Origin of the sequence: Vibrio sp. 10N.286.48.B8 (assembly GCF_003050085.1) — a bacterium.
Classification (GTDB): domain Bacteria; phylum Pseudomonadota; class Gammaproteobacteria; order Enterobacterales; family Vibrionaceae; genus Vibrio; species Vibrio crassostreae.
In genome coordinates, this window is record NZ_PIGD01000006.1 from 173,014 (window position 1) to 230,684 (window position 57,671).

Genomic DNA, 57,671 nt, shown 5'->3' on the forward strand with positions numbered 1-57,671 from the left:
AAGGGTGTCTACCGAGCGGTGCAGTTTTGTGTTGGGATATTTGTTAGCCATAGATTGTTCAGTCATGAAGTGCATCCAATGTGGATTCGAATTTAAATGAATAACCTAAATCGAGAATCTTCTTCGAAGAGATTAATTTGTCTGGGGTATCAACAACAGCGGGTAGAGGCTCACTGCTGTTGGCGCTTTTCAGTGCTGCGGCATAAAACTCCGCCTTACTGACCGTATTTGGCGTCGTCACGTTAACCACTTCGTTGTGCAGCTGACTGATAGCGAAATCGACAGCGCCAATCGCGTCATCAAGGTGCAGCATGTTGGCTGGAGCTTGAGTGCTCACTTGCTTTAGCTTACTAGCAAACCTTGATGGGTGACGACTTGGACCTATTAATCCACTAAAGCGAAGAATGGTGTAGTCGATACCTGAATCAATCACTGACTGTTCAGCTTGCAGCATGATTCGCGCGTTATCGGAAAATGAAGATGCGTTCTCGTTACCTGAGGTTGAAAGGGGGAGCGATGCATCCAGCTCATTCAACACACCCGGCTTGGTTGGGTATACCGTAGTTGAACTGACCATAATGAGCTTTTTAATGTTGGCCTTTTGACATGCATTGGTGAGTTGCTGCCAGTAGTCGGCATACTCTTGTCCTGCTCCTTTTCTAAAGCCAGGAGGGAAGCTGCCAATTACAATTTCAGTGTTGTTTTCGAGTAACAGTGAATAGAGTCGCCCGATAGTCTGTTCTGGCTTTGATGAGTCAAAACTAAACACTTCACATGGGATTCGTTCGTTACCAATGGCCTCCGCTCCCGCTTGGGTCGTTTTCGTGACCACCACTCGGTTACCATGTTTTTCTAGATGTTTGGATAAAGGTGCACCGACCCATCCTGCACCGACAATAAATATAGAAGCCATCTGTACCTCACAACGACAAGCTATGGATTTACAATAAGCCTAACAAACCTTGGCCCAAAAATGAAAAAACTCCACGGCCGAAGCGAGTGGAGTTTTTACTAGAACAATGGAGCTTTATTTAAGTACGCGAAGTAGCTTATCTGCGCGCTCTGCCATCTCGATACCTTCATCTGTTAAATAACCGCCGTCTGGCTGAGTACAAAGGTTTTTTTCGAATAGGCGCTTAACAGCGTCTTGAGTTTCTTGAGCAGCCTCTTGATGAACTTTAATTCCAGTAGCAGCGCTACTTACATCAAATTGAAGAAGGAGGTTTAAATCAGCAATATGTTCAGCGTTGTACTTCATAATTAACCTATATATTCATAACGTTCTCTACCTTCACCTTAGTGCGCATTCACGGCTCAGGCAATAGCAAATAAGGAGAATTGATAAGTGATACCAAATTGATTGATTAATCATCGAGTGATGGGTTTATTTTGGTTATATTGGGTGATTTGCACCCACTTAAATCATCAATGATGTTTATTGCTAAGTGGTTGTAATATATTGTGACTAGAAATAATTTGCATTGAGCGAATATTGTATAAAAAGGATATGCATAAGTGAGAGCGAACAAAGTAGCATTAACGATCAGTATGCTATTTGCTATCTCAGGTTGTCAAAGCACACCCTCAGAGCAGACAGACGCGAACCAAACCGCAAACAACAATAATGAATCTACAATAGAGGTCCGTTCATTTCAGTCTGTCCAAAGCGTTTACTCCGAATGGGAAGTTAAGCTTGAAGACCATGCTCAATTGTCTCTCTATGCACCAGAGAATTACAATGAACTATTAGACGCATGGGATGATGCTGAAAGCATTTATGCGGACTTACTGAAAGACGAAACTCGGATAACCAAGAGCTACTCCATTTTTTCGAGCCTGACTTATGCTGAAGCCTTTGATGAAAAAATAGCGTTGATCAAATCAAATTATGACTCGATCTTAGTGTTAAAGAAGAAGGCTGACCGAGTACTCGCTGATTCGATTGTCCAAATGGATTACCTGAAGTTTCTTGGCGCAGATACCATGTTTACTTCGAGCTACAAACGTTTGTATTCAGAATACAGCGAGTTGTTCGAATATGTGCTGGTCGATGAGCTTGAAGACGCTCAAGAAGCGCAGGTGGAGTTTCTTAACAATGCTCGCTTACTAGAAGTTAAAGTGGCGCATAAGAAATACATCGAACCTTTGAAGAACGAATTAGAGTTCTTGGAAGATGAAGATTTTTATGATGTTGCTCCGCTGACCTTTGCTAAGGCAGCATCTCAAATTGCGTTGGCCGAAAGCCAAGTGAAAGCCAGCCCTCGTGAAAAGTCGATCATTGAAGATGCGGTTCACGCTGCTGAGTTTGAATTGAACCACGTGCGCAGTGTCGCTCATGAAGTCAAAGTGCTGGCGAGTGTAAAAGGCGACAAGTTCGAACAGTCGGTTTTGAATGCAGAGAACCAACTACTGAGTATTTCACAAATCGTCAATGATGAAGATTACCGTGATGTTGGGTTACGTCAGCAATCTCAAAAGATTGTAGCGAGTATTAAAGCGTTAAAAAGCTCCGACATGACAGGGCTATTAAAGTCAGAGATTGAAACTTTGACTGAGCAATTGGCTAACCTGGAATCTGAAAACCAGAAGCAAGCACAGCAATTGTCTGAAGCAACCAAGCATAGTGAGTTGCTCGGTGAGCAGATTACGAAGAGCGATGCTCACATAAAAAGCTTAGAAGAACTAGTCGATAGTTTGAAAAGCTTAGGTGGTAAAGTTGCCAACGAAAGTGATTCTGATGCGATCTCGCCGAGTATTGAAACAAATCTAGAGAACCCGGCTCTAGAACTATCATCAGAAGAAGTGATTGAACCTTCGGTTTAGCATAACCAATGTCTTTATTTGTGACTGACTTAAAAGCGCCTCAGGGTGCTTTTTTACGTTCTGTTGATCTATGTCAAAATCTGAAAAGAAAAGCTCTCAAAACACGGCTATAGTGTACGTCATTCTTATGGTTTTAACGTAACTTGTTGATATTTATAGATGTGTTGTTTTTATCGTTGGTAGTTTTTCATTCATCAGAGTTTTCTTTTTACTACTAAAGTCGTAAGAAATTTCAATATCATTGAAGGTTTGGCGTTTTCTTAGTTGTTGAAGGAAATTCGAGCTTAAAATAGCTCTTGAATTCAGAAATGAAAGAGAGGATTATCGCGCTCCCGACGACATGTTTCAAAATGTAAATCATCATGAATCTAAACCAATTTGACTCATTATTACCGCCACAAATGGCTGAGCGCGCTGCAGATATTGGCGTAGGTAAAGCAACTAAAGATCCAATCAAATCTTTTCTCCTAGCGATTTCAGCTGGCATCCATATCGGTATTGCGTTTGTGTTCTACACCATCGTAACGACCGGTGCTGGTGATTTGCCTTGGGGTATTACTCGCCTATTAGGTGGCCTTGCATTTAGCCTGGGCTTAATTCTCGTTGTTGTTACCGGTGGTGAGTTATTTACCAGTTCGGTGCTTACTCTGGTTGCTCGTGCAAGTGGTAAAATTACTTGGCGCACGCTCGTCAAGAACTGGGCTACGGTTTATGTAGGTAACTTGATTGGCGCATTGTTGCTGGTGGCATGTATGCTTCTGACTAAACAGTACATGTTTGACCATGGCCAGGTTGGTTTAAATGCAATGGCGATTTCCCAACACAAGATGCACCATGATTTTATCCAAGCTATCGCGCTTGGTATCATGTGTAATGTATTGGTTTGTATCGCGGTATGGATGACGTTTAGTGGACGTACACTTACCGACAAAATCGCGGTAATGATTTTACCTGTTGCGATGTTCGTATCAGCTGGTTTCGAGCACTGTATTGCGAATATGTTCCAAGTCCCTTTAGCTATCGGCATTAAAACATTTGCTCCTGCTGAATTCTGGACAATGACGGGCGCTAACCCTGCGGATTACGTTGACCTGAACATGATGGACTTTCTGATGAACAACTTGCTGCCCGTTACTATAGGTAACATCATTGGTGGCGGTATCTTTGTCGGCATGTGGTATTGGTTGATCTACCTGCGTGACTAATAAAGGTGGCTCTATCAACAAAAGTGGCGTACTTAACTCAGTTGACGAGATGCGCTAAAGCTCAGTGGAAACACTGAACTGACTTATGACATTTACAAGACGGTCTGCATTGCAGGCCGTTTTTTATTTGTGGAAAACCTACTTCTTCACCCCTCTAATGATCATCTGAACACTCAACAGCGCTGCTCACCATATGTGTATATCTCTTTGAAAACACCGAAGGATCAACGGTAATGATCTTTTCTCGAGTGAAAGTGGACAAAAAAGGATCTATCTTGATTTGGTTATCCACAATTTCTGTGGATAACCTGTCTCAAATTCAGTGAGTAACCAGATCTAAGGGGAGTAGAGAGGCTATTTTGCCGGTTTTATTTGAGCGAGGACTCGACCTTCTTTGGTCAGGGAAGTCTTCAATGAGAGGTGAAGGGCAAGCGCTAAAGAGCAACTCATCATCACGAAAATCGCCAGCATGATCATCAGTTGATACTTAATCGCGATCATCGGTGACGCCCCCCCAAGAATTTGTCCTGTCATCATTCCTGGCAGCGTTACTAAGCCTGTGGTTGCCATAGAGGCCATGATAGGGGACATCGCTTTCTGTATTGCATTGCGTACAAACGGTGCTGCAGCGTAGGAGGGAGACGCGCCTAACGCGATTGCTGCTTCATATTCTGATTTCTGTGTTTCAAAAGCACCAAACAGGCTCTGCAATGCCACTATATTACTGCTTAAGCTATTACCCAATAACATTCCTGCGATCGGGATAAGGTACTGCGCGTTAAAAAGCGGTGTCGGTTTAATGATGAAAAAGCAGATAAACAAGACGATGGGTACACAGGTTACGGCAAGGCTTACGGCAACAGGCGCTAATAATAGCTGTCTCGGTAGCCTAGACTTCTCAACAATCGAGCTCGCACCGACAATTATCATGGCAAATAACCACAACAAATTGACCCACAAACTATTCAAAGTAAATAAATATTCTAGGTAAAGACCCACAAGAAACAGCTGAATAACCATGCGAATGACGCTAATAGAGGCTTCTTTTCCAAGGCCGAGTTTCAGCTTGTGGTTGATGGCAATGGGCAGAAAGAGAAGTGAACCGAAGAGCAACAACTGCCACCAAGATATATCAATAACGTCTTGCATAGAGCTTCCTTTTAAGTAGGTCCCCATCATATCTGAAAGTGCCAAATGATGCATTTCAGCTTCAAACCCGTCGATTCAAAAAGTGCTCAATTATTTAACAACCAAAGTACAAAATATTGGTTGTTTAAGGCATTTTTAGCTACTACTTAGTAGGTAAAACGTTAAAATTGGTTACAATAAGGTTGCGTGAGTGTTGGAATTTAACATTTGTGAAATATACTTAATTCTTCACATTTGTTAATACTTTTTAATAACTTTGTTTAACTAAAAACAACTTTGGATGAGCTCAAAAAAGTATTGATTAGCAAGGGTTATAACAGGAGATTTGATTGAACCCTACTTTGAGTATGGTCTAAAATTTGTTGTTAGATACTTAAGAACTTTAGCCCCATAGAATGGGTTACTCGAAATTACTAAATACAAAATAGGCAAAATGTATGAGTGATGTTAATAAAATTGAAACTGGCGAAAAACGCTCGTTGGAGTGGAAGTCTTTCCTCTTCATCGCGGTGGTTCTCTTTCCAATATTAAGTGTGGCTTTTGTAGGCGGCTACGGCTTCCTAGTTTGGGCACTGCAAGTGTTTGTATTCGGACCTCCAGGTGCTCACGGCGGCATGTAATGCCCTCTAGTAACAACATTTTTTAAAATCAATATTTAAGAGAGCTAAACATGAAATCATTTTTAGTTAAATTATGGCGCACAATGACTCGCCCTGCGGTACACATCAGTCTTGGTGTACTAACTATGGGTGGCTTTATCGCCGGTGTTATTTTCTGGGGCGGTTTTAACACAGCTCTAGAGCACACAAATACAGAAGAATTCTGTGTAAGCTGTCACACCATGCGTGACAACGTATACGTAGAACTACAAGAAACGGTTCACTGGAAAAACACTTCTGGTGTACGCGCGACTTGTCCTGACTGTCACGTTCCACATGAATGGACAGCAAAAATCGCTCGTAAGATGCAAGCATCTAAAGAAGTATTCGCTCAAGTATTTGGTGACCTAGATACACCTGAGAAATTCGAAGCTCGTCGTATCGAATTGGCTAAACATGAATGGGATCGTTTCTCTTCGAACAAATCTCTAGAGTGTAAAAACTGCCACAACTACGATTCAATGGATTTCGAAAACATGCGCCCAACAGCGCGTATCCAGATGAAAAACGCGGCAGAGCGTGATCAAAGCTGTGTTGACTGTCACAAAGGTATTGCTCACAACCTTCCATTAGATATGGCATCAGCAAGCGGTATTGTTGGCGAGCTAGAAAATGTAGCAAGCAGCACATCTTACGCAAATGGTTCAGACGTAATCTCTATTCGTCACCTACCAATGTATACGGATGAGACAGCAACAGTTGAAGCGGGTCTATTAAGCCCTGCAAGTAAAGTTGCAGTGATCGACGAAAAAGGCGACATGATTAAGATTCAAATCGACGGTTGGCGTAAAGCGAAAGGCTTCGGACGTGTAATCCAAGAAGACTTCGGTATGAACATCTCGACTGCAATCTTGACGAAAGAAGTATCTCAAAGTGACGTAATCACTGTTGGTGAGAAGAAAGAAGATGAGCTAACTGGTCTTCCTTGGGAAGAAGTTAACCTAGCACTTTGGATGAAGAAAGAGTCTATGGTTGATAACTTCGATCCAATCTGGAACGCAGCTGGTCAAGCGTACCAATCTAACTGTTCAACGTGTCACTCACAGCCAGATGAAGCTCACTTCAGCGCTAACGGTTGGGTAGGCATGCTAGATGGTATGATTGCGTTCGTTAACTTCGATACAGATACAGAAGCACTTGTTCTTAAGTATCTACAGAAGCACTCATCAGATTTTTCTGAAGGCCATCACTAATAAGACGTCAATTGGAGTAACACAATGGCAATTACAAGAAGAAGTTTTCTGAAAGGTGTCGCTACTACAAGTGCGGCATCGGTTATCGGTCCAAGCTTATTGGCGTCGGCATCAGCGTCTGCTGCAGAAACAGACGGCGCGTGGAAAGTCTCTGGTTCTCACTGGGGTGCATTCCGAGCTCGTGTTTATGCGGGTAAAGTACAAGAAATTAAACCTCTAGAAATCGATCAACACCCAACTGAGATGTTGAAAGGTATTAAAGGTATTATCTACAGCCCATCACGTGTGCGTTACCCAATGGTTCGCCTAGATTGGTTGAAGAAGCATAAATACAGCGCAGATACGCGTGGTAACAACCGCTTTATTCGTGTGACTTGGGATGAGGCACTAGACCTTGTTTACCGTGAACTAGAGCGCGTACAGAAAGATTACGGTCCATGGGCGCTTCACACCGGTCAAACTGGTTGGAGACAAACTGGTCAGTTCCACAGCTGTACTAACCACATGCAACGTGCAATGGCACTTCACGGTTACTCTGTGAAGAAAATCGGTGACTACTCAACAGGTGCTGGTCAAACGATCATGCCTTACGTGCTAGGTTCGACTGAAGTTTACGCGCAAGGTACATCTTGGGAACTTATCCTAGAAAACAGTGACAACATTGTTCTTTGGGGTAACGATCCAGTTAAAAACCTGCAAGTAGGTTGGACATGTGAGACGCACGAGTCGTTCGCATACCTAGAACAGCTGAAAGAAAAAGTTGCTAAGAAAGAGATCAACGTTGTTTCTGTTGACCCTGTTAAAAACAAAACAGGCCGTTACCTAGAAAACGAGCAAATGTACATCAACCCACAAACTGATGTGGCGTTCATGCTTGGTGTTGCTCACGTTCTTTACAACGAAGATCTATACGACAAGAAGTTCATCGAAACTTACTGTCTAGGTTTTGAAGACTTCATCAAGTACGTTCAAGGTGAAACGAAAGATAAAGTTGAGAAGACACCAGAATGGGCTGCAGAAATCTGTGGTGCAAGCGCGGACTCTATCCGTGAATTCGCTAAGATGCTGGTTAACGGTCGTACACAGATTCTTGTGGGTTGGAGTATCCAACGTCAAGAGCACGGTGAACAGCCTTACTGGATGTGTGCAGTTATCGCAGCAATGGTTGGCCAAATTGGTCTACCTGGCGGCGGTATCTCTTACGGTCACCACTACTCAGGTATCGGTGTATCTTCAACTGGCTTCGCTGCTCCGGGTTCTTTCCCGCTGAACATCGACCAGGGTCAATCGCCTAAGCACACTAACACTGATTACAACGGTTACAGCCGCGTAATCCCTGTTGCTCGTTGGGTAGATAGCCTGCTAGAGCCAGGTAAGAAGATCAAAGCGAACGGTTCAACGGTAACACTACCTGATATCAAAATGATGGTATTCAGTGGTAACAATCCGTGGCACCACCACCAAGATCGCAACAAGATGCGTAAAGCATTCAAGAGCCTACAAACTGTAGTGGCTGTTGATTTCGCTTGGACTGCAACTTGTCGTCACTCTGATATCGTGCTTCCAGCATGTACTCAGTGGGAGCGTAACGATATCGATGGTTACGGTGCATACTCTGGCCGTGGTTTGATCGCGATGCACAAACTAGTTGATCCTCTGTTCCAGTCTAAGACTGACTTCGAGATCATGTCTAGCCTAACTAAGCGTTGGGGTCGTTACGACGATTACACGCGTGGTATGGATGAAATGCAGTGGGTTAAATCTCTGTACGACGAATGTCGCGCTTCAAACGAAGGTAGCTTCGAAATGCCTGAGTTTGCTGAGTTCTGGGAAAAAGGTTTCCTAGACTTCGGTAAAGGTAAGCCATGGACTCGTCACGCTTCATTCCGTGAAGACCCAGAGATCAATGCTCTAGGTACACCTTCTGGTTTCATCGAAATTACAAGCCGTACTGTAGGCAACATGGGTTACGAGCACTGTCAAGAACACCCAATGTGGTTCGAGAAATCTGAACGTTCACACGGTGGTCCAGGTTCTGACAAACACCCGTACTGGCTACAATCTTGTCACCCAGACAAGCGTCTTCACTCTCAGATGTGTGAATCTGAAGAGTGGCGTGCGACTTACGCGGTACAAGGTCGTGAGCCAATCTACATCAACCCAGTAGATGCTAAGAAGAAAGGCATCAAAGATGGCGACGTAGTACGTGTGTTCAACGACCGTGGTCAACTACTAGCGGGTGCTGTTCTAATGGATAGCTATGCTCCTGGTGTTGTTCGTATCGAAGAAGGTGCTTGGTACGGTCCGATCAACGAGAAAGTGGGCGCGCTAGATACATACGGCGATCCAAACACACTGACTCAAGATATCGGTACCTCTGAACTTGCTCAAGCAACGTCAGCAAACACATGTTTGGTAGACTTCGAGAAGTTCCAAGGCAAACTGCCTCCAGTAACTTCATTCGGTGGTCCAATCGAAGTTTCTTAAGCATCTCGCTTAAAAGCTAAGATTAAAGCTTGAATTAAAGCCCCTGTAAGCACTCTTACAGGGGCTTTTTGTATTTTAGATATCTGTGTTGCTGTTTCTAATAAGCCTTGTGACAAGGCGAATAGAGGGCGTTTTTGAGATAGGCTGTAACGTGCTGTTTGAGATAGGTGACAGAAGCAATGACGCGGAAACAAAAAGGCCGATACAAAGTACCGACCTTACAGAAGCCTATGGAGTTAACTCTGATCAAGTTAGATCTCAAACATAAACCAATAGCCATAAGCACAGATTAAAGCGGGCACACTTGAATACAAGGTTGCGACCAGTGCTGCTTTCGGTGCCATCGCAATCGCAGGAAATAGTGCATCACCATCATTTGAAATTGCGTTACCTACCTGAGCCGAAAGTGGTAGTGCGCCTGAAAGGTATAAGCTAGTGACCAATAATTGTGGTCCACAGCCCGGTAGCAAACCCATCAACACGCCAGCCAGGGGGAGCATGATACCCCAGCTTGAGAATAGCGTCGCAAAATCGACATTTGCAATGACAGAGCCAAATTCAAAGAAAAGAAAGGCAACCACCACCCAAGCGGTAACAAAGTTTGTATCTTGAGCGGTCTTTTGCAGTGGATGAGAGCCTACACATTTTTCGTCCTCACTCACAGCTGATTTGTAATCCTCAATTTCACGGGTCAGCCCCCACAGAAACATTGAGCTAATCAGTAAAATTGTTCCCACCCATTCCATTGACATTTCAGGCAAAGCGAGCAGCTCGTTGACATCGACTTGAAAAGAGCCAAGTAGGGCAACTGCAGCACCAGGAATAATCAGTACAGACCAAAGGTAACCTTGCAGGTTTATCGCTTTTTTAGAGACCGATTCTTTGTCTTGAGATAGAGAAGCGCAGCTGTTGGTGGCATCACTTTTTTCTGCTTGTTTCGGGCGTAAGAAGTCGTCTGCGTGAAACAAGTTAATGATTCGGCCTGATGCGGTACCTACAATGACGCCCATCGCCATCATAGCTAAACCTGTCTTAGGCTCGCTCGCTATTAGCAGGAACGCCGCGTCACCCATGGTTGAGACGAGCACCGCAACTACCGCGCCAAACCCAAGTTTGCCGGATATAAACTGTGTAGTAACCACAATCGCACCACCACAACCGGGCAGTGCGCCCATCAAAGCGGCAAACACCACTTGGTTTGGACGAGACTGATGGACAAGCTTGTTGAATACATTGTCTTTGTTGATGTAAAGGCTTAACCCGTGGTAAATAGCCAAAGTTAAAGCAACGTAGCAAGACACTGCCCAGAAGGCGTCTGACAGCGTGGTCACCGTCAGCTCTCGTGTAGCCGGGGCTGCAACCAATGCTGCTAGTGAGATGGGTAAAAGCAGGCGCTTAAATGAGAGTGAAAACTGAGTTGTTTTCGCAGCGCTGCTGCTTGGCAAAAAAGAGATTAGTCGATCCATAGGTGTTACTCAACAATAGTGGCTTAAGATAAATATATACGAATGATAATAATTATCAATTGCATTTGTTGTTTTTTTATCTATTGTTACTATTGGCTAAACCTACGAAACATGACCAATCTAAAAAAATGAGGTAAAGTATGGCTAATAAAGAGAGGCTCTAAAGGTAGAGTCATAATTGTTAGTGTAATAGGAAGAAACATGATTTTAGTTGTTGGTCACAAAAACCCTGATAGTGACAGTATTTGTAGTGCGTTAGTTGCAACAGAGCTTCTTAAAGCTCGTGGCGAGGAAGCGACACCAATTCGCCAAGGCGAGATCAACCGCGAAACTCAACACATTCTAGAAGTTGCTGGCGCTGAAAAACCAGAGCTTCGTACTTCTGTTGCTGGTGAGAAAATCTGGCTAGTAGACTACTCAGATCTAGCACAAGCACCAGACGATGTTGCTGAAGCAGAGATCGTAGGTATTGTCGATCACCACCGTCTAGGCGATGTGATGACAGTAAACCCAATGGAAGCTTGGATCTGGCCTGTTGGTTGTACAAACACTGTACTTTTCAACATGTTCAAGATTGAAGGTCACGCTATCTCTCAACAAATCGCTAAGCTAATGATGTCTGCAATTCTTTCAGACACAGTTGGTTTCGCATCTCCAACATGTACTCAAAAAGACAAAGACGCGGTTGCTGAACTTGCTGAAATCGCAGGTGTAGAAGACGTTGATGCATTCATCAAAGCACTTCTAATCGCTAAGACAAACATCGAAGGCCTATCTGCTGCACAGCTAGTAGAAAAAGACCTTAAAGGCTACCCATTCAATGGTCGCGATGTTGTTGTTGGTCAAGTTGAACTTGCGACTCTTGAGCAAGTAGACGGCATGATTGAAGCTCTAGAAGCTGATCTTGAAGAGCGTTGTGAGAAAGACGGTCTAGCATTTGCTGCGGTAATGCTAACTGACATCACTACTGCGCAAACTCGTCTTCTTTACAAAGGTGAGTGGGCTGAGAAATTAGTTAAGCACGAGAAAGACGGCGTATTGATGATGGAAAATACACTAAGCCGTAAGAAGCAAGGCTGGCCTTGGCTACAAGGTGAGCTTGTTTAATCAAGTCACTTAAATAATAAACGCCTGCTACTTTAGCAGGCGTTTTTCTTTGAAGTAGATTTTCTTCTTCATCGATAATGTTTGAAGTTAAAAGTACTCGGCATAAAATAGCTTTAAGAACAAAGTTACTGACTAAAGTAGGAAATTAAGATGACTACACAGCTAGACGATAAAAAAATCGCTGAAATCAACAAGTATACGGGCGAGCAACGCCTGAAGTACTGTGTGAAAGAAATCGTAGCAAACCGTGAAGTATGGATCTTAACCGATGAACACGGTTGTGTAATGCTGAACACAGAAGATGAAGACTGTGTTCCAGTATGGCCAAACCAAGAGTTCGCAGAGTCATGGGCAACGGGTGATTGGTCTGAGTGTAAAGCTGAGTCTATCTCGCTAAACAAATGGCATAGTCGCTGGACGAATGGTCTAGAAGACGACGAGCTTGCTGTTGTGGTATTCCCGAACGAACAAGAAGAGGGCGTTATCTTGTTCCCTGATGAGTTCGATTTCGAGTTGAAGAAACAGGCAGCTAAGCGCTAGTTCTTTCGTTATACAGTAACATCGTAAGTCAGCGTTGCCTTTCTTAGGCAGCGCTATCATTCAATTAGCACATCTCAGCTACTTCCAACGTATATTCCTTCAATACCCAATCAACTGATACAAGGGCGCTTGCTGTGCGGCTCTAGAAGCTTGTTGAAGCACACCTGTTTTACTGTATCTCTTCAGTACCTTTCGAACGATAGGCTTTACTTCCGATTCTGTCATTCCAGCTTTCAATTCTGGTTCATACAGTAGTTGCAGTAGCACCACATCTAAAGGTGATAACAACTCTTCTGGCGTGTGGTCGTTGAAAATAGAAGGGTAGGCTTTATCTGAATCATTCGGCAGACCTAGAACCTGTGTGATCTCTTCTACGATACAGGCGACTAGCTTACCTCGCGATCTTGCCTGATCTACGGGAATCACAATCCCAGCGTAAACAATCTCACTTTTAGAATTGGTTCGATAACCCGCCGTGCAGATAGCGTTATTTAAATGCTGAGTCGATTTGAGTTTCAGTACCGATTTCGCCTCTGACACCCACTGGCTCTGCCTCGTGTATATCCATTTAACGTTCGCTTCAGATTCTTTGCTGACGATTGTTATAGGGTGTTGAGTGACTTCGGATAGATGTTGGATATGAAGCTCGGTGAGCTCTTGATGCAGTTCTTCATCGCCCACTCGATGATCAATCCAAATCTTGATCGGTTGTTTCCATTTGGCGAGTGGTTTATTGCCTTGGGAATATTCGTGTTGCAGCGCGACGTTATAAAACGCATTTTCAACGAAGGTTCTATCTAACCAAGTAAGCGGAGTGCTTACGGCGTTAAAGCAGAGAGTTGCAAGCAAGAGGGGAAGCATTGAAGCTTTTGTTAGCATGCGTTACCCCCTCTAGTGGCGAGTGAAAAAGCGAAACCAGTTTAGTGGTTGGGCGCTTTGGAGAAATGACTCTCAACCAGTCTTTGCGTGATTTGGTGAGTTGGGTTGGTCAGCACTTGATCCGTTTCACCGCTCTCAACCACATTGCCTTCGTGCATCACGATGATCTTGTCGGTGATGTGCTTAACAATACCTAGGTGTTGAGATACGTAAACGAACGACACGCCCATCTCTTCTTGCAGCTCTAAGAACAAGTTAATAATTTGAGAGCGCATTGCCATGTCCAAACCATTTAACGCTTCATCAGCGACAATGATGGATGGCTGAAGTATCAAGGCACGAGCCAAACAAACCCTCTGTTTCTGGCCCGCAGCAAGCATCTGAGGGTAGAAGTAAGCATGTTCCGGAAGGAGACCAACGCGTAATAACGTGTCTTTCACGCGGCGCATACGGGCTTCTGGTGGCATGTTGGTATTTCGCTTCAATGGGCCTTCAAGAATTCGACCAATCTGAATGCGTGGATTAAGTGATGTATTCGGATCTTGGAAGATCATTCGAATCAGCTTACAACGAGTTGAATAGTCTTTGTGTTCTAGCTTTTCGCCGTTCACGCGGATCTCGCCCGCAGTCGGTTCAACCATGCCTGCGAGCATTCTCGCTAATGTTGATTTCCCAGAGCCATTCTGACCGATAAAACCAATCGTCTGGCCTGCTTCAAGGGAAAAGCTAACCGGCTTCACCGCCTGATGAATCTTCTTACGAAAAAGACCAGAGCGAGTCGTAAAGTCTTTAGATAGATCACTGACTTCTAATAATGCACTCATGATTTCTTTTTCTTCTCCATATTCAGAGGGAAGTGACAGTTAAATTTATGGTTCTTGATACGTTTAGTATGTGGGATCTCCACACATTGCCTTTGCGCGTATGGGCAACGTGGGCCTAACCGACAACCAATAGGTAGATGTTGCAACGGCGGAATTGATCCTGGTAAAGACTGTAGCTTCTCCTTGTGGGGAATCCAGTCGTTAAAGTCTGGCATCGCTTTTAGCAAAGCAACGGTGTAAGGGTGCTTAGGTGCATCCAATAGTTTCTGCGTATCAGCAGATTCTACAGATTGGCCACAGTACATAACGGTAATACGAGTCGCCCATTGGGTAATGGTCGTTAAGTCATGGCCGATCAGCACGATGGTCGTGTTATTGATCTGATTCATACGACTCAACAGACGCAGTATTTGAGACTGCGTAATTGGGTCTAAATCGTTGGTTGGCTCATCCGCTATTAAGACTTTTGGTTTGGCAGCTATCGCCATTGCGATCATGACTTTCTGACACTCACCATCGGTCAGTTCATAAGAGTAACTGTCCATTAGACGAGAGTGGTCTTTGATACCTACTTTGTGCAGTAACGCTATGGCCTGCTTCTTACGCCACTTAAATCGCTGCCACCAACGACCTTCAAATGCGTGGGAAGGAATCGCTTCAATGAGTTGGTTGCCTACTTTTTCAGAAGGGTCAAGACAGGTCGATGGCTCTTGGAAGATCATCGCGATATCGCGTGCGATCACTCGTCGCCTTTCTTTCGGCGTCAGTTGCAGCAGGTCGATATTACCTAAGCGCATTCGGTCTGCAGAAACCTTCCAGTTTTCTTTACAAACCCCGACAATTGCCTTTGCAACCAAGCTCTTACCTGAGCCAGACTCACCTACTAAGCCACGAATTTCCCCTTCATTGAGGGTAATACTCATTCGATCTACTGCTTTAACCATGCCTTGAGGGGTCTCAATTTCGATGGTTAGATGTCGAATATCAAGTAACGGCATTATTCGATTCCTGCATTTAGCGCTTGGCGAACACCTTCACCGACGAGGTTAATCACGATAACTGTAAACATAATAGCTAAGCCGGGTAGGGTTACTGTCCATGGCGCAAGGTAAATCAACTCGACCGAATCACCTAAGATTGAGCCCCATTCCGTACTTGGTGCTTGAGCGCCAAGCCCCAAGAAACCTAAGGCCGTGATATCAAGAATTGCAACTGACAGTGCCAGAGTCACTTCAAGAGCGACCACGGTAAGAATGTTAGGAAGGACTGAGTTCCATAGTAGGTAGAAATCGTTCGCACCATCAAGGCGAGATGCCAGAATGTAGTCCTTCTCTACTTCAGCGTGCACGGCAATGTACACCGAGCGAATAAAGCGCGGAATCAGTGCCAAGCACAAGGCAAGCAAGATATTAAACTCACCAAAGCCAAGGAATGCTACGAAGATAATCGCCAGCAGAAGAGATGGGATTGACATCACGGTATCAAGCAGGTGATTGAGCGTGCTTGATAGCAACCCACGCGTCATCCCGGCAAGTACGCCAATCAGACAGCCAATGACTGCTGCGATAAAGGTAATCACCACCGCAGCGCCGAAAGTAAGTTGAGAGCCAATTATTAGGCGAGAAAGAATGTCTCGGCCTAAGTCATCAGTACCTAGAAAGTATTCAACCGTACCCGCAGGATCCCACGAGGGAGGGGTTAGAAGGTGTCCCGTTTGCTCTTGTGCATCATGCGGTGCTAACCACGGTGAAGTGACGGTAACCAGAATGATAAGCACCAAACACCACAAGCCAAACATCGCCAGATTGTTGCTACGGAAGCTGCGCCAGAAACGTTCGAACTGGGTTGGAATCTGTTCTTCTTGGTAGACGTTATTTGTTAGCATACCATTCCTTCCTTACCAGTGGATTGATCATCGCGCCCAGTAGATCGGACAGAATATTTGCAGTCAAAACCAAGGTTGCCACTACAATTACGCCTGCTTGAATTGAAACATAATCTTGATTCGATAATGCATCCAATAACCAGCGGCCAATACCCGGCCAGTTAAAGATAGACTCGGTAATAATAGCAAGCGTTAACATACTTGATAGTTGAACGCCGACCTTAGGAATAATCGGTGGTATTGCATTTCTCAACACGTGTTGAGTGATGATCTCTCTAGTTGATAGACCCTTAATTCGCGCGGCGCGGATGTAGTTTTGAGTCATCACTTCAGCTACTGATGCTCTCATCAATCGGATTACCTGAGTCGTTGGGGCGAGCGCTAAAACAAGGCAAGGCAACGCCATATGCTCGATAACACTTTGTAGTGCGTGTGCACGGTAACGGCCTTCGGCAAAAAAGGCATCTATCATCGCGAAGCCAGTCACGTGTTCAATTTCGTAAAGCAGGTCGTATCGACCGCCAACCGGGAACATTTCAAAGTGCAGAGAAAATACCATGATCATCAACAATGCGACCCAAAATATAGGTGCAGAGTAACCGGCCATAGAGGTAAACGATATTGTCGTATCGACAAACTTACCTTGTCTCATACCTGCAATCGTGCCGAAAGGGATGCCGATAAACAGCGCAAGCACAAAGGCAAAGAAGCACAGTTCTAACGTTGCAGGGAATACAACGGCCAACTCATCGATGATAGGTACACCGTGTTTGCTTAGACCAAAGTTTAGTGTCGATAATTCAGTGATATAGCTGATCCAACCGGGCCAGAAATCTTGAATTGCCCAAGGTGAGGTTTGGTCTAATCGAAGCAGGGCGAAACCTACTAACGTCAGAATCCCCAACGTAATAATGAATAAGTTTACACGTCTTAATGTATACCAAAACATCACTGCACCTCTCTTCTGACTTGGTCAAAAGGTTGAGCATTGAACGGGCTCTGTTTAAAACCGGTTAGCGAACGATCGTGCACGCGGAACTGCACGCCGTGAGCGAGAGGGATCACAGGAACTTCTTCATTGAGAATGTTTTGGGCTTGTCGATACAAGTTCACACGGTGCCTTTGTTGATTGATCTCTAATGCTAAGTCGAGAAGGAAATCAAAGTCTGAATTACACCACATAGAGACGTTTAATCCTGCGCGTTCTGAGCTGCATGATAGAAGTGGACGCAAGAAGTTATCTGGATCCCCCGTATTGCCTATCCAGCCAGTAAGCAACAAGTCTGTTGAGGAAATAGAGGATAACTGTGTGCGGTCAAATCGATCGTCGGTATAGAGTTTCAGCTCGATACCAATATCGACCAAGTTTGCTTGGATCAATTCTGCGGTTTTTCTTGGGCTTGGGTTGTATGCGCGTGGCTCTAGTGGTACCCACATCGAAAGCTCTAATCCAGGTTCAACACCAGCTTCTTTGAGAAGCGCAATTGCATAGTTTCGATCATAACGAACTTGAACGCTGTCTTTTTGGTAAGCCCAAGACGTAGGAGGAAGCAATGTGTAGGCCTTAGTACCTGTGCCGTAATACACAGAATCAAGAATGTTCTGACGATTGATGGCTAGGTTGAGCGCTTTACGAACTCGAGAATCGCGTAGTGCAGGGTGCTCAGTATTCAGCGCGATGAAAGAGACATTAACCGCCGGTGTAGCAGAAATTTTCAGCTCTTCATGAGCTTGAATAATAGGGATCTGACTAGAAATCGGTGAGTTCAACACGTCACACTCACTGCGGAGAAGCTTGGCAAGTGTGCCTGTCCCACGTTGTGAAGTATCAAACACAACTTGGTCCATTTGTACTTCTCCCCTCCAGTAGTGCTTGTTTTTTTTCAAGCGAACTAGGTCATTGATCTGGTATTCGTCTAAGTAAAAAGGACCAGTGCCGACCGGGTTGGAATCGATTTGATTTTTCTCGTCCGCAGCAATGAGCTTATTGGCATATTCTTTAGAATGAATGACCGCATAGCTGGTGGCGATATTGTTGAGAAATGAATTGTCTGGGCGACTTAATTGGAATTTCACCGTTAGGTCGTCAACTGCAGTGATATCGACGATCAGGTTTTTGAAGTCGATTCCGGCAAACCATGGATATAGGCCACCGCCTACATAATGAAATGGGTTTGAACTATCAATGACACGTTCGAAGCTAAACACCACGTCTTGCGCATTCATGCTACGAGTTGGGGTGAACCAGTCTGTAGTTTGGAACGCAACATTTGGGCGCAGTTTGAACGTGTACTCTGTACCAGATTTATCAACAGACCAACTTGTCGCCAAGTTCTGCTTTGGTCGGTAAGTCATCGGATCAAGAGTGAGCAGTGTATCGAAGATTTGAGGGCTCAGTGATTCTGCGGTAATACCACTATCAACCAGCTGTGGGTTGAAGGTACTAGGATTACCTTGGCCGCAATAAATGAAGCCTTTTTCACGGATTTGCTCGTGATCCACACTCTCACCACATCCAGCTAGAAAGCTCAGCGTGCAGATGCTCAGTGATAGTTTTATTAGTGCTTTCATAAAAAGAAATACTTTTCGAAACGAGGCGTTAGAGGAGCCTCAAGATCCGGACAATTTAACATTTTATTTATTCGGCTCCAAATAATAATCTAGTGTGGGCAGCTATTTATCGTTAGCTTGTCCGACAATCGCGTACTTCCTCACCATTCCTCGTAATTGGTTGTAGGTTAACCCAAGTAATTCAGCGGCTTGCTTCTGGTTGTACTTGCTTTGTTTTAAGGCTTGATTGAGTAGCTTGATGTCTTGCTGTTCCTGCCATGCTTTGTAATCCAACGGCAAAGAAAAAGCGCTATCAGATGAAGTATGGCTGTTGGACTGAGCATTGCCAGTTTCTGGCGTCGAATCTTGTTCTGTTTTCCATGCTGGTTTGAATGGGTTAAACACCAAAGATTCAATAGGATATGGATTCTTACCATGCTGATAGATTGCCCGCTCAATGACGTTTTTTAGCTCTCGTACATTCCCTGGCCAAGAGTACTCCAATAGCGATTCAACGGCTGATGGAGCAAAGCCGACAAACAACTCCAATTCCAATTCACGACACATCTTAATTGCGTAGTATTCTGCCAATAACGTGATGTCTTCTTTACGTTCACGAAGCGGCGGGATAGTAATCACATCAAACGCCAATCTATCGAGTAAATCGGCCCTGAATTCGCCTTTCAAAGCCATCTCAGGCAAGTCGGCATTGGTTGCACACACCAGTCTTACATTGGCACTCAAAGCCTTTTGGCCGCCAACACGTTCATATTGTCCGTATTCGATAACACGTAACAACTTTTCTTGAACTGCAAGCGGGGTTGTTGCCAGCTCATCAAGAAACAGAGTGCCGCCCTCCGCCCTTTCAAAGCGGCCTTGATGACGGCCTTTTGAGCCCGTGAAAGAACCGGATTCATGACCAAACAACTCAGAATCAATCAAACCTTCGCTGAGGGTTGAACAGTTCAGCGAGATCAAAGGTTGATCCCAACGTCTTGAAAGGTAATGCAGCCTTTGTGCGATCAATTCTTTACCCGTACCACGCTCGCCAATGATCAGAATGGGTCTTTCGATTGGAGCCAGTTGAGAAACTTTATCCAAAACAGAGAGAAAACTAGGGGATTCACCAATGAGGTTCTGCTGCATAGTGGGTCCTTATGCGGTTTAAGTACTGAAGAAGGTCATGTTAGGGCTATAGTGGTGAAAAATACCAATACTTGGCTAAATTCATCATAGCATGTCTCGGGTTAATCACCATTGTATTGTAAGTGCATGATAATAAATGGCTTAAAAGTTGGCATGCTACTTGGATTACTTATGGTAGGTTTAACAACAAACGTAAATTTGCGAGCAAGTGAGTAAAGAGTCGAACAACGATTTAGAACGCATTTGCCATCATTGTAATTAAGGAGTTCCTCATGGGTATTTTTTCTCGCTTTGCAGACATTGTAAATTCAAACATCAGTGCACTATTAGATAAGGCTGAAGATCCTGAAAAGATGATTCGCCTGATTATCCAAGAAATGGAAGACACGCTGGTAGAAGTTCGCACTAACTCGGCAAAAGCTATCGCAGACAAGAAAGAGCTAGCGCGTAAAGTTGAAGCTATCGAAACTCAGATTCTAGATTGGCAAAATAAAGCGACACTAGCACTGACTAAACAACGCGAAGATCTGGCGAGAGCAGCGCTGATTGAAAAGCAAAAACTTGAAGACATCATCAAGAGCCTTCATACAGAACAAACATTGGTTCATGAAACCATCGAGAAGCTAACCAGTGAGATTGGCAAGCTAGAAACTAAAATTGCAGAAACTCGTGCAAAGCAACAAGCATTGATGATTCGCAATAATACTGCGAGCAATCGTCGTGATGTTCAAAAACATCTGCATTCAAGCAAAACCAACGAAGCAATGGCGAAGTTTGAGCAATTCTCGCGTAAAGTGGATGAATTAGAAGCTGAGGCAGACGTTTACGCAAAAACAGGCAACGCAAAATCTTTAGATCAAGAGTTTGCAGAGCTACAAGCTCAAGACGAAATTGAAAAAGAGCTAGCGAAACTGAAGCAACAAGTTGAAAACCGCGATAAATAATTTAGGAGTTTTCTATGTCAACATTTCTAATTGCAGGCCCACTGATTGTCTTCTTGATCTTCGTGGCTCCGCTATGGTTATTCTTACATTACCGCAGCAAGAAGAAATCCAGTAACGGTCTTTCAGAAACGGATCTTCAGCGTCTGCACAAGCTTTCAGCGCAAGCGGAATCTATGCAAGATCGTGTGAAGACACTAGAAAAAATACTGGATGCGGAGTCGCCTAACTGGAGACGCAACTATGAATAGAGAACTGTATCGAGACACGATTAACGGCAAATTGTCTGGTGTGTGTGCGGGCTTAGCGAACTACTTTGGCCTTGAAGTTTGGCTGGTTCGCATCTTAGTTATCTCTGCAGCACTGCTTGGGGGGAGTTTTCTGGTCTTGTTAGCGTATTTAGCTTTGACATTTATGCTTGAAAAACAACCACCTCAGTATGTCGATCAGATGAAAGCTAAGCAAGAGCACACGTTGAAGCAGAAGCCTTGGGAAAAAGGGCAGACTGCAGAGTCTTTGCTGGGCACTTTAGAGGGGGATTTCCAGAAGTTAGAGACCAGTGTCCGCAACATGGAAGCTTATGTCACCTCCGACACTTTCAAAGTTGATCGCGCATTTAAGAACATCTAGTGTTAAAACCTCAAAAAATTAGATAACGGTTTAGGAAAATTTATCCCAAGCCGTTATTTTTTTTAATAATTTTGTCTAAATAAATCTTACGATAACTGGCAAGTTACATGTGATTAATCTATGTTATAAAAATATTTATAGATATGGATGAACACCAATGTATAGAGCCTCCGTTGTCCTATTGACGGCCTTAGCTGGGTTGTCTGGGTGTGGTAAGGAGCTTCCTCCCGTGCCTGAACCTGAATCTAGACCCGCCAAACTTTTCACTGTCTCCGTCGGTAGCAACGCTTTTGAACGAACTTTTCCTGCCACTACCGAAGCGGGTGACAAAGCGGTATTAGCTTTCCGTGTACCTGGATTACTTCAAACTATCGATGTCACAGCGGGACAAAGCGTGCAAAAAGGTGACCCTTTAGCAATGCTCGACCCTGATGAATATCAATTGTTGGAGAAACAAGCCAGAGCGAATTTCAAGTTGTCTGACGTTCAATATCAACGTGCAATAAAATTGCGTAAAGACCGAGTCGTTTCTGAGCAAGATTTTGACCAAGCAAAAGCGAACCATAACTCTGCAAGAGCAGAGCTCAATCAAGCGAAAGCTAATTTACGCTACACCACTCTTGTTGCTCCATACGATGGCACCATCTCCATTATCCCAGCTGAAAACCATGAATACATAGCGGCGAAGCAAGGAGTCATGAATATTCAAACCAATCAAATCCTCAAAGTCGTATTTTTATTGCCTGATCGCCTAATTACACGTTATTCATCCGGGTTTGAAACTGATTCGACTATGGTATTTGATGCGTTTCCTGACAACGCTTATGAACTGATTTTTCAAGAGGTTGATACCGAAGCGGATCCTAAAACTGGTTCTTATAAAGTTACCATGGTAATGGAGAGACCTACTGACATTGGCATCCTACCTGGTATGTCGGGAACCGTAAATTTGGTTTCTGCCAAAGCAGCTGCGACGAAAATTCCAACCTCAGCAATGATGACCGATGGCGACGATGTTTCAGTTTGGCGCGTAAACAGTGACGGTATTGTTGAGAATGTGGCAATTGTGATTGATGAAAAGCGTCACATTGTCTCTGGGCTTAATGATGGAGACCGCATCGTAACCTCTGGTGTTAATGGTCTTGAACCCGGCGTTAAAGTCCGAGAGTGGATCAAGGAAAGGGGGCTATAACATGAGTGCATTTAAATTAGCGACAGGTTTGTCATGTTTAGTTCTGCTAACCGCTTGCGGAGAAAAGCCACAAATAGAAGTCGACAATACACCCCTAGTCAAAGCGATTGAAATTTCAGTCTTGGATTTCAATGACAAGCTGTACTTTCCAGCAGTGGCGAATGCCGCAGAGAAAGCGCATCTCAGTTTTCGTGTCGCGGGTGAGATCTTTAAGCTTGATGTCAAAGAAGGCCAGCGAGTTAAAGCGGGGGAATTGATTGCCGAGCTCGACCCTACAGACTACCAATTAGATGTTGATAACGCTCAGGCGAGATATACGGTAATCAATAGCCAATATAGACGCTCTAGTCCGTTGGTCAAAAAAGGGCTGTTGGCTAAATCTCAGTTTGATGAAATTGCAGCTCAACGCCAAATAGCGTATGCCGAGTTAGAGCTAGCTAAGTTACGCTTATCCTTTACTAAGCTTCTTGCACCTGTTGATGGGATTATCTCCCGAGTCAGTGTTGATCAATACGAAAATATTCAAGTCGGTCAGCAAGTTGTCAATATTCACAGCGTCGAAGATGTTGAAGTCATTATCCAGTTACCAGACCGCATATATGTAAATCAACCGAATGATGCGGTACTAAAGACTATCGAAGCTCTGGTGAGAGTTCCGAGTGGTAATGAGTATCCAGCGAGCATAAAAGAGTATACGACAGAGCCAGACCCAAGCACTGGTACCTTTACGGTTACCTTGGCATTGCCGATGCCCGAAGATGATTTGATTCTTGATGGTATGGCTGTCGATGTTACCTCTCATGGGCGAGATATTGGTTTAGAACTGAAAGCCGGTGTTTTGGTTCCAATTGAGGCGGTGTTCAATGCGGATGGCGATGAACTGAGCCGAACGAACTCATTTGTTTGGGTTTTGAATGATGACAATACCGTTTCGAAGCAGCAAGTCGTGTTAGGAAAAGCAAACCAGAAAACTTTGCAGATCATGAAAGGATTAGAAATGGGGCAGCATGTCGTTGTTGCAGGCGTATCGCGATTGCGAGATGGGATGACAGTGGAAGTATTGCCTCAGGAGACGAATAATGAGTGAAGTAAATAACAAGCCTCAAAATGACGATCAACAGGGTGATGATCAGATCACAGGTGTTGCTTCTTACTTTATACGTAACAAAGTCATTAGCTGGATGCTATCTCTGATCTTTCTTATTGGTGGTGTTTCTGCATTCTTTGGTTTGGGTCGTCTAGAAGATCCTGCCTTTACCATCAAAGATGCAATGGTAGTGACCTCTTACCCTGGGGCTACCCCTCAGCAAGTGGAAGAGGAAGTGACCTATCCGCTAGAGAAAGCGATTCAACAGCTTACTTATGTGGACGAAGTGAACTCTATCTCAAGCCGTGGCCTGTCTCAGGTAACGGTAACGATGAAGAATAACTACGGCCCGGACGATCTTCCGCAAATTTGGGATGAACTTCGCCGAAAAGTGAATGATCTTAAGGTTGAACTGCCACCCGGCGTCAACGATCCTCAAGTCATCGATGATTTCGGTGACGTTTACGGGATTTTGTTGGCGGTGACGGGGGATGGCTACAGTTATAAAGAGTTACTCGATTATATTGACTACCTAAGGCGAGAATTAGAGCTGGTCGACGGGGTCAGTAAAGTCTCGGTATCCGGCCAGCAGCAAGAGCAAGTGTTCATTGAGATATCGATGAAACGGATAAGCTCATTAGGTCTGTCTCCAAGCACAGTATTTAACCTTTTATCGACTCAAAATATTGTTTCCAGTGCAGGTGCGGTGAGAATTGGTGACGAATACATTCGTATCCACCCTACGGGCGAGTTCCAGAATGTAGAGCAACTGGGTGATTTGATTCTGACAGAAGGTGGCGCTCAAGGGCTTATCTACCTGAAAGATGTGGCAGAGGTAACTCGTGGTTATGTTGAAGTACCTACTAACATCATTGGCTACAATGGCAAGCTTGCGCTCAACCTTGGGGTATCCTTTGCGCAAGGTGTAAACGTTGTGGCGGTGGGTGAAGCCTTTGACCGAAGACTCGCCGAGCTGAAATATCAGCAGCCCATCGGTATCGATATCTCTGAGGTTTATAACCAACCCAAAGAGGTAGATAAGTCAGTAAGTGGATTTGTGGTGAGTTTGGGGCAGGCGGTTGCGATTGTAATCGTGGTTCTGCTGTTCTTCATGGGGCTACGCTCTGGTCTGTTGATCGGTTTGATATTGTTGTTGACCGTTTTCGGTACCTTTATTTTCATGCAGTACTTCAAGATTGACCTTCAACGTATCTCATTAGGCGCGTTGGTTATCGCTCTGGGGATGCTGGTGGATAATGCCATTGTGGTGGTGGAAGGGATATTGATCGGCACGCAGAAGGGGCGAACCCGGATGCAGGCCGCCACCGATATCGTGACCCAAACCAAATGGCCGCTGTTGGGGGCAACGGTGATTGCGGTGACTGCGTTTGCTCCTATCGGTTTATCCGAGGACTCAACAGGTGAGTACTGTGGCACCTTGTTCACAGTGCTACTGATTTCTTTGATGCTGAGTTGGTTTACTGCCATCTCGCTCACGCCGTTCTTTGCTGACATGTTCTTTAAAGGTCAAAAGGTCGACTCAGAGAACGAAGGTAAAGACCCATACAACGGGATGGTTTTTGTGATCTACAAAAACTTCCTTGAGTTCTGTATGAAGCGTGCTTGGTTAACCATGTTTGTTCTGATTATTGGTTTGGGCGCAAGCGTTTACGGCTTTGGTTTTGTAAAACAAGCCTTCTTCCCATCCTCGACAACACCGATGTTCCAAGTTGACGTCTGGATGCCGGAAGGTACTGATATTCGAGCGACCAATACCAAGCTTAAAGTGCTTGAGAGTTGGTTGGCTGATCAGGACGAAGTTGAGCACATCACGACGACTGCGGGTAAAGGCCTGCAACGTTTCATGCTGACTTACGCACCAGAGAAAAGTTATAGCGCGTATGGCGAAATAACGGTCCGTGTGAAGAGCTACGAAGTGCTTGAAGGGCTGATGAAACGCTTTCGTGAGCACGTAAATGGTCAGTTCCCTGAGATCGACTATAAGCTCAAGCAGATTGAATTAGGCCCTGGTGGTGGTGCGAAGATTGAAGCGCGAATTGTTGGTTCTGATCCAACAGTATTACGTTCAATTGCCGCTCAAGTGATGGATATCATGCGATCTGATTCTGGAGCATTTAATATTCGTCATGATTGGCGTGATAGAACTAAGGTGTTAGAGCCTCAGTTCAACGAAAGTCAAGCGCGTCGTTATGGCATCACCAAGTCTGATGTCGATGACTTCCTCGCGATGTCTTTCTCTGGTAAGTCGATTGGTGTGTACCGTGATGGTACGACGCTGATGCCTATTGTGGCTCGTTTACCTGAAGATGAGCGTGTTGATATTCGTAACATTGAAGGTATGAAGATCTGGAGCCCGGCATTAAGTGAGTACATCCCGCTGCAACAAGTAACACTTGGTTATGAGTTAGAGTGGGAAGACCCACTGATCATCCGTAAGAACCGTAAGCGTATGCTGACGGTAATGGCGGACCCTGATCTATTGGGTGAAGAGACAGCATCAACTCTACAGAAACGCTTACAACCACAAATTGAAGCGATTGAGATGCCTCCGGGTTACTCATTGGAATGGGGTGGTGAATATGAGTCGTCAGCAGATGCACAGGCGTCACTGTTCACAACCATGCCTCTTGGTTACTTGTTCATGTTCTTAATTACCGTGTTCTTGTTTAACTCGGTGAAAGAGCCTCTGATTGTTTGGTTAACGGTTCCATTGGCGTTGATAGGGGTGACGACAGGCTTGCTAGCCTTGAATACACCATTCGGCTTTATGGCGCTGTTGGGCTTCCTGAGTCTATCTGGGATGCTTCTGAAGAACGGTATCGTACTGCTTGATCAAATTGAGATTGAGATGAAGTCAGGTAAAGATCCATATGTAGCGGTTGTTGATGCGGCACTGAGTCGTGTTCGTCCGGTATGTATGGCAGCGATCACCACGATTCTAGGTATGATCCCTCTACTACCGGATATCTTCTTCAAACCAATGGCAGTAACCATCATGTTTGGTTTAGGCTTTGCGACTGTACTCACGCTAATCGTAGTACCTGTGCTGTATCGTTTATTCCATAAAATTGAAGTGGCTTAATGTCAACTAACCTTTGAAATAATGCCCCTAAATGGGGCATTATTTTTATATATCGATTGATAGAAGAGAATAAAAAATGGAAGTAAATACATCGGATAGAACTTGCGCATGGGCGCTTAAACACGAGCTTGAAAGGGAGTACCACGATGCAGAGTGGGGCGTGCCTGTTTATGATGACCAAGTTCTGTTTGAGTTCATTACCTTGGAAGGCGCTCAGGCGGGTCTAAGTTGGATTACAATCCTCAAAAAGCGTGAAGGCTATCGTGCCGCATTCGATAATTACGAGTTAAACAAGTTAGCTGAGTTGAATGAAGACAACGTGCCGCACATCATTGAAAACTTCGATGTCGTTAAACACAAGGGCAAGATTGCTTCGGTATACAACAATGCGCGAGCTACGCTTGAATTACAGAAAGAGTTCGGCTCTCTTTCAAATGCTTTATGGCAGTTTGTTGATAATGAGGTGATTGTGAATCAATGGACCGAGATGTCTCAAGTTCCCGCTTCTACCGAGCAATCTAAAGCGATGAGTAAGTTTTTGAAGAAGAGAGGCTTTAAGTTTGTAGGGGAAACAATCTGTTACGCGTTCATGCAAGCGACAGGCATGGTTAATGACCATATCGTAGGTTGTCCGCACAAATAAAGGTGTTATTTATCGTCGAAAAATAATTGCGTTAATATAGGAAAATTCACTGGTCATTTATAAACTATTCAATATCATATGCGACCAAATTCAAACCTAGAAGACGATAGTGAAACAACAAAGCTACCAAATCTGTGATGTTAGTTATGATCCCTTGCTTCGGCAGTTTGTGCGTGACGATGGCCACGTAGAAACTATCGCGCCGATAGAAGGTAAGGTGTTTCTGTTCTTACTTGAAAATGCTGGTGAGTGTGTTGAACGAGGCCTAATATTTGATAGGTGCTGGGGCAATGTGATTGTCTCAGAGCAAGCGCTCACTAACGTGATATCTAAGATTAGAAAAACGCTATCGCGAGTGACTTGTGGCTGTGCAACGATTCGTACGGTCAGTAAAACGGGTTATTCACTTGTAATCGATGAATCGATAAAACCTAGTAAAACTGAAACTGTGCCTTCTCAAATGACTGCGAAGGCATCTAAATTAAACTCTTCACCTGTCGATCAAGAAGTGTTGGCTGCAACTGAATTAGAACCCTCAGATTCAAAGAGTAATGCGCACTTAATTAAAGCGGGCTACTTAGTCGCATTGATTTGTGTCGTCGTAACGGCGTTCAATCTTTTCAAAACCTATTATACGCCACTGCCTTATTTTATTGATAAAGCCGAGTACCGCGGCAGTTACACAGACAATACTAATCACTACTTTTTCCATGTTGCGCACAATGAATCTTATTCGTTGCCTGCGATCACTAAAAAGCTAACGGATGTGATACCTAGCCACTGCAATGTTGATGTTTTTGTCCGTATCTACCCATCAGTAGACCAGCCCGAAGATGATACGCTATACATGTTGATTCAAAGGAAGAGTGGTGAGGCTTTGAACTATAGCGCTTCTATTTTCAATGTAGAGTCGTCTTTTGATTCGTTTACTCAGTACATGGAAAAGAGGAGTAACTTTTGCGACTAATTGGCTTACTCATTCTATTGGCAATTGCTACAGCAAGCTTTTTTCTGGAACAGAACGCATTGGCTGGCACTCGCTGGCACTGTAAAACGCTAAAAACGGATTTTTTATCTCAGGCATTCCAACCGTATCAATCGCTTTATGAGCGAATGAGCATTACTTTTCAGTCTGACCAAACTTTTAGTATGAGAGAGTTTGTGACGATAACTGAGAAAGACGGTAACGAAGCTACAATGGAAAATCTTTATTCTGGTTACTATGGCCTTGATGGGGATAGTTTGTCGATGAGTATTATTGATGTGAGAACTGCAACGCCTTTTCATGATCCTATTATTAACAATGATTACAGTGAGTATAAAGGGGTGACGATTGACTACGCTATTGCAGTGAAGGATCAGTCTTTGTATATGTTCAATGAACATCGAACTGAAATATTCAATTGGGCGTGTTTTAACGTTCGTTAACGGCTTATAAAGCACTTTGTGGCAGTATTGGAATTACAGGCTACTGATACGCTGAATTGAAAAAGGCAGGAATATCCTGCCTTTTTGGTCTGAGTCTGTTAACGATTTTAATTAAATGAGCGCGTTGTAACGCTCTAATCCTGCCTCTAGGTCTGCAATCAGATCATCAACGTCTTCTAAGCCGATATGAACACGAATCAAAGTCCCTTCGAAGTTAGGGTTCGCTACTGTTCTTAGGCTGTTAAAGCTGCTTGGTTCATTCGCTAGAATCAAGCTTTCGAAACCACCCCATGAGTAACCCATACTAAAGTGCGTCATACCATCAAGTAGCGCTGTGGTCGCTTTGGTATTTGAGTTCTTCAGCACGAAAGAGAACAAGCCATTCCCGCCAGTAAAATCTCGTTTAAAGAACTCATGACCAGGACAAGATTCAAGCGCAGGGTGACGAACGTGGTCAACCTCAGGGCGAGTCTCTAACCATTTTGCCACTTTCAAGCTGCTTTCTGCGTGTTGGCGTAGGCGAACATCAAGAGTACGAATACCACGAAGGCCGAGGTAAGCGTCATCTGGCGAAACACATTGCCCCATCAGGTAGCTCTGTTCTCTTAACTGGTCCCAACATTTTTCATTGGCTACCGCAGTCCCTAGCATCACATCAGAGTGACCAACGATGTATTTGGTTGCTGCTTGAATCGAGATATCAACACCGAAATCAAACGGTGAGAAGTTAACACCAGCAGCCCAAGTGTTGTCTAACATAACAATGATGTCATGTTCATGAGCAATACGTGCGAGCGTTGGAATGTCTTGAACTTCCATGGTGACAGAACCCGGAGATTCGGTAAACAGCACCTTAGTGTTTGGCTTAATAAGGTCTTGGATGCCTTCACCAATTGTTGGTTCGTAGTAAGTTGTTTCTACACCCATCTTCTTCATGATGGTGTCACAGAAATCACGAGTCGGTTCGTAGCAGGTGTCGACCATCAGAATATGGTCGCCCGTTTCTACAAAAGAGAGAATGGCGTTAGAGATTGCTGCCGTACCACAAGGGTAGAGTGCACAGCCTGCGCCGCCTTCCACTTCCACCATGGCATCTTGGAAGGCGAAATGAGTATTGGTTCCACGACGTCCGTAAAAAAGTGTTTTGTTAGCGCGGTTAATTGTAGCTTTACGCTTCTCTTCTACTGAGTTGAATACGACAGTTGAAGCGCGCTGTACTGGTGGGTTAACGACACCATTGGTCCACTTCTTATCACGACCTGCAGTGATCAGCTTAGTGGTTTTGTTCTCGGACATGCTGTGAATTCCTTATCAATCGGTTATCTTCTATTTAAAACATGCCAATAGTCTTCAAAGCAAGAGGGGAGCAGGAGTTTTTACGCTTTTCTTTCGCTTTTTAACCTTTTACTTAATCAATGGTGAAAGGTTAAAAACTTACGGGAGGAAGTGATGAGCCGCAATCGACTCATCATATGTATTACAGAAGAGGGTTGAACAAATAGAACAACCTTTCAAAGAAGCGATTTCGCAAGTTTCTCTGTTCCCACTGTTCTAGTACTACTGGGTGAGATGATTCTATATAAGACTGTTGTAGTTCAGAGAGCTGCTGAGTGAAGTGCACGTCATCTACGGCTAGCGTCACTTCGAAGTTGAGCCATAGGCTGCGCATGTCAATATTGACCGTTCCGATCAAACAAAATTCTTCATCGATCACTACCGATTTGGTGTGAAGAAGCCCACCGTAAAACTCGTAAATCTTAACGCCGGCTTCAAGTAACTCGGTATAGAAAGCGCGCGAAGCCCACTTAACCATTAATGAGTCGTTGTTGTGTGGGATGACCAGTTCTACATTGACACCGCGTTGCGCTGTCATTTTGAGTGTTTCTAATAAATCGGCACTCGGTACAAAGTAGGGAGTTGTGATACGAACAGAATGGTTTGCCTGATTAATCGCAATGGTTAGAACTTGCAGGATCAAATACTCCGGCATGCCTGGACCAGATGGCACGACTTGCACAGGGTGATGCGTCATTACCTCTTCAACCGGACATTCAGGTAAATCAGGAAGGATGCGCTCGCCCGTTTCCACTTCCCAATCCCAACCATGAATTGCCGAAAGTACATTAACGGTTGGCCCCGTTACGCGTACCATTACATCAATCCACTGGCCAACACCTGAATTTTGCTTGAAGTGAGCGGGGTCAACCATGTTCATTGAGCCAGTGTAGGCGATGGTTTCATCAATCACGATGATTTTACGGTGTTGTCTTAGATCTAGACGACGTAAGAAAATACGCCAAGGGCTTACTTCCAATGCTTGTACAACTTGCACACCGGCGTCTTTCATCATTAAGCGCCAGTGACTTTTAAAAAAGCGCGGGCTACCTGCAGAATCAAGCAAAACTTTAACATCCACACCACGTTTCGCAGCTCGAATGAGAGCGGAAGCAACCGAATCAGTTAATCCTCCAGGGTGCCAAATATAGAAAACCATCTTAATACTGGTTTGGGCATTTTCTATATCTTCGATAATTGCGTGTAAGATCTCATTGGGAGAAGCTTGCAGTGAAAGTGTGTTTCCGCTGAGTGCAGGAATGCCCATCCGATTGTTACAAAGTTCATCAATCTTGTGGATAGGGGAGCCGACCTTTCCTGGAAGGTGGAGCTGACAATCATCTAGTTTTCGGAACCAATCACCAAATGGAGTAAACATGCGATGTGCGCGTTCAGCCCTTTTCCTACCTAGGTTTAGCTCTCCGAAAAGGAAGTAACAAGCGACACCTACAATTGGGATAATGTAGATAACCATCAACCACGCGAGAGAAACGCTGACAGAGCGTCGTTTTAGTACGACACGGAAAGTCACACCGGCTACAAGTACCCAGTATAAAGCGACAGAAGCTAAAGTTAAAAAATGGTAGAGCTTTTCCACATTGAATACTCGAAAAAAGAGACACTTAGATAGTAATGCTATTTTACGGATATGGGAATTTAAGGAATCAACTATTTACAAATTAGAGCTAAAGCTGTAAACAGGTTATAGTTGTTAAGTTTTGGTTAACTTAAGACGAAAACGATTGTTTTGTATGAAAAGGCGGCATTTAACCATAAAAATTTACATTGGTAACGAAATATATACGGTTCGGGCTTCCAATTTTATTCTTAAACTGGTTTACTTGCTATATACGAGCGTCAATCAAATCTTTTAGGTGTGTAAATTTTTTTATACGCCTTATCTTTTAAAGACGCCACTCAAAGCAAAACACAACATCACATAACACAAAAGTTTGGAGTACACGTGGCTACTAGTAATACAACCACAACACCCCGCGATACCTGGGGTTCGAAGTTAGGATTCGTAATGGCTGCAGCAGGTTCTGCTGTTGGTCTAGGTAACATCTGGAAATTCCCATACACAGCAGGCGAAAGTGGCGGCGGTGCATTCGTTGCAATTTACCTGTTTTTTGTAATCTTCATCGGTTTCAGTGTGATGCTGACTGAATTTGCGATTGGCCGTCATACGCAGAGATCAGCAGTAGGTGCATTTAAATCAACTGACCGTCGCTGGACGTTCGCTGGTGTTATCGGTGTAGTAAGTGGTCTGCTAATCATGGGTTTCTACCCTGTAGTAGGTGGCTGGTCTATCGCATACATCGGTAAAATTGCTGGTGGTCTACTAGACGCACCTGAAGCAATCGGTGACAGCTTTGGTGGCTTTATCTCAAACCCAGTTCAGCCACTTATGTGGATGGGCTTATACCTACTGCTTAACGTTGTCATCGTTATGAAGGGTATTTCTGGCGGTATTGAGAAAGCGGGTAAGATCTTAATGCCACTTCTTTTCATTATCCTTATCGTGGTATCAATCAAAGGCATCATGCTTCCGGGCGCGATGGCTGGTCTTGAATTCCTATTCAGCCCTGACTTCTCTAAAGTAGACAGCGGTGTAATCCTAGCTGCACTAGGTCAAGCATTCTTCTCACTATCTCTTGGTATGGGTTGTATGTTGACTTACGGTTCTTACCTGAAGAAGAAAGAGAACCTAGTTCAAACTACCGCTATGGTTACGGCAATGGATACAGGTGTTGCTATCCTAGCTGGTGTTGCAATGTTCCCAGCAATGTTCGCATTCGGTATGGAGCCTGCAGCGGGTCCTGGTCTGGTATTCGTTGTTGTTCCTCAGCTATTCGCTGAAATGGGCGGCGTAGTGGGTCTTCTATTTGCTCTTATGTTCTTCGTTGGTCTGAGTGTTGCGGCACTGACATCTTCAGTATCTCTACTTGAAGTTGTGGTTTCGTACCTAATCGATGAGAAAGGCATGAAGCGTGTAACAGCTGTACTGTCTGCGAGTGTCGTAATGGCGATTCTATGTATCTTCGCTTCTCTATCACTTGGTGGCTTCGGTCCAACATTGTTCGGTACTGGTGCGTTCGATATCTTCGACTTACTAACTGATAAGATCTTCCTAGCAGTTGGCGGTATGTTGGTATGTATCTTCGCTGGTTGGAGACTAAACCGTGCTGACCTAGAGAAAGAGATCACTAACGACGGTGAAGTATCTTTCCCACTATTCGGTCTATGGTACACACTAGTTAAGTACATCATCCCAGTAGCTATCGCTATCGTTGCGTTCATGGGTATCTCTTCTGGCTTCGACAGCGGTAAAGGTGCAATCATGCTACTAGGTATTGGTATCATTGCTGGCTCTGCGCTTATCTCTAAGAAGCTATAGTTTTTAGAAACCAAAGTTCTTAGAAGCTAGAATCGCAAGTTAAAGTAAGTTAAGAAACGGGAGCCCATGGCTCCCGTTTTTTTATGTGAGTATCTTAATTCTCTTCGAAAAATAAAAAACATTCATTCACTAAAGTTATCCGTGTGCTAGCCGATATAATAAATGTTAAGGGCTGTTTTGGCCGATAATTTTATTTAGGTAGGTGTTGTGTGAAATTGTCAGTGAGAAAGAAACTGTATGCCGGTTTTGGCTCTATATTGGCGGTGCTTGTCACGTTAGTCGGTATTGTATGGATAGAAGTTATTGGGGCCCATAAAAGCGCTGATGAGATTAGAATGGATGATGTACCGGGTACCGTTACCTACCTTGTATTGATAGATGAAGCGGGCGATGTTTATCGGGACGCTTTGGGCGCGATTATTCAGGTTGATAACGCGTTGAACGATTATCGAACCAATAAGAACGAGTTTGCTCAAGCTATTGAGCAGGCGAGGCGTTTGGAGAGCAGAGGATCGGAAGATCATCGACGTATTCAGCGAATTGAAGACTTGATGGGGCGTTTCACTCAAGAGTTTGAAGCGAAGCTTGTGCCTAAGATCAATGATGAATCCGAGCTACTAGCAAACATCCAGCAGCTTCGATCTTTGTATGAGAGCAACCTAATCCCAGTTGAAAACTTACTGGATCAAGCATCAGCAAGTGAGCGTGCTGATACAGAGCAATCACTGCTTGTATTAACCGAGTCGTTTACCACGATTGAACGCACCATTATGGTGTTGTCTGCCATTGCGATTGTATTTGGTAGTGTGATTGCGTATGTATTGTCTAGCTCTATCACTAACCGTTTAACTCGCGTTGAACAAGTAGCGCGACGTGTGGCAAATGGTGACCTAACGGCTGGGGATATTGTTGATGATTCAGGCGATGAATTGGCGGATCTTGCTAAGTCGATCAACCAGATGCAGAAATCTTTGGTCGACCTCTTGGGTTCAATTTCTTCTGTGACCAACCAGGTCCAATCTGTGACAGGTGAACTATCTTCTATCAGCCAAGACATCGTGACGGGTGCTTCTGCTCAAGCTGACAAAGCAAACCTGATAGCAACGGCTGCAGAAGAGCTAAGCTTGACCATTTCGGAAGTGGCACAGCAGGGCACCTCTACTTATGAAGAAGCTCGACGTTCTGAGTCTTCAGCAGAAGATGGTCGTAACGTGATTGTAGAGATGGTAGCAAGCATTCAACAAGTTTCTGCTCAAATGAGTGACATGTCGGTACAGATGAACACGCTGGGTTCGCATGGTGAACAAATTGGCAGTGTGATTAAAGTGATCGAAGACATTGCAGAGCAGACGAATTTATTGGCTTTGAACGCGGCGATTGAAGCGGCGCGAGCTGGTGAGTTTGGCCGAGGTTTTGCCGTGGTAGCTGACGAAGTAAGAGCGTTGGCTGAAAGAACCACTAAAGCAACGCAAGAAGTGTCTGGCATCATCCAATCGATTCAGTCTGGTACTCAAGAAGCCGTAACTTACACTCAAGACAACTGTCGTTTAGTTGAAATTGGTGTAGAGCAAAGCACAGGGGCGGTATCGGCTCTAGAAGCAATTGTTAGCGGTGCGGGCAATGTACAAAGCATGGTTAACTCAATTGCGACTGCGGCAGAAGAACAGACAGCGGTGACCAAAGAGATTGCTGCAGATATTACCGCGATCAGTGATATCTCAGAGCAATCCTTGCAACTGGCGACTCGCAGTTCTGAAAACACTTCAGGTTTGAATGCTAAGGTTGCTGAACTAGAATCATTAGTCGGTAAGTTCAAACTTGCTTAGTGCTTAGTGCTTAGTGCTTAGTTCGTATTCGATAGAGGCTAAAAGCCTATTACCGAAAGCGAACAAATAAAAATAAGCCCAATGATTCAATGTTTATTGAGTGAGTTGGGCTTTTTCGTAGCTGGAATCTGGGTTCAGACACGGTATACTCCACGCTCTACAATGGAGCTAGCTTTTACATGTTCGACATTCTTCTGAACCATTCAGATTTTTTACTCATTAATAAGCACCCTGGAGTCAGCGTCCACAAAGACGATGGTGACACCATGCTGCTACAAGAAGTCGCTAATGCGCTTAATGAGCCGAAGTTATATCTCGTTCACCGCCTCGATAAAATGACCTCAGGTATTCTACTGTTAGCAAAGAGTGCCTCGGCAGCGAGTGAGCTTTCACATCTGTTCGCAAAGCGTGAAGTCGAGAAGTACTACCTTGCGATTGGTTCGAAGAAGCCAAAGAAAAAGCAGGGGTTGATCTCAGGTGATATGGAGCGTTCACGACGTTCAAGCTGGAAACTACTGACAAGTACAGAAAACCCAGCGATTACCCAGTTTTTGTCTGCAACCGCTGAACCCGGTGAGCGTCTACTTTTGTGTAAACCCTATACGGGGCGCACACACCAGATCCGTGTTGCGATGAAGTCGATCGGCTCAGCCATTGTTGGTGACCCTATTTATAATCCATCGAGTGAGGCTGACAGAGGATATCTGCATGCATTCGCGATTCGATTTACCTATCAATCACAAGCCTACGAATATGTCTGTGACCCAAGGAACCTAGATTCCTTAGGTGAGAAGTGGCATCAAGAGACTGTGTCTGCTGGTTTAGACAGTTGGCTTGAACCTTGGTCATTAACTTGGCCGAAGCTAAATACTAAGTGAGTGAAATAATGGAAGCATCAGCTTTACCTCTGTTTTTTAGTCATATTGAACAGCAACTTAATGAAGTGCCGAATGAACTACGCCGTATTTTTCACGGTCGCGGTAAGTTTTGGCCAGGTCTAGATCAACTGACATGTGATTGGGTTGATGGGCAGTTATTGGTTAACATATTCAAAGAGGTGGATGACGAATTCTTATCATCTCTTAAAGCTGGATTGGTTGATCTGACTAATAAAGACATCTGGCAAGCAAAGCAGGGCACAAGTATTGTTCTGCAACACCGTTATGCCGATGGCGCGCCTTCAGAGGTTTTATGGGGCGAACTCAATGACTCACCCGTTGTGGTTGAGCACGGTCTTAAATATCAACTCGACATTGGCCGTAATCAGAACTTCGGTTTGTTCCTAGACATGCGTAATGGTCGTCAGTGGGTGCAAGATAATGCCAAGGATAAGAATGTTCTTAACCTGTTCGCATATACTTGTGGCTTCTCTGTCGCGGCTATCGCTGGTGGTGCTCGTCAATGCATGAACGTGGATATGTCTCGCGGCTCGTTGAATAAAGGTCGTGATAACCACCGTCTTAATGAGCACGACATGCGCTCGGTTAACTTCCTTGGCTACGATATCTTTAAGTCGTGGGGGAAAATCAAGAAGGGCGGCCCTTACGAGTTGGTTATCATCGATCCACCTTCGTTCCAAAAAGGCAGCTTTGCTCTAACTAAAGATTATAAAAAAATCTTACGTCGTTTGCCTGAGCTTCTAACAGAAGGTGGTGAAGTGATTGCCTGTGTGAATTCACCTGCTGTATCACCAAACTTCCTGATTGAGACGATGGTAGAAGAAGCACCAAGCGTTGAGTTTATTGAACGTTTAGACAACCCGCCTGAGTTTGTTGATGTCGATCTTGATTCGAGCCTCAAAGTTCTGAGGTTTAAGATAGGCGCTTCTGCTGACGCTTAATTGATTCTATACATCAGTTAGAAAAAACGCCGCTCATATTGAGCGGCGTTTTTGTATCTTGTTTTTGTCGTTAGAGCACTAGATCTCTTGCTGAGTCTTAAGAGTTTGGAACCCAAAATAGATACGCATAAATGTAGTCAGCCAGCAAGCTGCACCAAAGGTATAGGCGATAACAGCAAAGTGTTGTGGCCAAGTACAAAAGGCAATGAAACAGGCGATGGTCTCTGTGCCTTCAGTTAATCCAGACATGTAGTAGAGCGACTTATGCTTATAAACGGGGTTCTCGATACCTCGCTTGCCCGCCATTACCGCAAACGCCAAAAAGCTACTGCCTGTACCGATAAAAGAGAAGATCAAAAATGCACCGGCAATGGCGTTGTGCTCTGGATTGGCAATCACAAAGCCAAAAGGAATCAGCGAATAGAAAAGGAAATCCAAGCTGATGTCGAGGAAACCACCCGCATCACTGATGCCTTGGATTCGAGCCAAAGCGCCATCAAGTCCGTCGCAAACCCTGTTAAATACAATAAACCCCAATGCCAATTCGTATTGCTGAAATGCTAATGCTGGAAATGCTAAACACCCAACCAGAAATCCGAATAACGTGGTTTGATTGGCCGTGATACCCAATTGGTTCAGTAACTTAGCCGACTGATTCAATGGCCATTTAATGACATTAATGGAGTACTTATCCAGCATGATGACTTCTCCATGGCCAAGACAGTACTTCTGCCCCTTGAGGCACATCGGCTTCGTCGTGCGTGACCATTAACGTCGGGATATTTGCTTTGGTCAATTGTTCAAACACCCAATCGCGAAATTGTGATCTTAATTCTTGGTCTAACTTACTGAACGGTTCGTCGAGTAGGGCGAGTTTCGGCTTGGCTAGTAACATACGAGTTAAGCTTATTCTTGCGCGTTGACCACCAGATATTTGATCAGGAAAAGACTCTGCCAAGTGAGTCAGCTCTATGTCTTTTAGTGCAGCCATGGCTTGCTGTTGACGAGCGGAACCCTTAACCGAATTAGGTAATGAAAAGGCTAAGTTCTCCCATACTTTTAGGTGCGGAAACAACAAGTCATCTTGAAACAAAATACCGACTTCACGCTGATGTGAAGGCAGGTCATCTAGCTGAATATCGTTCAACACAACGCTGCCAGAATACGAAAACTCTTCACTTAAGTGACCAGCAATCGCATCCAGTAAGGTCGACTTTCCGCAGCCACTCGGCCCCATTAAAGCCAGTATTTGGCCAGATTCTAATGTTACGTTTAGCGCTGAGAACAGCGAATCCCCATCGGTTTTACGGATGGCGAGGTCGTTGAGGTACAGACTCATTACTTAGGAAACCTTTAAAAGTAAGACGGCGATATCTAAGTTGAAGTCGGCTGACCAATATCGCTAAAGAGAAAAAGAACAGAGGCAATAAGGCCTGCCAAATGGCATAGATTGCTGTCACCCTGCGGTCGAAACCACTGGTTAGGGCAACCGCTTCTGTGGTGATGGTGCTAATACGGCCCGCACCTAGCATCAATGTTGGAAGGTACTGGGCCAAACTCACACTGATCCCGACCGCCCAAGCAAAGGCAATAGCAGGAAGCAAGATTGGCAGTTTGATTGAATACCAACTCTGAAATGGCGATTTACCCAGGCTAAGCGAGGCTTTAATCAACCCATCGTTAAAGCTTTTCCATGGGCCGTCCAAAGAGAGATACACAAACGGGAAAGCAAAGAAAACATGCGCCCAAATCACCCAGAACTCATAGGCACTACTGCCAACGTAGAGGGTCGTGACTTGCATACCAAACAACACCGAGAGTTGAGGTATCAACATCGGAATGGCGATAATGAAGCCCGGAACTTGCCACTTGTATTTGATTCTGTATTCGTGAGCAACCAGCGCAAGCAACAAAGCGACTGAAGCGGCAATCAAACCAATCCATAAGCTTTGTCCGACGGTACTCATGATGCCATCCCACTCAAACTCCCAGAAACGCATGCTATATCGGCTAGGGAGTAGGTCTGGGAAACGCCAACGTTGGGCAACACTCCAAATCACCATCAATGGAATGATAAGCAGTGATAACGCAGCAAGTACAGTAAACACGGTTTTCCCAGGAAGGTTCGCGCCTGTTCTGCCTGAATATTGCCAAATTCGAAAGTATTTAAGGATCGCCCATTCAACGAAACGTGCTAAGGCGATGATTAACGACGCTAAACCAAATAGAACAATAGCTCCGGCTGCTGCTCGCGGCAGTAGGTTAAGATCTGGATCGTTAAACCATTGCCATACTAATACCGCAAAGGTTGGCGGGTTTGTCGGGCCAATGATCAAAGCAATATCGACAACCGAGACACTGTAAGCGAGTACCGCCAGCATTGGGAAGCGAAGCTTAGTAAACCATTGTGGGAAAATACATTTCCACCAAATCTGAGCACGGCTATAACCCAGAGATGCACTGACCTTAGTGATACGTTCTACATCAATTTGCTGCAGTGTCGAAATGCTCATCAGCAACAAGAAAGGTACTTCTTTGAGTGCGAGCATAATGATCAAGCCGAACGCGTATGGGTCTTTCACCAATAACGCCAATTCTGAGCTCGTAGCCGATTCGCCAAGCAAGTGATGCACGGCTCTGGCTCCAAGCCCTGTCGGGCTGAATAGGAAAGCAAAGCCGATAGCGAAAGCCACATGCGGAATAGCAAGCATTGGCGATAGCGTTAATTCTATCTTTCTCCAAAACTTGTTTCCCCAAGAGGCTTGAAGAATACAAAAGGTTAGGAAGCAGGCTATATAGCTGCTTGCAATCGCTGAACCTAGGCTCAAGCCAATAGAGTGCCAAGCTCCTTCCCATTGAAAGACTTGGCTAAAACCGTTGAGTGTTGGTTCCTCTAAACCTAGGGGCGGGATGAAACTCAGTGACGAAGCCACGACTCCCGCCACCCCAGGAATGGTTGGGATAATGCACACAGCTATAACAACAAAATATAGAGCGCGTAGCATAAAGATTAGTTACCGTATCGCTTCAGCCACTCTTTCTCGAGCGCGTTTTGCCAGCTAGGGTGTGGTTCATCAATCGATTTAAATTGTTGGGTGTTTTTAGCGCTGCCAGTGAGGTACTTGCTGCTCAGTACCGAAGGGTCGCCCCAAACATTGAGGTCACCTTTACGAGATTGCGCTTCTGGGCTCAGCAAGAAGTTAATGGTCACTTGAGCTCCTGCGGTTGCATTGGCATTCCAAGGAATAGCAAGGAAGTGAATGTTAGATAAAGCGCCGCTTTCTAGAGCATAGGCCTTAGTGGTTTCGGCTAGGCGACCACTTGCTTGTGCTGAATAAACAGAGTTTGGATTGAACGTAATCGCGAGATCGAGCTGTCCATCATCCAAAAGTTGGATACTTTCTGATGTGCCTGCTGGGAATTGTTTGCCACCGCGCCACGCTACTTTATGGAATTTATCTAAGTAAGCCCATAGTGGTGCTGTAACTTCTTGGAAGTTGTCTTCTGAAACAGGCTTAGCGAGTTCTGGGCTGTTGTTGGTTAGTTCAATCAGTAGAGACTTAATGAAGCTCGTACCATGAAATTCTGGTGGGCGAGGGTAGCTTAATCGGTTCGGGAAAGCTTGAGCGTAGCTCAACATCTCTGAGAATGATTGTGGCGGGTTGTGTAGTGTCTCTTGGTCATGAATAAACACCAATTGTCCAACGCCCCAAGGTGCTTCAAGGCCTTCTGTTGGTTCAGAGAAGTCGACATCAATCGGCAGAGACTTATCGACATATTGCCAGTTTGGAAGCGACTCCGTGAACGGGCCAAACAACAAAGCGTTATCTTTCATCGAACGGAAGTTTTCGCCATTGATCCAAACGATATCAACACTGCCTTCGCTGTTCTTGCCTGCCGCTTTTTCAGCAAGCAGTCGAGTGGTGGTTTCCGCAATATCGGTTACTTTCACATGCTTCAACGTGACACCGTAGTTACTTTGTAACTTCTTGCCTGCCCATTGTAGGTAACGGTTGATCTCTTGGCTTCCGCCCCAAGCGTGAAAGTAGACAGTTTCTCCCGCTGCCTGCTGTTCTATTTGGTTCCAACTCTCGGTGGATGTTGCTTCATCAGCATAAATGGTTGCGCTGTATGCAACGGTTGCCATGATTCCTAACGTACTTACTATCTTGTTCATAAACTTTTCCATTTGGTAGTGAACGGGCAAGAGCATTGTGTTTTCGAACTCCCTTGGGCGTGTTGACCTTTCGTGGCTAACGAAAGATCAACACGGCATAATAGTTATTCTATCTGTTTCTCAAATAAATTCTAATTCAACAGTAAATTCAATCAATTACTAGGGGCCTTTGCCATCCTAGCAACAGACCGTTAAAGCGGTGAATTAATTGCACCTAAATGAGGTTTTTTTGATATTTATTGGAGGTTGGTACGAAAAGAAGGTGAGAAGTAGAGTTTTTAATGATTAGGTTTTGAGCAAGCAATAAAAAAGGAGCCGTGAAGGCTCCTTAAATCAATATCTGGTGTCGATGATGGGTTAGTTTACCCAGTCACGAATTGTGTACGTTAGTGTGTGTACATCGTTTTTCAGTACTAGCGTATCGTTTGTTAGCGTTACGTCGCTCCACTCGCTTAGAGTAGCTGAAACCGATTGTTCGATTTCCATCGCTGAGCCCTGACACATTTTCATTGTCATGCCCATTTGTTTGATACGGAATTGACCGTCTTTCAGCTCACCTTGACCGAAGAAGTTGTTACAACCAGCCATGCCGTTTGCAGTCATCTTTTCGCCGATCTCTAGACGAGGAGCTGCTTGGTCTTCGCTTTTCACAATGTCCTTGCCATCAATTTGCGCAAGTTCCCAATTATGGTGCTGTAGATCGGTTGGTGTTACTTGCATCGCGTTGTCACCTGTTGTTGTGCATGCTGCTAGCATCATAGGTAAAGCGGCTACTGCTAGTAATTTTTTTGAACTAAACTTCATATTATAAGGCTCCAAAGGAAAGAACGAAGTTACCGAATAAGTGTAACTTGATGGGTTCAAAGTATAGTTTACAAAACACTATATGTGTCAGTATAAGGTCATAGTTTAGTATGGATTTCATGAGCTAGGCGACAAATTAATCGCTTATTTTTGAGATAGTAAGCGTAATTTTAAATGTGTAAGGAGGCACGGTGGAGCAGTTAGAGTTTTTCCAAGTTCCAAGCCCTTGCGTTGGGGTTTGTTCAAGCGATGACAAAGGCTATTGCAATGGTTGTATGCGCAAAAGAGAAGAGCGCTTCAATTGGATGTCGATGACACCGTCAGAACAATTGCACGTCATAAAGCTGTGTCGTCAGCGCTATAGAAGAAAAATAATGAAACAAAAAAACTTGGTTGGTAAGCAGGTCGACGAAGAGGGAAATACCAGTCCCCAAAGAGATCTTTTTGGCTAAAGAGGAAGTGTTTAGATTTTATTTAACTCCGAAGTAACTATTACTTTACATAATGGTTGGGGTGTAATATTAAGGTAGGTACCTTTGTACCTGAAGGAGTGTTATCGGTATGAATAAAAAGAACGTAAAACTCAAAAAAGAGCCAGTCAAAGCACTAGACCGAAAACCGATCGGGGCAAAAGATGACCCTGAAGAGACTCCGCGTGATTGGCATTCGATGTCAGAAGAAGAACGAATGGAAATCCTTTCTCACCTCTCAGACATGCCTTTCCAATAACACCACTGGTTTTCTTCAGAGTCTTTCTTAAGGCTCAGTTTTTAGAAACAAAAATGTGATTAAACAAACATGTGATTCGCTTTCGTTACACCACGATGGTACGTGCAAAATGTATCATCGGCCTCGGTGGTTTTACTGTGAATCTTAATGTTGGTGATCACTTCTACAGCCCCTGCATCGTAGCAAGCTTGTTCTGCTTTTTTAACGATATCGAGTAATTGGTTGAGTTCACCTTTCATCGTGGTTTCCATCGCACCGACTTGGAAAGGCACATCGGCAGCTTTCACAACTTCAATGGCTTTATCAACCACTTCGAAGTTGTTGCCTTCTTTAACGCGAGGTATCACTTGGAAGGCAACCATCACTTCTTTTTCTCTTTTTAACTCAGACACTTTCTGCTTACTCTAGGATAGGGAATTGTTGCAGATGATAGGTTAATGCGGAGACGAATTCTACAGCGGTTATGCTGGTTGGATTACTCTCGTTGTCCTACTTGTTACCCCAGTGGTCACTTACCCAACCACCTATGTGCTCATCAAAATGACTGCCACTGAACCTCTGGTTGCGTTCAACCGAAGTATCACAATCATCCTTATTATCTATTAGGGTTTGTATGTAGTTGGCCATCGGGTCATTGGAACGTTGACGATCTCGGCGGGTTGCCACTTCCTTAATCAGTTGTAATCGATATGTAGAGCTAGCACGTTTCATTTCAATGACCTCCTGTTGTAGACACTAATAGAAAAATCTAGTTGCCAGACATAGGGGCGTCAACGTGATTTAAGAGTATTTTTTTTGAGCAACCAAGAATCAATACGTTGGCATCATAATTCACAAAAGTGTCATTTAAGTTGGCGTGTTGAGAGCAGTTTTTGGGTGTGATTTTATGTTTGATTGCATATAAAAAAAGCCCAGTAAAAACTGAGCTAATGATTCTATTTCTGGTTGCTTAGAGCTATTTCTGGTTACTTTGAGCTATTTGGTTTGCTTTTAAATTGCTTAATGCTTTTCTTTTTAGCTGTTCTTCGATTGGCCATTTTATCTTTAGGTGGACGCTTGCGAGCGGTCGCTTCAGATGCAGGCTTGTCGGTAACAGGGAAACCTTCTAATGGTTGCAGCACTAACGGCTTATTGGTCAGGGTGCGAATTGCATTTAGATAATCAGTTTCGCTGTGGCTAACCAGAGAGATCGCGCAGCCAGTACTTCCTGCTCTTGCGGTGCGACCAACGCGGTGTACGTAAGTTGCTGAGTGAGAGGGCAATTCGAAGTTAATCACGACAGGTAACTGATCAATATGAATGCCTCGAGCCATGACGTCTGTCGCGATAAGCACACGAGTCTCGCCATTTTTGAAACTTTCTAATGCTTGCTCTCGTTCTTCTTGGCTCTTATTTCCATGTAACGCACTCACACTGATTTTGGCTTTATTCAATCGTTTGGTTAATGCATCAGCATTGTCTTTTGCGCCAATAAATACCAATACTTGCGTCCATGTGTGTTGATTGAGTAGTGCGATGAGCGCTTGAGCTTTACTGCCTTTGTTTACTAAATACAGGGTTTCTTCAATAGTCGCGACCACGCTGTTTTCTTGGTGTGTCGTGACTTTAACTGGATTTGAAAGAAGCTCTTCAGCCTGACCTACTAGTTCGGGCGGAAGTGTCGCAGAGAACAGCAGTGACTGACGTTTGCTCGGTAGTGCTGCAGTAATCGCTTGAATATCAGGCCAAAAGCCCATGTCGATCAGGCGATCGGCTTCATCAAGAACCAATGATGAACATTGAGCTACATCCAGTTCACCACTTTTGATTAAAGCAAGTAAGCGGCCCGGTGTGGCGATGGCTAATTGTGGTTTAGTCGATAATTGTTGCTGTTGATCATCAGTATTCACGCCGCCCGTTAGTGTTACCAGTTTGATATTGAGCGTTGTCGCGATCGGTTCTAAAGATTTGGTCACTTGAGATGCAAGTTCACGGGTTGGAACAATGATCAGTGCTTGCAGTTCATTTACATCTTGGTTGATGTTATTCAGTAAAGGTAAGCCGAACGCCAATGTTTTACCGCTGCCCGTTTGAGCCAATGCAAGTACGTCTTTCCCCGCAATAATGGTAGGAATTACCGCTTGCTGTATCTCTGTCGGCTTATTGAATTGAGATGGGAGCGCGGAGACGGTTTTTGCGTTAAGGGTTAGGCTAGCAAATGACATAAATGAACCAAGTATCAAAAGGGAGGTGGAGTCTAACAGGGCTACAAATGTTAGAGAATCAGTTTTGTATGTTAGACGATAAACACATTCATTATACGCGCGAATTATGTATGTTAGCCATACGCGATAATTAAGCGTTTATCATATTGTAATGGCACTGAATGGACGTACAATGTCCGCCCTAAAAATGTTCATGAAATGAGATCGACATGAGTTTGGACAGTATCCGGCTGTTTATTGTTATCGTGTTTTTTATTGCCATTATTCCGGGCCCTAATGCGCTGTTGGTATTAAGCACAGCATTAACTCAAAGGAAGCTGTTCGCATTTGTGAACGTGTTGGGCGTGTCATGTGGTTTCTTTTTTCACGCATTTATCTCGGCCAACGGCATAAGCCTGTTATTGTCGAACACTCCCATGGCCTTTGAAGGGCTTAAGTGGGCTGGGGTTTTGTACCTTGTCTGGCTTGGGTATAACCATTTTCGTGCGGCGCTGCGCGCTCAAGAGGGCGTACTTTCAGTGGTAGGCGCATCGGGAAGTAAGCTTTATAACCAATTTTTCAAAGGGCTCCTTACTAATCTACTGAATCCTAAAATCGTCCTATTTTATCTTTCTATATTCCCTCAATTTGTGTCAAAAGATACGATTGTGTCAGACAGCCTAATGCTTGGTGGGATTCAAGCGATAGTGGTGTCGATGTGGTTTTTGGTTGTGATCTTAATGGCGGATACGTTTAAGCGCTTGTTGGTTCAAAAGCGTACCTCGCAAATGATGAACATCGTGTGTGGGGTTCTATTTGTGGGCTTCAGCATTCAGTTGGCGTTGTTTCAGCTTTAGGTTTAGAGCTTGATAGAAGCGTTAACCGATACGACTCATATCTCACTTTTCACTGAATCTTAGGGAATCCTTGTCTCTCTGCATAAATGCCTAAAGCATTAGGTTATAAAGTCGATATAATTATCAGCTATCAATTTGGTGAATGTGTTTGTTTGAGACCAATTGAAGCCAAAGTCTATTGCTTGACCGAATAACAGAGACAGGGAGTCACTAATGCGTGAAGATTCATTCACCCAGAAACGCAAATATTACCGCTTAAAGTACCCTCAAAAGGCACGTCCGGTGATGCGAATTAAGGATGATCTTTTTCATGTCAGTGAAGTTTCTGAAAAGGGCGTACGCCTGATGATGCGTAATATTATTCCGGTTTACCGCGGCTTTTCAATGGCAGGCACTTTAAGGTTACATGACAACAACAGTGTTGATATTAGCGGTGCTGTATTGCGACAAGAAGGTGACGAAGTGATCGTTCAGTTATCACAAGGCCCGAGCTTTAAAGATATGGTGTCTGAACAACGCCACATCAGACAGCGATACCCAGTATTTTTTGCTAGCCTCAGAGTGGCATAGAAAGCTTTTAAAGTTAGATTCACTCATTCAAACCGATATTAAAAAGCCCAGCACTTTTTCAAGTGCTGGGCTTTACTATATATGTAAGCAAACTAACGATACGGACAAACTAAGGAGTTTAGTCTGCCTATAGTTCGTTTTATAGCTCGTCTACTGTCGCCCAAACTGCGGCTAACATGTCGTGACCAAATGCAACGCTGCGTTCTGGAGACCAACCGTAAAGTTCGTCTGCGTGGCTGATGTGATCTTTAAATGGCATCTCGACTGTGTAAGCTAAACACTTGAACTGCTCACCAATCCAGTTTGTGCCAACCGTCATATTCGCTTTGCCCGGTTCGTCTTTATCGTAACCAAACTCATCTTGGAACTCTGGCGTGATAGTCAGCAGTGCTTGCTTGAAGTGATTTTCTAGTTTAGCAATGCGCTCGTTGTATGAAGGCGTGCCTTCGCTACCTGCTACAAAGTTATATGGGATCGCTTCGTCGCCGTGAATATCTAGACACAGATCAACGCCCGTTTCTAGCATGCGCTCACGAACAAGGAATACTTCTGGGCTACGTTCCATAGAAGGCGATTGCCATTCACGGTTCAGGTTAACGCCAATCGCATTAGTACGAAGGTGACCGCGGATGCTGCCATCTGGGTTCATGTTAGGAACCACGCGGAAAACAACGCTGTCTAGCAGAGAACGACCTACTGTATCTGTTTCATCAAGCAGACGTTGAAGTAGACCTTCGATCAACCATTCAGCCATAGTCTCGCCAGGGTGTTGGCGACCTATAACCCAAATGTTTTTCTTCTCTTCACTTGGCTCACCAATGGTTAGCAAAGTGATGTCATTGTTGTCTAGCGTGTGGCCCAGAGTTTCAAGCTTACAAGCCGGGTGCGTTTGAGCACTGTGCAGAAGATCTTGGTGACGATCGTATGAGTAAGGCGCGAAGTACGCGAAGTACATTGAATCGTGCTCTGGAATGATGTCGAAGCTTAGTGTGTCGCCATCGAATTGAGATGGGATACGGAACCACTCTTCACGGTCGTACGATGCAACCACATCATAATCTTTCCAGCCTTCAGGATACGCCGATGTTGCCAGTTGACCGATTTCGAAGTGGTGTGCTTGTTGAGCATCGCTTTCTAAGCGGAAGTGAAACCACTGAGAGATTTCAGTCTGGTTGTCTGCTGGGATAGTCAGTTGAATGTTTTGTGGTGAATCTGCTGAAACGACGTGGATGTTGCCGCTTTCGAAATTGCTGAAAATTTTCATTGTAGTTTTTATCTCGTAGTTGAGTTGCCGTAAGATTAGCACACTTTTTTTCGAGCAAACCACTAACTAAATCGTAATGAGATGTTATTTCAACTATCCACTTTTTAGTTGTCTATTTTTGAACAACCCACTTTCCAACTATCGGCGCTGGCAAGTGGTACACCCACGGCAGGCAGAACGTGTGTGGCGATCTAACTTGCTACGTTGCACCTTGCAGTAAGCGTTTTTCAATGCTCTTCGTCCAGAAAACCAATCATCGGGTTTCGCAAGAATCAGATAACCATTAAATCGTTTAACGAGCTCGATTCTGTTTTGCTCGATGAACTTGCTATCAAACCCAATTTCAAAGTAATCAAGCGCTTGTTCGATGGAGGTGAAACTCGCTATTTTTTGCTGGAATTCTGTTTGGCTCATCTCTAATTTAGTGCCGTAAATTTGCAAGCATTATAGATGTGTTCGCTAGTCCTTATTTTGATTTTAGTACGTTTTTACGTGGGGAAGCACACGGTTATTTTGTGTGGATTTTATAAATTAATATGGCCTTATTTGTTTTGTGAATATAAAACAAAATGGTTGCGCAGTCATGGTTATAAGTGATTTGTATTTAGGTCTCATTGCTCGCTTTCTTTATTATCAATAAAGACAATTTATGACGTGAATCAATAGTGACTACCCCTAAAGTATTATTCTGATCGCAATTGTTACTAATTGTTGAAGATGATTTCTAAATATGTCTATTAAAAAACGATATATCGCTCTTATTGCCGCAGTGGGTATAGGTATTGGCTGGTTAACGCTGGGCGGCACTGCTGCTGTTATGCACTACACATCGAGTACTGAGTTCTGTACTTCTTGCCACACTATGCAAATACCTTACGAAGAATATGAAGGTTCAATCCACTTCAGTAATGCTAAAGGCATTCGTGCTGAATGTGCAGACTGCCATATTCCCTCCGACCCAGTTGATTACGTAATCACTAAAATTCGTGCCTCCAAAGACATTTATCATGAGTTTGTGACTGGCAAAATTGATACCGAAGACAAGTACGAAGAACACCGTATGGCGATGGCTGAAACCGTTTGGGCTCAACTACGTGAAAGTGATTCTGCTACTTGTCGCTCTTGCCATACCTTCGATGCGATGGATAGCTACGAGCAATCTGCAGATGCGGCGAAAATGCATGAGTACGGGCAAGAGAATAATCAGACGTGTATCGACTGCCACAAAGGTGTTGCTCACTTTGCACCAGAGCCAGAGATGGACAGTGAAGCGTTCGACAACTTGATGGCATTCACTGAGAAAACAGACCCAAATGCTAACGTCGTGTACTCAGCTCAAACTATCAGTATTGGCGACCTTGGCACTATCAATCCAACGGCACGCCTAGATGTGAAAAGTGTTGAAGGTACTGAGCGCAAAATCGAGTTGCATGCTTACCAAATGAAGGGTGCAGAACAGGTGCTTTACTACGGCGAAGGTCAACGCTCAATCGTTGCGATGCTGACAGACCAAGGGCAACAGAGCCTTGAAGTTGGTGATTTTAAAACGGATGCGTACGGCAATGAATGGCGAACGGCGGTGCTAACCGCGAACGTTGATGTGCCTGTACTGGATTCACTCGAGCCAATCTGGGATTACGCTGAAGAACTCGACAACGTTTACTGCTCGACATGCCACGCAAAAATTGGCGCGAACCACTTCACCGTTAATGCTTGGGGCCCCGTTGCAAAAGGCATGGGCGAAAGAACTGACATTTCAGACCAAGATTTAGAACTTCTTACTAAATACTTCCAGAACCACGCAAAAGATGTGGCTGGCCACTAAGAAACAAAAGGGAAATAATTATGGCAGATATTACTCGTCGCGGATTCCTCAAAGGAACAAGCATGGCTGCTGGTGCGCTGGCATTTACGTCGCTAACGCCAATGACAGCGTCGGCTGCAAACAAGCGTGGTAAAGGTGTATTAACAGCGGGTCGTATGGGACCTATGCTGTGTGAAGTAAAAGATGGCAAGTTAGTGTCGACTACTAATGCACTGGCACAAACTGTTCCAAACAGCCTACAAACTACAGGCCCTGACCAAGTACATACTAAAGCTCGTATCAAATACCCAATGGTACGTAAAGGCTTCCTAGATAACCCATCCGATCCAACAGGAACTCGTGGCGGAGATGAATACGTTCGAGTGTCTTGGGATGAAGCCTATAAGCTGATCCACGAACAACACATGCGTATTCGTAAAGAGAATGGCCCTGAATCTGTATTCGCGGGTTCTTACGGTTGGCGTTCAAGTGGTGTATTGCACAAAGCACAAACGCTACTACAACGTTACATGAGCTTGGCTGGTGGTTACTCAGGTCACTTAGGTGACTACTCAACTGGTGCTGCTCAAGTGATCATGCCGCACGTAATGGGATCGATCGAAGTTTATGAACAACAAACCACTCACCCTGTGGTACTAGAGAGCTCAGACGTTGTTGTGTTGTGGGGTATGAACCCAATGAACACGCTTAAGATTGCATGGAGTTCAACCGACTGTTCAGGCCTAGAGTTCTTTCATAAACTTAAGAAGTCTGGCAAGACAATCATCGCTATCGACCCAATGCGCTCAGAAACGATCGATTTCTTTGGTGACGCAGTTCAGTGGATTGCACCGCGCCCAATGACCGATGTCGCAATGATGATGGGTATCGCACACTCTTTAGTTAAGAAGGGTAAGCATGACGTAGAGTTCCTAAATAAGTACACCAGTGGTTACGATAAGTTTGAAGCGTACCTAATGGGTAAAGAGGACGGTATTGAAAAGACGCCAGCATGGGCTGAAGAGATCACAGGCGTTCCTGCGAAACAACTTGAGCTACTTGCTGATATCTTTAGTCAGAATCGCACCATGCTTATGGCTGGTTGGGGCATTCAGCGTCAACAATACGGTGAGCAACGCCACTGGATGGTAGTGACTCTCGCAGCAATGCTTGGTCAGATTGGCCTTCCAGGTGGTGGTTTCGGTCTTTCTTACCACTACTCGAATGGCGGTAACCCAACTCGTGATGCGGGTGTATTACCAGCAATCTCAGCTTCAATTGGTGGCGGTTCTTCTGCTGGTAATGACTGGGCTGTTTCAGGTGCGGTGAACAGTTTCCCTGTTGCTCGTATTACAGAAGCTCTGGAAAACCCAGGCAAAACATACATGCATAATGGTCATGAGCTGACGTTCCCTGACCTGAAAATGATCTGGTGGGCGGGCGGTGGTAACTTCACTCACCATCAAGACACCAACCGTTTGATCAAAGCGTGGCAAAAACCTGAACTTGTGGTTATCTCTGAAATCTACTGGACAGCCGCTGCCAAGCACGCCGATATTGTGTTGCCAATTACTACGTCATTTGAACGTAATGATATGACGATGACGGGTGACTACAGTAATCAACACTTAGTGCCAATGAAGAAAGCGGTTGAACCTCAAGGTGAAGCGCGTAATGACTTCGATGTATTTGCAGACATGTCTGAGATGATCAAAGCGGGTGGCCGTGATGTCTTCACTGAAGGCAAAGACGAAATGGCATGGTTGAAAGGCTTCTACGATGCGGCACAAAAAGCAGGTAAATCTGCACGTGTTCGTATGCCTAAATTTGGTAAGTTCTGGGATGATAACCAGCTTATTGAAATGAAGTACAACAAGAAGGCGGCACAGTTTGTTCGTCATGCTGACTTCCGTAAGGATCCAGTGATGAACCCGCTAGGTACGCCAAGTGGTAAAATTGAGATCTTCTCTAAAACCATTGAAGGCTACAAGCTTGCTGATTGCCCTGCTCACCCAACATGGATTGAGCCTACTGAGTTCTTCGGTAAAGCGAAAAGTGATGAACTGCAGCTGATGACAGCGCACGCCGCGCATCGTCTACACAGTCAGTTCAACTACGCGAAGATCCGCGAAGAGTATGCGATTGGTAACCGTGAGCCTATCTCTATTAACGTAGAAGACGCGAAAGCTCGTGGCATCAAAACGGGTGATTTGGTTCGTGCATACAACGATCGTGGACAAGTACTGGTTGGTGCATTAGTGACTGATGGCATCAAACAGGGCGCTGTATGTATTCATGAAGGCGGTTGGCCTGATTTGGATAAAGATACAGGTCTATGTAAAAACGGTGGCTGTAACGTGCTTACGTTGGATATTCCAACCTCTCGTTTGGCAAATGGTTGTGCAGCGAACTCTGCGCTTGTGAAAATTGAAAAATACACAGGCCCAGTATTAGAACTGACGGCATTTGATCCACCTAAAAATGGCTAATCTCTAACGAGAAATAGCTAATCGAATGAAGCCAGCCTAACCGCTGGCTTTTTTATGATCTTTTTTGCGATGGAAAGACTATTACTTTGTGTCGAGTAGACAACTCATGATAATCAACGACGTCAAAGCAAGAGAGAAGCCCATGAATCGGATCAACCCAAAGAAGTTATTTCGTAGCAAATGGACAGCCGTTAGCCCCGTGAAGAAAGAAAAGCACTTTATGGTCACAGAAGTCGAATTTGATGAAGGGGAGGTAGTGCGCTGCATGATAGAGGCGGTAATGACCAAACGAGAAGAAGACATCAATTGGCGAGAGCTTACAGATAATCAAAATTGGCTCCCAGGTTGGAAGTAGGACCGGAAGCCTGTTTGATTAGAATTTGTTGTTAATGGCTAACTAGCGTTTATCGGATGCTCGACGCTCGCTTTTGCCAGTATTTGAGCCCCTCTAACACACCCTCAGCGTGCGTTGCTGTGCTGGTGTACACATTGTCTCTGTCGGATAGGTGCGCCACTTCTGGATAATGGTTAGCAACCAATATCGAATTTACACCCTCTATCGTTAGCATGGATGTGTCGTTTGCAGAGTCGCCCGCGACACACACTTCTTCTACGCTCAAACCATGCTGCTTGAGCAGGTGATGAATCGCAGTAGCCTTATTGACGCCCTTTGGTGTGATGTCCAAATACCAGTCGTGGGAGTAGGTGAGGTGTACATCTAACCCGTGCGACTCCAAGCTTGATTCAATCAACTCATGTTGAGGTTCAGACAGCTTCCCTTCAAAAGTAATCTTGTAATCTCCTTGATGATTTTCAAAGCGTTCGCCCATAAAGTCGAGTGGTGCGAGTGCTGTCTCTACTTTGGATTTGTTCCACGACGCTTCTAATTGATTGTGCCAAACATGATCGGGTTTTTGGGAGTGAACGTGATGAATTGTAGTGCCAACATCGCTGATAATGCTGTGTGGTTTAGGGTAGTTATCAGACGCCAACCCAACTCGAATTGACGGCAGAGTTCTTCCTGTCGCAATGATAAAACGGATATCAGGTTGCTCGGTTAGGTAGTTAAATAACTGATTCACCCCATGAGAAGAGCCTCCATCCAGCGTCCCGTCAAAGTCACACACCAGCATTTTTATCATTCGAATTCCTTGTCTTTTTCTCTAATTCATCGCGGGGAAATGTCAATTTCTTTTATAAAGAATGGCTCAGCAGTGAGGACTCTACAAGTTGTCTTTTAGCTTGGGTAATCGACGTTTAATAGTTTGTAGCAAGTGTCACAGTTGGTGTGATGTTTTGAAACTCTTGGTTGAAAAGATCGATTTTATCTCGCTGACTTTAGCCAGTTCACCTTTGGATTTTATGTCGATGCCGAGTGTGGATCTTATCCCTGTAGCAGGGTGGATGATCAACTCTGAAACGTCATTAAATCTTAATAAATAGTTTGTGTTCGAATTATTTGCACACGAACTATTTGGTCCTATTCTTGGTCTGTTTCGCGTATTAATTGCTCAAATGTAAAATAAATATTCAATAATCTATCAGTAAACAATACATAATGTTGCAAGCGGTCTTGTTGTTTTAATATCTTTTGTTTTCAGTGTGTTGGGTGTTTGCTGCTTTGTTTTTAATCATTAATTTTTCTAGGGGATTGGTGGTTTTGTGGGTGAGTTACAGTACGAGCTCCCTTGATTTACACTGGTTATTTACTTAGAGTACTAATCATTTTTCGAGCTTAAATAACCATTTTTAAGTTAAAATAGCTAAGAAAGGATTAGATTATATGGATCCCATACTGGAAGTTAAGGGACTGTACAAGGTGTTTGGTGAAGACACCGACCGCGCTTTTACGATGATTAATCAAGGTGCGAACAAAGATAAAGTTTTCGAAGAAACAGGGCTAACGATCGGCGTTAACGATGTTTCTCTTAGTATTCAAGAAGGCGAGATTTTCGTCATAATGGGACTGTCAGGATCTGGCAAATCAACCCTAGTACGCCTTCTTAACCGCTTGATTGAACCTACCAAAGGCAATGTGCTTCTACGAGGCAAAGACATTGCCCACATCTCAGAAGATGAACTCCGCGAAGTCCGCCGCAACAACATTTCCATGGTTTTTCAAAATTTCGCATTGATGCCGCATATGACTGTGATCGAAAACACAGCGTTTGGCCTTGAGCTTGCGGGTGTCGATGTTGATAAACGAAAAGAGTCAGCACTGGCTGCGTTAGAGCGAGTAGGCCTTGGCGCGTATTCGGAGTCTTACCCAGATGAACTGTCTGGTGGTATGAAGCAGCGTGTTGGTTTGGCTCGTGCTTTAGCATGTGACCCGGACATTCTGTTAATGGACGAAGCGTTCTCTGCACTCGATCCACTGATTCGTACTGAAATGCAAGATGAGCTTATTCGCCTGCAAAATGACGATAAACGAACCATTGTTTTCATCTCGCATGATTTGGATGAAGCGATGCGTATAGGTGACCGAATTGCGATTATGCAAAATGGCGAAGTGGTTCAAGTAGGTACTCCAGACGATATTCTTAATAACCCGGCTAACGATTATGTCGAAGCTTTCTTCCGCGGTGTGAATGTAGCAAGCGTGCTTACTGTGAAAGATATTGCGCGTAAGAAGCCGGCCGCAGTATTTAAGAAATCTGAGCACGATGGTCCAGCCTCGGCTCTGCAAATCTTGATGGATAACGACCGTGAATACGGCATCGTTGTTGAGAAGAGCAGTCACTACTCAGGCATTGTTTCTATCGACTCCCTTCGCAAAGCACACAAAGAGAATAAATCATTGGTTAGCGCTCAGCTAAGTGATGGTTTAACTCTCAATCCAGATTTACCAATCAATGATGTACTTGGCCTTGTTGGCGGTGTGCCTTATTCCGTTCCTGTTGTGGACGAGCAAGGTAATTACTTTGGCGTTGTGACTAAGTCACGACTGCTACAAACATTAGATAAGGGATAGATCATGTCGTCGGAACAAACAAATAATGACCCATGGTCGCAAGCAGCTCCTTCAACTCAGCCAGCAAGTGATCCTTGGGGCCAAACAACGGAAACTGCACCATCTGCGGATTGGCTAAGCAGCGAAACCGTTGAGGTTACGCCTTTTGACCCACTGAACCCTTTTGCTGAAGCTGTACTACCAGTCGATACTTGGGTTGAGTCTGGTCTGAATTGGTTGGTTGAACACGGACGCCCACTGTTTCAGGCGATACGTGTGCCTATCGATTTCATCCTAAGTTCATTTGAAACAGCACTGGTTTCTACGCCAGCACCATTCATGTTGATCATCTTGTTTTTAGTCGCATGGCAGTTTTCAAACTTGAAGCTTGGTGTTGCTACCGCAGTATCCTTGACGTTCATTGGCTTGATTGGCGCTTGGTCTGAAGCCATGACTACGCTTTCGTTGGTGATGACATCGGTCTTCTTCTGTCTGTTGATTGGCTTACCCATGGGGATATGGCTCGCCCGCAGCAACACGGCGGCTAAATTCGTTCGTCCAATTCTGGATGCCATGCAAACCACGCCTGCCTTTGTTTATCTCGTACCAATCGTCATGTTGTTTGGTATCGGTAACGTGCCGGGTGTTGTTGTAACCATCATATTCGCACTGCCGCCAGTGGTACGTTTAACCATCTTAGGTATTCAGCAAGTACCGGAAGAGTTGATCGAAGCCGGTCACTCATTTGGCGCAAGCAAAAAGCAGATGCTTTATCGAATTCAATTGCCATTAGCACTGCCAACCATCATGGCGGGCGTAAACCAAACACTGATGCTGTCACTGTCGATGGTGGTTATCGCGTCAATGATTGCGGTAGGTGGTCTCGGTCAAATGGTACTGAGAGGTATCGGCCGTTTAGATATGGGACTGGCTGCTGTCGGTGGTTTAGGCATCGTTATTCTCGCCATCTTATTGGATCGTATCACCCAAGTGTTGGGTGTGAATGCGGGCAATACAAAATTACGCTGGTACCGCATGGGACCTGTTTCCCTAGTACTTAATGCTTTAAATCGCGGTAACAAATCAGAACTTCAATTAAGGAAAAACACCAATGAATAATTCATGGAAGAGCAAACTTGCAGTGAGCATCGTTTCTACACTGGCTGTATCAACTAACGTATGGGCAGCAAGCCTACCGGGTGAAGGTGTATCTGTTCAGCCTGTTCAATCGTCTGTAGCAGAAGAAACATTCCAAACGTTGATTGTTAACCGCGCTCTTGAAGAGCTTGGGTACGACGTGAAATCAACGCAAGAAGTGGACTACAACGTAGGCTACACCTCAATTGCAAAAGGTGACGCAACGTTCCTAACGGTAGGTTGGTTCCCGCTTCATGCAGACAAATACACAATGGCGGGCGGCGATGAAAAGTTCTACCGAGAAGGCCAATATGTAAGTGGTGCAGCGCAAGGTTACCTGATTGATAAGAAAACGGCAGAAAAGTACAACATCACTAATATTGGTCAGTTAACCGATCCAAAAATTGCAAAACTGTTTGATGCAGATGGTGATGGCAAAGCCGACCTAACAGGCTGTAACCCAGGTTGGGGTTGTGAGATGGTAATTGAACATCAACTGTCAGCATTCAAACTGGACGATACAGTAACTCATAACCAAGGTAACTATGCGGCTATCATCGCAGACACGATTTCACGTTACCAAAAGGGTGAATCAATCCTTTACTACACGTGGACACCGTACTGGGTAAGTGGTGTATTGGTGCCTAACGAAGACGTAGTATGGCTAGAAGTGCCATTCTCTTCACTTCCTGGCGAGCGTTCGGATGTTGATACGACGTTATCTAACGGCAAAAACTACGGCTTCGAAATGAACTCAATGCGCATTATTGCGAACAAAGAGTTTGCTAAGAATAACCCATCAGCAGCGAAGCTTTTCGAGATCATCAAACTTAACATCAATGATGTAAGTGCTCAGAACATGATGATGAGTAAAGGTAAGAACAGCTCTGCGGATATCGAAGCGCACGTAAACGGTTGGATTAAAGCGAACCAAAGCACGTTCGATGGTTGGATTACAGAAGCGAAGAAAGCTGCACTGTAATTTTGACTTGGATTTGCTCTGTCTTACCAGACATTTTGATTTGAAATGATGAGCGTGTTGAGTGATTGTGTAGAGTCACTCAATCACCTTCAAATCAAGTGAAATGGCGACAATAGTGAACATTAAAAAGCCAGCAGTCCATTTGGATTGCTGGCTTTTTGTTTTCTGTTTCATTTTTGAGCTTTTAGCTTCTAATTACAGCTCTAGCGTTCGCCTTGAACTTCGAAGTCATCGCTTACTAGGCGAGCACAGCCATCCGCTTCTAATGCCCAGTGTTCACGGTGCACGACACCAAACGCTTTGTTCATTGTCCAGCTAGCGGTAAGAATGTAACCACCTTCTGGGTGCTCTTCCCACTTAACATCTGTGTAATCAACGTCTTTGAAGCCT

The 57,671-nt window shown here is 44.5% G+C and carries 57 protein-coding genes (2 of these 57 only partly in view); 31 read left to right on the forward strand and 26 right to left on the reverse strand.

Features of this window, described 5'->3' with window-relative positions; all coding sequences use genetic code 11:
- From CWO08_RS09730 to CWO08_RS09740, 3 genes are all read right to left on the reverse strand, one after another.
- Positions 1-66 carry the 5' end (the start) of a YdcF family protein gene (locus CWO08_RS09730; protein ID WP_102433201.1) on the reverse strand. The gene continues 600 nt to the left of window position 1, outside the view, so the window shows 66 of its 666 coding nt (coding positions 1-66); its start codon is at positions 64-66; the stop codon falls past the left edge of the window.
- Positions 59-913, reverse strand: a complete 855-nt coding sequence (locus CWO08_RS09735) for an NAD(P)H-binding protein (RefSeq protein WP_102433200.1) — start codon at positions 911-913, stop codon at positions 59-61. Before CWO08_RS09735 ends, CWO08_RS09730 begins: the two co-directional genes overlap by 8 nt.
- A gap of 114 nt (positions 914-1,027) precedes the next feature.
- Positions 1,028-1,258, reverse strand: a complete 231-nt coding sequence (locus tag CWO08_RS09740; protein WP_017630468.1) for a TIGR02647 family protein — start codon at positions 1,256-1,258, stop codon at positions 1,028-1,030.
- Positions 1,259-1,515: 257 nt separating this feature from the next.
- Between CWO08_RS09740 and CWO08_RS09745 the strand changes: the two genes are divergently transcribed.
- Complete coding sequence (locus tag CWO08_RS09745; protein WP_108020352.1) at positions 1,516-2,823, forward strand: ATPase; 1,308 nt, start codon at positions 1,516-1,518, stop codon at positions 2,821-2,823.
- 362 nt (positions 2,824-3,185) lie between these two features.
- A complete protein-coding gene (gene focA, locus CWO08_RS09750; RefSeq protein ID WP_048614492.1) occupies positions 3,186-4,028 on the forward strand; it encodes a formate transporter FocA in 843 nt (280 codons plus the stop codon).
- Positions 4,029-4,382: 354 nt separating this feature from the next.
- Here focA and CWO08_RS09755 read toward each other — a convergent pair whose 3' ends face one another.
- Positions 4,383-5,177, reverse strand: coding sequence for an ABC transporter permease (locus tag CWO08_RS09755; protein WP_108020353.1), 795 nt, complete (start codon positions 5,175-5,177; stop codon positions 4,383-4,385).
- 437 nt (positions 5,178-5,614) lie between these two features.
- Between CWO08_RS09755 and torE the strand changes: the two genes are divergently transcribed.
- The 3 genes from torE to torA are packed head-to-tail and all read left to right on the forward strand — an operon-like array spanning position 5,615 to position 9,516.
- Positions 5,615-5,797, forward strand: a complete 183-nt coding sequence (gene torE / locus CWO08_RS09760) for a trimethylamine N-oxide reductase system protein TorE (protein ID WP_008222628.1) — start codon at positions 5,615-5,617, stop codon at positions 5,795-5,797.
- A 50-nt stretch (positions 5,798-5,847) separates the two neighbouring features.
- Positions 5,848-7,029, forward strand: coding sequence for a pentaheme c-type cytochrome TorC (gene torC / locus CWO08_RS09765; RefSeq protein ID WP_004734592.1), 1,182 nt, complete (start codon positions 5,848-5,850; stop codon positions 7,027-7,029).
- A 24-nt stretch (positions 7,030-7,053) separates the two neighbouring features.
- A complete protein-coding gene (gene torA / locus CWO08_RS09770) occupies positions 7,054-9,516 on the forward strand; it encodes a trimethylamine-N-oxide reductase TorA (RefSeq protein ID WP_048609404.1) in 2,463 nt (820 codons plus the stop codon).
- Positions 9,517-9,767: 251 nt separating this feature from the next.
- Here torA and CWO08_RS09775 read toward each other — a convergent pair whose 3' ends face one another.
- Positions 9,768-10,982, reverse strand: a complete 1,215-nt coding sequence (locus tag CWO08_RS09775; RefSeq protein ID WP_108020354.1) for a putative manganese transporter — start codon at positions 10,980-10,982, stop codon at positions 9,768-9,770.
- 201 nt (positions 10,983-11,183) lie between these two features.
- Between CWO08_RS09775 and CWO08_RS09780 the strand changes: the two genes are divergently transcribed.
- Entirely contained in the window at positions 11,184-12,089 is a 906-nt protein-coding gene (locus CWO08_RS09780; RefSeq protein ID WP_048658327.1) for a manganese-dependent inorganic pyrophosphatase, read from the forward strand.
- Positions 12,090-12,239: 150 nt separating this feature from the next.
- Complete coding sequence (locus CWO08_RS09785) at positions 12,240-12,629, forward strand: DUF2750 domain-containing protein (RefSeq protein ID WP_004734596.1); 390 nt, start codon at positions 12,240-12,242, stop codon at positions 12,627-12,629.
- Between the two features lie 99 nt (positions 12,630-12,728).
- On the opposite strand, the gene CWO08_RS09790 is transcribed toward CWO08_RS09785, so the two are convergent.
- The 7 genes from CWO08_RS09790 to pspF form a co-directional block, all read right to left on the reverse strand.
- On the reverse strand, positions 12,729-13,508 hold the full coding sequence (locus tag CWO08_RS09790) for a DUF2927 domain-containing protein (RefSeq protein WP_057621775.1): 780 nt from the start codon (positions 13,506-13,508) through the stop codon (positions 12,729-12,731).
- Between the two features lie 41 nt (positions 13,509-13,549).
- Entirely contained in the window at positions 13,550-14,332 is a 783-nt protein-coding gene (locus CWO08_RS09795) for an ATP-binding cassette domain-containing protein (protein WP_017060304.1), read from the reverse strand.
- Complete coding sequence (locus CWO08_RS09800) at positions 14,329-15,330, reverse strand: oligopeptide/dipeptide ABC transporter ATP-binding protein (protein ID WP_048658329.1); 1,002 nt, start codon at positions 15,328-15,330, stop codon at positions 14,329-14,331. Before CWO08_RS09800 ends, CWO08_RS09795 begins: the two co-directional genes overlap by 4 nt.
- On the reverse strand, positions 15,330-16,217 hold the full coding sequence (gene sapC / locus CWO08_RS09805; RefSeq protein WP_108020355.1) for a putrescine export ABC transporter permease SapC: 888 nt from the start codon (positions 16,215-16,217) through the stop codon (positions 15,330-15,332). The genes CWO08_RS09800 and sapC overlap by 1 nt, the downstream gene beginning before the upstream one ends.
- Complete coding sequence (locus CWO08_RS09810) at positions 16,204-17,166, reverse strand: ABC transporter permease subunit (RefSeq protein ID WP_048658331.1); 963 nt, start codon at positions 17,164-17,166, stop codon at positions 16,204-16,206. The genes sapC and CWO08_RS09810 overlap by 14 nt, the downstream gene beginning before the upstream one ends.
- Entirely contained in the window at positions 17,166-18,788 is a 1,623-nt protein-coding gene (gene sapA, locus CWO08_RS09815; protein ID WP_108020356.1) for an ABC transporter substrate-binding protein SapA, read from the reverse strand. Before sapA ends, CWO08_RS09810 begins: the two co-directional genes overlap by 1 nt.
- A 102-nt stretch (positions 18,789-18,890) precedes the next feature.
- Positions 18,891-19,913: a phage shock protein operon transcriptional activator gene (gene pspF, locus CWO08_RS09820; protein WP_102433192.1), complete on the reverse strand. Its 1,023-nt coding sequence runs from the start codon at positions 19,911-19,913 to the stop codon at positions 18,891-18,893.
- A gap of 272 nt (positions 19,914-20,185) precedes the next feature.
- Here pspF and pspA point away from each other — a divergent pair, with 272 nt between their 5' ends.
- From pspA to CWO08_RS09865, 9 genes are all read left to right on the forward strand, one after another.
- Entirely contained in the window at positions 20,186-20,857 is a 672-nt protein-coding gene (gene pspA, locus CWO08_RS09825) for a phage shock protein PspA (RefSeq protein ID WP_102433191.1), read from the forward strand.
- A gap of 14 nt (positions 20,858-20,871) precedes the next feature.
- Entirely contained in the window at positions 20,872-21,105 is a 234-nt protein-coding gene (gene pspB / locus CWO08_RS09830) for an envelope stress response membrane protein PspB (RefSeq protein ID WP_004734605.1), read from the forward strand.
- On the forward strand, positions 21,098-21,484 hold the full coding sequence (gene pspC, locus CWO08_RS09835; protein WP_102433190.1) for an envelope stress response membrane protein PspC: 387 nt from the start codon (positions 21,098-21,100) through the stop codon (positions 21,482-21,484). Before pspB ends, pspC begins: the two co-directional genes overlap by 8 nt.
- Before the next feature lie 157 nt (positions 21,485-21,641).
- Entirely contained in the window at positions 21,642-22,676 is a 1,035-nt protein-coding gene (locus CWO08_RS09840) for an efflux RND transporter periplasmic adaptor subunit (RefSeq protein WP_055320147.1), read from the forward strand.
- A 1-nt stretch (position 22,677) separates the two neighbouring features.
- Positions 22,678-23,763: an efflux RND transporter periplasmic adaptor subunit gene (locus CWO08_RS09845; RefSeq protein WP_102431597.1), complete on the forward strand. Its 1,086-nt coding sequence runs from the start codon at positions 22,678-22,680 to the stop codon at positions 23,761-23,763.
- A complete protein-coding gene (locus CWO08_RS09850) occupies positions 23,756-26,866 on the forward strand; it encodes an efflux RND transporter permease subunit (protein WP_102431598.1) in 3,111 nt (1,036 codons plus the stop codon). Before CWO08_RS09845 ends, CWO08_RS09850 begins: the two co-directional genes overlap by 8 nt.
- 76 nt (positions 26,867-26,942) lie before the next feature.
- On the forward strand, positions 26,943-27,509 hold the full coding sequence (locus CWO08_RS09855) for a DNA-3-methyladenine glycosylase I (protein ID WP_055320150.1): 567 nt from the start codon (positions 26,943-26,945) through the stop codon (positions 27,507-27,509).
- 109 nt (positions 27,510-27,618) lie between these two features.
- Complete coding sequence (locus CWO08_RS09860; protein ID WP_107898766.1) at positions 27,619-28,476, forward strand: winged helix-turn-helix domain-containing protein; 858 nt, start codon at positions 27,619-27,621, stop codon at positions 28,474-28,476.
- Complete coding sequence (locus tag CWO08_RS09865; protein ID WP_055320152.1) at positions 28,467-28,937, forward strand: hypothetical protein; 471 nt, start codon at positions 28,467-28,469, stop codon at positions 28,935-28,937. The genes CWO08_RS09860 and CWO08_RS09865 overlap by 10 nt, the downstream gene beginning before the upstream one ends.
- A 111-nt stretch (positions 28,938-29,048) precedes the next feature.
- On the opposite strand, the gene CWO08_RS09870 is transcribed toward CWO08_RS09865, so the two are convergent.
- Positions 29,049-30,233 (reverse strand): cystathionine beta-lyase, encoded by a 1,185-nt coding sequence (locus tag CWO08_RS09870; protein ID WP_107898767.1) that lies wholly within the window; start codon positions 30,231-30,233, stop codon positions 29,049-29,051.
- 181 nt (positions 30,234-30,414) lie between these two features.
- Positions 30,415-31,869, reverse strand: coding sequence for a cardiolipin synthase (cls, locus tag CWO08_RS09875; RefSeq protein ID WP_108020357.1), 1,455 nt, complete (start codon positions 31,867-31,869; stop codon positions 30,415-30,417).
- Between the two features lie 366 nt (positions 31,870-32,235).
- Here cls and CWO08_RS09880 point away from each other — a divergent pair, with 366 nt between their 5' ends.
- The 4 genes from CWO08_RS09880 to CWO08_RS09895 all read left to right on the forward strand — a co-directional run bounded on the left by CWO08_RS09880 (position 32,236) and on the right by CWO08_RS09895 (position 37,335).
- Positions 32,236-33,669: a sodium-dependent transporter gene (locus tag CWO08_RS09880; protein ID WP_102431602.1), complete on the forward strand. Its 1,434-nt coding sequence runs from the start codon at positions 32,236-32,238 to the stop codon at positions 33,667-33,669.
- Positions 33,670-33,878: 209 nt separating this feature from the next.
- The gene (locus CWO08_RS09885; protein WP_108020358.1) at positions 33,879-35,495 is read left to right on the forward strand and encodes a methyl-accepting chemotaxis protein; all 1,617 of its coding nucleotides are present in this window, start codon (positions 33,879-33,881) and stop codon (positions 35,493-35,495) included.
- A gap of 179 nt (positions 35,496-35,674) precedes the next feature.
- Positions 35,675-36,373 carry a TIGR01621 family pseudouridine synthase gene (locus tag CWO08_RS09890; RefSeq protein ID WP_108020359.1) on the forward strand — a complete coding sequence of 233 codons (699 nt, stop codon included), beginning with the start codon at positions 35,675-35,677 and terminating at the stop codon, positions 36,371-36,373.
- Positions 36,374-36,381: 8 nt separating this feature from the next.
- Positions 36,382-37,335: a class I SAM-dependent methyltransferase gene (locus CWO08_RS09895; protein WP_108020360.1), complete on the forward strand. Its 954-nt coding sequence runs from the start codon at positions 36,382-36,384 to the stop codon at positions 37,333-37,335.
- 78 nt (positions 37,336-37,413) lie between these two features.
- On the opposite strand, the gene CWO08_RS09900 is transcribed toward CWO08_RS09895, so the two are convergent.
- The 5 genes from CWO08_RS09900 to CWO08_RS09920 all read right to left on the reverse strand — a co-directional run bounded on the left by CWO08_RS09900 (position 37,414) and on the right by CWO08_RS09920 (position 42,316).
- Positions 37,414-38,034: a CDP-alcohol phosphatidyltransferase family protein gene (locus tag CWO08_RS09900; RefSeq protein ID WP_108020361.1), complete on the reverse strand. Its 621-nt coding sequence runs from the start codon at positions 38,032-38,034 to the stop codon at positions 37,414-37,416.
- Positions 38,024-38,674, reverse strand: coding sequence for an ATP-binding cassette domain-containing protein (locus CWO08_RS09905; RefSeq protein ID WP_108020362.1), 651 nt, complete (start codon positions 38,672-38,674; stop codon positions 38,024-38,026). Before CWO08_RS09905 ends, CWO08_RS09900 begins: the two co-directional genes overlap by 11 nt.
- The gene (locus CWO08_RS09910) at positions 38,640-40,340 is read right to left on the reverse strand and encodes an ABC transporter permease (protein ID WP_108020363.1); all 1,701 of its coding nucleotides are present in this window, start codon (positions 40,338-40,340) and stop codon (positions 38,640-38,642) included. Before CWO08_RS09910 ends, CWO08_RS09905 begins: the two co-directional genes overlap by 35 nt.
- A gap of 5 nt (positions 40,341-40,345) precedes the next feature.
- A complete protein-coding gene (locus tag CWO08_RS09915; RefSeq protein WP_102431609.1) occupies positions 40,346-41,512 on the reverse strand; it encodes an ABC transporter substrate-binding protein in 1,167 nt (388 codons plus the stop codon).
- A 357-nt stretch (positions 41,513-41,869) separates the two neighbouring features.
- Positions 41,870-42,316 (reverse strand): META domain-containing protein, encoded by a 447-nt coding sequence (locus CWO08_RS09920; protein WP_102431610.1) that lies wholly within the window; start codon positions 42,314-42,316, stop codon positions 41,870-41,872.
- Between the two features lie 191 nt (positions 42,317-42,507).
- Here CWO08_RS09920 and CWO08_RS09925 point away from each other — a divergent pair, with 191 nt between their 5' ends.
- A complete protein-coding gene (locus tag CWO08_RS09925; RefSeq protein ID WP_048609553.1) occupies positions 42,508-42,768 on the forward strand; it encodes a DUF1289 domain-containing protein in 261 nt (86 codons plus the stop codon).
- A gap of 109 nt (positions 42,769-42,877) precedes the next feature.
- Positions 42,878-43,045 (forward strand): hypothetical protein, encoded by a 168-nt coding sequence (locus tag CWO08_RS23970; RefSeq protein WP_009846446.1) that lies wholly within the window; start codon positions 42,878-42,880, stop codon positions 43,043-43,045.
- A 59-nt stretch (positions 43,046-43,104) separates the two neighbouring features.
- On the opposite strand, the gene CWO08_RS09930 is transcribed toward CWO08_RS23970, so the two are convergent.
- The 3 genes from CWO08_RS09930 to CWO08_RS09940 all read right to left on the reverse strand — a co-directional run bounded on the left by CWO08_RS09930 (position 43,105) and on the right by CWO08_RS09940 (position 45,249).
- On the reverse strand, positions 43,105-43,407 hold the full coding sequence (locus CWO08_RS09930; protein ID WP_017065764.1) for a thiamine-binding protein: 303 nt from the start codon (positions 43,405-43,407) through the stop codon (positions 43,105-43,107).
- A gap of 127 nt (positions 43,408-43,534) precedes the next feature.
- Entirely contained in the window at positions 43,535-43,756 is a 222-nt protein-coding gene (locus tag CWO08_RS09935; RefSeq protein ID WP_017057116.1) for a hypothetical protein, read from the reverse strand.
- 254 nt (positions 43,757-44,010) lie between these two features.
- A complete protein-coding gene (locus tag CWO08_RS09940) occupies positions 44,011-45,249 on the reverse strand; it encodes a DEAD/DEAH box helicase (protein WP_108020364.1) in 1,239 nt (412 codons plus the stop codon).
- Positions 45,250-45,458: 209 nt separating this feature from the next.
- Here CWO08_RS09940 and CWO08_RS09945 point away from each other — a divergent pair, with 209 nt between their 5' ends.
- The gene (locus CWO08_RS09945) at positions 45,459-46,085 is read left to right on the forward strand and encodes a LysE family translocator (RefSeq protein ID WP_102480783.1); all 627 of its coding nucleotides are present in this window, start codon (positions 45,459-45,461) and stop codon (positions 46,083-46,085) included.
- 213 nt (positions 46,086-46,298) lie between these two features.
- The gene (locus tag CWO08_RS09950) at positions 46,299-46,655 is read left to right on the forward strand and encodes a PilZ domain-containing protein (RefSeq protein ID WP_108020365.1); all 357 of its coding nucleotides are present in this window, start codon (positions 46,299-46,301) and stop codon (positions 46,653-46,655) included.
- A gap of 139 nt (positions 46,656-46,794) precedes the next feature.
- On the opposite strand, the gene CWO08_RS09955 is transcribed toward CWO08_RS09950, so the two are convergent.
- Together CWO08_RS09955 and CWO08_RS09960 are read right to left on the reverse strand one after the other, a co-directional pair.
- Positions 46,795-47,919, reverse strand: coding sequence for a M14-type cytosolic carboxypeptidase (locus tag CWO08_RS09955; protein WP_048658353.1), 1,125 nt, complete (start codon positions 47,917-47,919; stop codon positions 46,795-46,797).
- Positions 47,920-48,057: 138 nt separating this feature from the next.
- Entirely contained in the window at positions 48,058-48,333 is a 276-nt protein-coding gene (locus CWO08_RS09960) for a nitrogenase-stabilizing/protective protein NifW (RefSeq protein ID WP_048658756.1), read from the reverse strand.
- Positions 48,334-48,649: 316 nt separating this feature from the next.
- On the opposite strand from CWO08_RS09960, the gene CWO08_RS09965 reads away from it, so the two are divergent.
- The 3 genes from CWO08_RS09965 to CWO08_RS09975 all read left to right on the forward strand — a co-directional run bounded on the left by CWO08_RS09965 (position 48,650) and on the right by CWO08_RS09975 (position 52,567).
- Positions 48,650-49,744 carry a NapC/NirT family cytochrome c gene (locus CWO08_RS09965; RefSeq protein WP_102480784.1) on the forward strand — a complete coding sequence of 365 codons (1,095 nt, stop codon included), beginning with the start codon at positions 48,650-48,652 and terminating at the stop codon, positions 49,742-49,744.
- Between the two features lie 20 nt (positions 49,745-49,764).
- A complete protein-coding gene (locus tag CWO08_RS09970) occupies positions 49,765-52,212 on the forward strand; it encodes a molybdopterin guanine dinucleotide-containing S/N-oxide reductase (protein ID WP_048658355.1) in 2,448 nt (815 codons plus the stop codon).
- Positions 52,213-52,354: 142 nt separating this feature from the next.
- Positions 52,355-52,567, forward strand: a complete 213-nt coding sequence (locus CWO08_RS09975; protein WP_026084164.1) for a TIGR02450 family Trp-rich protein — start codon at positions 52,355-52,357, stop codon at positions 52,565-52,567.
- 49 nt (positions 52,568-52,616) lie between these two features.
- Here CWO08_RS09975 and CWO08_RS09980 read toward each other — a convergent pair whose 3' ends face one another.
- Positions 52,617-53,354, reverse strand: coding sequence for an HAD-IIB family hydrolase (locus CWO08_RS09980; RefSeq protein ID WP_108020366.1), 738 nt, complete (start codon positions 53,352-53,354; stop codon positions 52,617-52,619).
- A gap of 154 nt (positions 53,355-53,508) precedes the next feature.
- On the opposite strand from CWO08_RS09980, the gene CWO08_RS23975 reads away from it, so the two are divergent.
- From CWO08_RS23975 to proX, 4 genes are all read left to right on the forward strand, one after another.
- Complete coding sequence (locus CWO08_RS23975) at positions 53,509-53,655, forward strand: hypothetical protein (RefSeq protein WP_155492526.1); 147 nt, start codon at positions 53,509-53,511, stop codon at positions 53,653-53,655.
- A 340-nt stretch (positions 53,656-53,995) separates the two neighbouring features.
- Positions 53,996-55,183, forward strand: coding sequence for a glycine betaine/L-proline ABC transporter ATP-binding protein ProV (gene proV, locus CWO08_RS09985; RefSeq protein ID WP_108020367.1), 1,188 nt, complete (start codon positions 53,996-53,998; stop codon positions 55,181-55,183).
- Positions 55,184-55,186: 3 nt separating this feature from the next.
- Positions 55,187-56,281, forward strand: coding sequence for a glycine betaine/L-proline ABC transporter permease ProW (proW, locus tag CWO08_RS09990; protein ID WP_019824227.1), 1,095 nt, complete (start codon positions 55,187-55,189; stop codon positions 56,279-56,281).
- The gene (gene proX / locus CWO08_RS09995; RefSeq protein WP_108020368.1) at positions 56,274-57,281 is read left to right on the forward strand and encodes a glycine betaine/L-proline ABC transporter substrate-binding protein ProX; all 1,008 of its coding nucleotides are present in this window, start codon (positions 56,274-56,276) and stop codon (positions 57,279-57,281) included. The genes proW and proX overlap by 8 nt, the downstream gene beginning before the upstream one ends.
- 203 nt (positions 57,282-57,484) lie before the next feature.
- Here proX and CWO08_RS10000 read toward each other — a convergent pair whose 3' ends face one another.
- On the reverse strand, positions 57,485-57,671 hold the 3' end of the coding sequence (locus CWO08_RS10000) for a nuclear transport factor 2 family protein (protein ID WP_017633307.1). Its footprint extends 188 nt past the window's final position; the window shows 187 of its 375 coding nt (coding positions 189-375); the start codon falls outside the window, past its right edge — the gene reads right to left on this strand; the stop codon is at positions 57,485-57,487.

Excerpts from the sequence above, each read along its gene's own strand:
- CWO08_RS09735 (WP_102433200.1), bottom strand. The coding sequence starts at position 913 with ATGGCTTCTATATTTATTGTCGGTGCAGGATGGGTCGGTGCACCTTTA.
- CWO08_RS09740 (WP_017630468.1), bottom strand. The coding sequence starts at position 1,258 with ATGAAGTACAACGCTGAACATATTGCTGATTTAAACCTCCTTCTTCAA.
- focA (WP_048614492.1), top strand. The coding sequence starts at position 3,186 with ATGAATCTAAACCAATTTGACTCATTATTACCGCCACAAATGGCTGAG.
- CWO08_RS09755 (WP_108020353.1), bottom strand. The coding sequence starts at position 5,177 with ATGCAAGACGTTATTGATATATCTTGGTGGCAGTTGTTGCTCTTCGGT.
- torE (WP_008222628.1), top strand. The coding sequence starts at position 5,615 with ATGAGTGATGTTAATAAAATTGAAACTGGCGAAAAACGCTCGTTGGAG.
- torC (WP_004734592.1), top strand. The coding sequence starts at position 5,848 with ATGAAATCATTTTTAGTTAAATTATGGCGCACAATGACTCGCCCTGCG.
- torA (WP_048609404.1), top strand. The coding sequence starts at position 7,054 with ATGGCAATTACAAGAAGAAGTTTTCTGAAAGGTGTCGCTACTACAAGT.
- CWO08_RS09775 (WP_108020354.1), bottom strand. The coding sequence starts at position 10,982 with ATGGATCGACTAATCTCTTTTTTGCCAAGCAGCAGCGCTGCGAAAACA.
- CWO08_RS09780 (WP_048658327.1), top strand. The coding sequence starts at position 11,184 with ATGATTTTAGTTGTTGGTCACAAAAACCCTGATAGTGACAGTATTTGT.
- CWO08_RS09785 (WP_004734596.1), top strand. The coding sequence starts at position 12,240 with ATGACTACACAGCTAGACGATAAAAAAATCGCTGAAATCAACAAGTAT.
- CWO08_RS09790 (WP_057621775.1), bottom strand. The coding sequence starts at position 13,508 with ATGCTAACAAAAGCTTCAATGCTTCCCCTCTTGCTTGCAACTCTCTGC.
- CWO08_RS09795 (WP_017060304.1), bottom strand. The coding sequence starts at position 14,332 with ATGAGTGCATTATTAGAAGTCAGTGATCTATCTAAAGACTTTACGACT.
- CWO08_RS09800 (WP_048658329.1), bottom strand. The coding sequence starts at position 15,330 with ATGCCGTTACTTGATATTCGACATCTAACCATCGAAATTGAGACCCCT.
- sapC (WP_108020355.1), bottom strand. The coding sequence starts at position 16,217 with ATGCTAACAAATAACGTCTACCAAGAAGAACAGATTCCAACCCAGTTC.
- CWO08_RS09810 (WP_048658331.1), bottom strand. The coding sequence starts at position 17,166 with ATGTTTTGGTATACATTAAGACGTGTAAACTTATTCATTATTACGTTG.
- sapA (WP_108020356.1), bottom strand. The coding sequence starts at position 18,788 with ATGAAAGCACTAATAAAACTATCACTGAGCATCTGCACGCTGAGCTTT.
- pspF (WP_102433192.1), bottom strand. The coding sequence starts at position 19,913 with ATGCAGCAGAACCTCATTGGTGAATCCCCTAGTTTTCTCTCTGTTTTG.
- pspA (WP_102433191.1), top strand. The coding sequence starts at position 20,186 with ATGGGTATTTTTTCTCGCTTTGCAGACATTGTAAATTCAAACATCAGT.
- pspB (WP_004734605.1), top strand. The coding sequence starts at position 20,872 with ATGTCAACATTTCTAATTGCAGGCCCACTGATTGTCTTCTTGATCTTC.
- pspC (WP_102433190.1), top strand. The coding sequence starts at position 21,098 with ATGAATAGAGAACTGTATCGAGACACGATTAACGGCAAATTGTCTGGT.
- CWO08_RS09840 (WP_055320147.1), top strand. The coding sequence starts at position 21,642 with ATGTATAGAGCCTCCGTTGTCCTATTGACGGCCTTAGCTGGGTTGTCT.
- CWO08_RS09845 (WP_102431597.1), top strand. The coding sequence starts at position 22,678 with ATGAGTGCATTTAAATTAGCGACAGGTTTGTCATGTTTAGTTCTGCTA.
- CWO08_RS09850 (WP_102431598.1), top strand. The coding sequence starts at position 23,756 with ATGAGTGAAGTAAATAACAAGCCTCAAAATGACGATCAACAGGGTGAT.
- CWO08_RS09855 (WP_055320150.1), top strand. The coding sequence starts at position 26,943 with ATGGAAGTAAATACATCGGATAGAACTTGCGCATGGGCGCTTAAACAC.
- CWO08_RS09870 (WP_107898767.1), bottom strand. The coding sequence starts at position 30,233 with ATGTCCGAGAACAAAACCACTAAGCTGATCACTGCAGGTCGTGATAAG.
- CWO08_RS09890 (WP_108020359.1), top strand. The coding sequence starts at position 35,675 with ATGTTCGACATTCTTCTGAACCATTCAGATTTTTTACTCATTAATAAG.
- CWO08_RS09895 (WP_108020360.1), top strand. The coding sequence starts at position 36,382 with ATGGAAGCATCAGCTTTACCTCTGTTTTTTAGTCATATTGAACAGCAA.
- CWO08_RS09900 (WP_108020361.1), bottom strand. The coding sequence starts at position 38,034 with ATGCTGGATAAGTACTCCATTAATGTCATTAAATGGCCATTGAATCAG.
- CWO08_RS09905 (WP_108020362.1), bottom strand. The coding sequence starts at position 38,674 with ATGAGTCTGTACCTCAACGACCTCGCCATCCGTAAAACCGATGGGGAT.
- CWO08_RS09910 (WP_108020363.1), bottom strand. The coding sequence starts at position 40,340 with ATGCTACGCGCTCTATATTTTGTTGTTATAGCTGTGTGCATTATCCCA.
- CWO08_RS09915 (WP_102431609.1), bottom strand. The coding sequence starts at position 41,512 with ATGAACAAGATAGTAAGTACGTTAGGAATCATGGCAACCGTTGCATAC.
- CWO08_RS09920 (WP_102431610.1), bottom strand. The coding sequence starts at position 42,316 with ATGAAGTTTAGTTCAAAAAAATTACTAGCAGTAGCCGCTTTACCTATG.
- CWO08_RS23970 (WP_009846446.1), top strand. The coding sequence starts at position 42,878 with ATGAATAAAAAGAACGTAAAACTCAAAAAAGAGCCAGTCAAAGCACTA.
- CWO08_RS09930 (WP_017065764.1), bottom strand. The coding sequence starts at position 43,407 with ATGGTTGCCTTCCAAGTGATACCTCGCGTTAAAGAAGGCAACAACTTC.
- CWO08_RS09935 (WP_017057116.1), bottom strand. The coding sequence starts at position 43,756 with ATGAAACGTGCTAGCTCTACATATCGATTACAACTGATTAAGGAAGTG.
- CWO08_RS09940 (WP_108020364.1), bottom strand. The coding sequence starts at position 45,249 with ATGTCATTTGCTAGCCTAACCCTTAACGCAAAAACCGTCTCCGCGCTC.
- CWO08_RS09945 (WP_102480783.1), top strand. The coding sequence starts at position 45,459 with ATGAGTTTGGACAGTATCCGGCTGTTTATTGTTATCGTGTTTTTTATT.
- CWO08_RS09950 (WP_108020365.1), top strand. The coding sequence starts at position 46,299 with ATGCGTGAAGATTCATTCACCCAGAAACGCAAATATTACCGCTTAAAG.
- CWO08_RS09955 (WP_048658353.1), bottom strand. The coding sequence starts at position 47,919 with ATGAAAATTTTCAGCAATTTCGAAAGCGGCAACATCCACGTCGTTTCA.
- CWO08_RS09960 (WP_048658756.1), bottom strand. The coding sequence starts at position 48,333 with ATGAGCCAAACAGAATTCCAGCAAAAAATAGCGAGTTTCACCTCCATC.
- CWO08_RS09965 (WP_102480784.1), top strand. The coding sequence starts at position 48,650 with ATGTCTATTAAAAAACGATATATCGCTCTTATTGCCGCAGTGGGTATA.
- CWO08_RS09970 (WP_048658355.1), top strand. The coding sequence starts at position 49,765 with ATGGCAGATATTACTCGTCGCGGATTCCTCAAAGGAACAAGCATGGCT.
- CWO08_RS09975 (WP_026084164.1), top strand. The coding sequence starts at position 52,355 with ATGAATCGGATCAACCCAAAGAAGTTATTTCGTAGCAAATGGACAGCC.
- CWO08_RS09980 (WP_108020366.1), bottom strand. The coding sequence starts at position 53,354 with ATGATAAAAATGCTGGTGTGTGACTTTGACGGGACGCTGGATGGAGGC.
- proV (WP_108020367.1), top strand. The coding sequence starts at position 53,996 with ATGGATCCCATACTGGAAGTTAAGGGACTGTACAAGGTGTTTGGTGAA.
- proW (WP_019824227.1), top strand. The coding sequence starts at position 55,187 with ATGTCGTCGGAACAAACAAATAATGACCCATGGTCGCAAGCAGCTCCT.
- proX (WP_108020368.1), top strand. The coding sequence starts at position 56,274 with ATGAATAATTCATGGAAGAGCAAACTTGCAGTGAGCATCGTTTCTACA.